Origin of the sequence: Rhizobium sp. YTUHZ045, from assembly GCF_051124255.1 — a bacterium.
GTDB lineage: Bacteria > Pseudomonadota > Alphaproteobacteria > Rhizobiales > Rhizobiaceae > Rhizobium.
On sequence record NZ_CP101433.1, the window covers coordinates 562,614 to 620,284 of the forward strand.

A 57,671-nucleotide genomic window follows, 5' to 3' on the forward strand; every position below is an offset into this window, starting at 1 on the left:
CATTGCTGCGGGATGGGCGCATACCGTCGCAGCCCAACCTTCGATGACCAATCTGTCCTGTTCCTAAATGATATGCAAACGGAACTAATTGTGGATTAACCACAAAAAAAATGCATTAAAAATGGAGCGTGTCGGCTAGGCGCGCGCTTGGCGAATGCAGGAATACACGCCGAATATTCGGTGGCACTGTCGGCCGGTTCAGTCCGATCGCGAATGGCTAAACGAACATCATTACGACGATCGCGCCGATGACGATCATGACAAGCCCCCATATCAACATGGGCAACAGACTGTTGTCCTGATCGGCCTCGGTGTTTATTTGCTTTGTTACCGGCTCATCGTCAGTTGATTTATTCATTGCTTGCCTCCATTCGAGAATAGCTGCGGCGCTCCGTGGAGGTGGTTCGCCAGCAAAAGTGGTATGGATGTCTCTCTCCTCCAGTCGATGCAGCGCGGGTCCTAAACAGACGCCGATATCCGCCCTCCGCACGCTACGCCGGAACCGGGGAACGATAGCTTTCCAGAAGAATCCCGGGGACGTCAGCGCCACCTCGGCAAAGCGTGTAGCGGTCAAGGATGATCTGGAGGAGGGCTCGCTTCGCCAAACATTCTCTCCATCGTCGCCAGGTACAGTCCACGTTGCACTGGTCTTAAAAGACCCTGACCGACACCTAAGAACTGGGTTGCCCGACATCGAAGGACCGTAAGGCTGCACCCGACGGTTCACATTTCCAGATCTGCTTCGCGCCGAGAATCCCAGATCAACGAGCAATGTCAATACATGTTTCCGGGGGGCTCTGAACTAGCGACATTCGCGCGCGAAACGGTTTTAGCTCATAAAAACTGCACTAAACTGGCGCTTTAATTCATTTGTCTGTTGCCGAGCAGACGATAGGCTTGCAGTCAATTGGCTGGGCTTACGCTTGCGTATACCGGCCGGAGAGACAAAAATCTTCGATCTTCATCAGCTAGTTTTCACTGCACTTGAGGTCAGTCAGCTGGTGATCCCTAGCAAAATCCGCGGGGTCCTTGATGCCGCGGACGAGACGAAAACAATCGGAGCATGATCACGTTATCGATGTTTCAGCAGCATCTCCTCGAGGACGACGGCGTCATTATGCTTCTCGTCATGAGCCGAGTAGACGAGCGTGACCGTGCCCTCCGCCATCAGCGCGCGCAATTGGTCGAGTTCGTCGCGATGCTCTTCAATCTCCACCATATACCGCCGGCGGAATTCCACCCAGCGGGCTGGATCATGTCCGAACCATTTCCGAAGATCGGTGCTTGGCGCGATTTCCTTCAACCAGTGATCGATCGCCGCTTCGGACTTCTTGACCCCGCGCGGCCACAGCCGGTCAACCAATACGCGGACACCGTCGTCGGCGGTCGGGGCCTCGTATGCCCGTTTCAATTTCACTCTCTCGGAGATTTGTTTGGTCATCGACTTCGATCCTCGCTGTCCGTTGTTTTAAAACATATAGGATGGGTGATCGCGACTGCGAGAGTAATATCAGCCCCTGAACCAGGATAAAGAACTCCATCAATCAGTTGATGGAGGTATTGAGGAGAAGGACAATGAAGTTTTTCATCGATACGGCCGATACTGCTGAAATCAGCGAACTCGCCGCGGCGGGCTTTGTCGACGGAGTGACCACAAACCCTTCGCTGATCGCAAAGACCGGCCGACCGTTCAAGGAGGTAATCAAGGAGATCTGCCAAGTAATCGACGGCCCGGTTTCAGCGGAAGTTACGGCGAAAGACGTCGACGGCATGATCGCGGAGGGAGAGCGCTTGGCGGGTATTGCTGCCAACGTCGCCGTCAAGGTGCCATCTACGTGGGATGGATTCAGGGCTTGCCGCGCGCTCAGCACGCGCGGGCTGACGGTCAACGTTACCCTCTGCTTTTCAGCCAACCAGGCGCTGCTTGCAGCCAAAGCGGGCGCGACCTTCATTTCCCCATTCGTTGGGAGGCTCGATGATCTAGGGTTGAATGGCATGGAGGTCGTCCGAGAAATCCGTACGATTTACGACAACGACAAGTCCCTGAAAACGGAAATTCTGGCGTCTTCAATTCGCACGGTTCTGCATGTGAAGGAGGCCGCGATAGCTGGCGCAGACATTGCGACCGTGCCGCCGGCGGTGCTTAGAAACCTCGCCAAACACCCCCTGACAGAGAAGGGTTTAGCATCCTTCCTCGCCGACTGGGATAAGACAGGGCAAGCGATCCTGTGATCGCTCAACATGGCATCGATGACAAGATCAGCAACCATCGCAGCCGACGTGATCCCCGCGCAAAAGCTCGTCCGAGTGTATTGATGAGGAAATCGCTGCCTCCTTTGGGCCTCACGCTGCTCGAGACGGCCGATGATCGGAGGTGCCCCTTGTCTAATACTCGCGGCCGCAAAACGGTGTTTTCCGTCAACTGCGGCACGGTTTGCTACACAAAAATTGCACGAAACCACCGATTAAAATCGTTTGCGCCATGCTACCGAAAAGGGAAGACTACACGTACCCCTGCTTTTGCACCTCACTCTTCCCGCAGCGCTCATTGCTCGATCGGAGGAAGTCAAATGACCTACAAGTCAATCCTACTCAATCTCAACATCGACGGTATCGTTGCCCCCGTCATTAAACTCGGCGTCGAGATGGCTCGGCGGTTCGATGCGCGGTTGATTGGGTTTTCGGCTGCCGATGTTCCGCCGCCCATCGTGATGGAAGGAGGGACGACTTTCGAAGGTGAAAGCATGATGCTCCAGCATCAGAACATCGAACGACGAATTGAGGACCTTCGCGCGGAACTCGAAGATCGGGCTGGCACAACGGTGGAGACGGAATGGCGTGGCGCGGTAGGCAATCCGACCCGTTTGCTGATCAACGCGGCGTGTGCGGCCGATCTCATCGTCACAGCCTCACCGAAGGGTTCCACTTCTGGCAACGTCCATCGTTCCGCCGATCTGGGTAATCTAATCCTTCAGGCCGGACGACCTGTATTCGTTGCCGCGAACGATCAGAAAAGTATCCGGCCCAACAAAATCATTGTTGGGTGGAAGAATACGCGTGAAGCCAGGCGCGCTGTTGTCGACGCCATGCCATTTCTGCAAATAGCTCAGGAGGTTCGTATCATTACGATCAACGAAAAAGCCACCGATGCCATTTGGAACAGCCTCAACGATGTTGTCGCCTTCCTTTCCCGCCACGGCGTTAAGGCGAAGGCGGAGATATTTCCGGAAAGATCCGACGGTGGAGCGATCGTCGATGTGGCCGATGCATTGCATGCGGACCTGATCATATCCGGCGGCTACGGCCACAGCAGGTTGAGGGAGTGGATTTTCGGTGGAGCCACCCGCTCGCTGCTCGAAAATGACCGGTTGAATCGGGTCATGTCGCATTGATCACTTGTGCAAGCGGGTGCTCGACCACGAGGTTACGACAGAAAAAGTTCTGGGTTCAGAGAGTTTCGGTTCGGCAAAATCGTTTTCTCGGCCCAACACCCCGGGTGAGTACATTCCGCGCAGAGCGACGACAAAGCGGTGGAGGTCGGGAATGGGGTGAGCTGCAACTCGGAGCCCGGTCGCGTCAACGGCGCGATCATTGCGATTCATACAGAGTACAAAAGGCACGGTGCATTCAACGGGCCGTTGGCCTCCTCGATGCAAGATCGAGCGCAACACGACGTGCCACGTGGCTTCTGCAACCGCGGCCAAGTGCTCACCCTAGTGAGCGGCGACCAAGCGGCTACCCGACCAGGACTACCCACCGAATTCTCGATAGAGTCATCATGACGCCGGCTGGTGAGGGGTAGCAGCGCCGCCCAATATGGCAGCAATCCGGTTGCGTAGATGAGGAACCAGCTCCTCCTCGTACCAAGGGTTGCGACGCAGCCAGACCGTACTGCGCCACGAGGGATGAGGCAGCGGGATCACAGCGGGACCATGATCGCGCCATGCGAGGACGGTCGCGGTCATCGAACGTCCCGAAGCGTGTTGCAACGCCCACCGTTGAGCGTAACCGCCGACAAGCAGCGTCAGTTCCACTTTCGGAAGACACGCCAGGAGCGACCGCCGCCAGAGCGCGGCGCAACGCGGCGGCGGCGGGTAGTCGCCGCCTTTCGGATTGGACCCTGGGAAGCAAAAAGCCATAGGGGCCACGCAAATTCGCGGGTCTGTATAGAACGCATTGCGATCCAACCCAAGCCACCGGCGCAAGCGATCGCCCGAGGGATCATCGAATGGAAGACCGCTCTCATGCACGCGCCGTCCCGGTGCCTGACCGCCGATCAAGAGACGCGTCTCAGTGGTTACCTGAACCACCGGGCGCGGTTCGTGGCCGAATTCCGAAGCACACGCCCGACACGCACGGATTCTCGAAAGCAACGCGTCAAGTTGCGCCTCTTCCAACCCTGCGCGTGTTTCGCGGCCCCGCAGGTCGAATTTAGTTGCAGCAGTCTCCACCGTCGCTCGGTCCTCTTGTGGCTCTACCCACTGATCGGTGCAGGTTGGCCAATGAAGAATGTAGGAACTCGGGTTGGAGTCGACCAGCTGCCACCAGCGCAGCGCGACCGTTCGCCACGCCCGGTTGCGCGCTTTAGCTTTGGCGAAGCGACAAAAACCACGGTTCGTGGGGAGTCTTAGCAACGAGATTAGTGTACTCAAATTCCAATTAATATCGTTTTTGTTGAGGGATCAGATGCCATAAGCTCGGTCTAGGTCCTTGAGCGAATGACGTCTTATGTCGGAGCGCAGCCCATCGGATTCGATCCCGTTCTGCTCGTCAAACTGTAGGTGCTTCCTGTCCGAGAAAGTCGCATCGCACGACCGGGCTGGTTTTGCCCGTGTGGCAGACCACTGACTGGCAGGCAGATTCCAGATCGTGCTGAAGGCGCGGTTGTCAGGCCAACTTAGCTTTGCCTGGGGGGAAATCAAGGTTTAACATGATGTCAGCGGCTTCCACATTTGCAAGACCAGTCTCGGTTCCACGGCCCGTTGTTCTCATTACTGGCGGAACCGGGAACCTCGGTCGTTCGGTCACTAGAGCACTTGGTCCGGACTACCGCGTCGTTGCACTCGATCGGATGGCACATGATGCAGACATCCCCGTATTTGAATTCGACATTAGATCTGACGCTTCCGTCGAGCTCGCACTTGATAGATTCCGCGATATGTTCGGCGGGCGCATCGCCAGCATCATCCATCTCATCGCCTCCTTTGACTTTTCCGGCGAAGACGACCCGCGTTACCAATCCGTCAACGTGGAAGGCACTCGTCGCCTTCTGCGCTCGTTGCAACGGTTCGATGTTGGGCAGTTCGTTTATGCAAGCACCATGCTCGTGCACGCTCCGTGCAGCCCCGGAGAGCGCATTGACGAGCGCCAGCCGATTGATCCGCGCTGGGCATACCCGAAATCAAAAGCGGCGGCCGAAGAAGTGGTCCGCGTCGAGCACGGAAAAATCCCATACGTCATTCTGCGGCTGGCAGGTGTTTACGATGAGCGCACAATGGTGCCGACGATGGCCAACCAAATTGCACGAATTTACGAGCGGGAACTCCAGAGCTATTTCTATTCCGGCAGCACCCTTGTTGGCCAATCAATGCTCCATCGCGAAGATATGGTCGACGCCTTCCGGCGCGCTGTCGAGCGCCGCGCACAGTTGCCGCTGGAAACTGCGATCCTGATCGGAGAGCCAGATGCGATTGGCTACGATGCTCTCCAGGACAAACTTGGTTATCATCTTCATGGCAAAGACGATTGGCCAACACTGCGGTTGCCGAAGTTCTTAGCTGCCGCGGGCGCGTAGATGCAAGGTAGGCTGGAGCCCCTGATACCGGATCTCATCGATCAGGGTGAGGAACCATTCATCAAGCCGTTCATGATTGGCATGGCCGATGACCACTACGCTCTCGACATTATGCGCGCGCGACCTGCTTGGCTGGGAGCCGCGACATCGGTTTACAGACGAACTGCCCCGGCTCATCGCTACGCTCAAGGCGGACCCAGCCGACTGGTATGACGCCAATCGCGTTGCACCTCCAGCGTGGTTCGGCGAGGCCGCGAGTGCCGGAAAAAACGCCGAACTTTTGAGGGCTCAGCGCAAAGCACAGATCAAAGCCGAGCACGGCGCAAGCCGCTGGGCGCATTTCGTCAATATCGGCCTCGGCACCTGGCTTCTTACGCAGTCGCCGTTGATAGATGTTTCCGAGCCGCTTCTGCGCAGGAGCGAAATGGCACTTGGCGTCGCGCTCATCGTCTGCGCCGTGCTGGCGTTGTCCTGGCGCGCGCCATGCGCGCGCTGGCTCTGCGCCGGCATCGGCGCTTTGGTCATGGCTATTCCGTTCCTGTTTTCGACCGCGAACGCCACAGCGTATCTCTCCGACACGCTCGTCGGGGCGCTGATCTTCGGCTTTGCCGTCTGCACCAAACCCGAGCCAGGTCCTTCGGCGGTGGCTGCGCTGACCGGTCCGGAAGTCCCCCCTGGGTGGAGCTACAACCCCTCGGCCTGGACGCAGCGCCTGCCCATCATCGCGCTGGCCCTGATTGGCCTCTATGTTTCGCGATATCTCGCCGATTACCAGCTCGGCTACATCCCGGAGGTATGGGATCCTTTCTTTGCTGGCGAGCCCTCTGATCCGCAAAACGGCACCGAGGAAATTATCACATCCTCGGTCTCGAAAGCCTGGCCAGTCTCCGACGCAGCCGTTGGGGGGTACGTTTATATGCTCGAAATTCTCATTGGCATCGTCGGCTCGCGTATGCGGTGGCGTACGATGCCGTGGCTGGTTGTGCTGTTCGGACTGATGATCGCACCGCTCGGCGTCACTTCGATCGTCTTCATTATCATTCAGCCCATCGTCATCGGCACGTGGAGCACCATCGCGCTGATCGGGGCGGCGGCAGTCCTTGTGCAGATTCCCTATTCGCTCGACGAACTGCTGGCGACGCTGCAATTCATGCGCCGCCGGATTAAGGTGGGCCGGAACTGGCTGCGCGTGTTCCTTTTTGGCGACACCGACGAGGTGCCGGAGAGCGGGGCGGGTCAACCCTTCCAGGACGAGTTCGACCGCTCGCCGGGGGCCGTGTTACAGAGCATCATTGGAGGCGGTGTCAGTCTCCCATGGGATCTGGCTCTTTCTGCGTTAATCGGCCTGTTCTTGCTTTTCACGCGCCTGACGCTGGGTGCCGAAGGGAAGATGGCGAATGCAGACCATGTGATCGGCGCGCTAGTTCTGACCGTAGTTTCGATCGCGGCCGCGGAAGTCGCGCGGCCCGCTCGGTACCTGAACGTGCTTCTTGGGTGCGCACTATTCATCACGCCGTTCGTCTTTGAAGCGAGCCTTGTTGGTACCCTCGCGAGCATCGCTGCCGGGGCCGCCTTGATCTTGCTCAGCGTGCGTCGAACTTCAATAAGGGAGTGTTATGGGAATTGGAATCCCCGTTGAGTAGGGCCTGCTTAGCAGTCGCTGCTTGCGGTGCCAGACACCGTATGAGATTTTCCAGAAAAGGAGCGCCAAGCAGCGGGAGTTTCTCCCTGGAGACTGCATTGGAGGTCCTCACGACCAGGAAGCCTGGCCGTGAGGTGCACCGGCGCTGACCGGACGAGGTTAAAGGCGACGATCGTTTCGGAAGGTCTCCGACTTGGTGTGAGGTTGCCGAGCGGAAGCAGATGCTCGAGGAAGAGCCTGTTTGCGCTGATGGGCGCGTTGAATCGCGATATGGCCGCCGCTTGGCTGATCGCGAGCACGCGTGCCATGTTACGGAATTTTAAGAGGACGATCACCGCGCGTTCATTGCGGCCGGCCGAATAACGAGTGAGAATAAGCGAGCTCCATTGGATAGAGACCAGTTAGAGAATGCGCGGCAACCGGTCCCATTGATGGAAAGGCGGCGGCGACGACAACTGCCACTCGAGCGTGGTTGCCCCTTCGCCCCATGGACTAGCCCCTGCCTGACGTTTTCGACTGAAAGCCTCCGCGACCGTGATAAAGAAGACAATAAGGCCGACCGTCGAAATATACGACCCGATCGACGACACGAAATTCCAACCCTCGAATGCGTCGGGATAGTCGGCGTAGCGTCGCGGCATGCCAGCCAAACCGAGAAAATGCTGGGGGAAGAAGGCGAGATTGACGCCTATCAATGTCAGCCAAAAATGCAGCGTGCTGAGCGTTTCGCTATACATGTAACCCGTCATCTTCGGGAACCAGTAATAAAAGCCGGCGAAAATAGCGAAGACGGCACCCAGCGACAGCACATAGTGAAAGTGAGCGACCACGAAGTAAGTGTCGTGAAACATGCGATCGATGCCGGGGCTCGCAACCATGATCCCGGTGACGCCTCCGATCGTGAAGAGTAGAACGAAGCCGAGAGCCCAGAGCATGGGTGTCTTGAAATCGATCGATCCGCCCCACATGGTTGCGAGCCATGAAAACACCTTAACGCCAGTCGGAACAGCGATGACCATCGAGGCGAAGGCGAAATAGCGCTGGGTGTCCATGGATAGGCCAGACGTATACATATGATGAGCCCAGACAACAAAGCCGATTGCGCCAATCGCCACCATTGCATAGGCCATGCCGAGATACCCGAAGATCGGCTTCCTGGCGAACGTCGAAATGACATGGCTGATGATCCCGAAACCAGGCAGGATCATGATGTAGACCTCGGGATGGCCGAAGAACCAGAACAGATGTTGGTAGAGGATCGGATCTCCGCCGCCGGACGGCGCGAAGAAGGTCGTCCCGAAATTGCGGTCGGTCAGAAGCATTGTGATCGCACCTGCCAGCACCGGCAGGGATATGAGAAGCATGAAGGCCGTCACCAGCATCGACCAGGCGAACAAAGGCATCTTGTGCAGCGTCATGCCAGGCGCACGCATATTGAGGATGGTCGTGATGAAGTTGATCGCGCCGAGAATCGAGGAGGCTCCTGAAAGGTGGATCGACAGGATGACGAGATCGACCGCAGGCCCGGGCTGGCCGTCCGTCGAATAGGGTGGATAAAGCGTCCAGCCGCCGCCATGGCCGAACGTGCCGGGCGCTCCTGGAACGAATATTGAGGTGATGAAAAGGATAAACGATGCCACTAGCAGCCAAAACGAGACATTGTTCAAGCGTGGAAAAGCCATGTCCGGCGCGCCGATCATGATTGGCACCATCCAATTGCCGAAACCTCCGATAAGCGCCGGCATCAGGACGAAAAAGATCATGACCAGCCCGTGGGCGCTGACGACAACGTTGTAGACACCCGGATCGTCAAATAGCTGCAGGCCCGGTTTCTGAAGCTCCATGCGGATCAACACCGAAAGTGCGGTACCAAGAACGCCAGCCATGATCGAAAATAACAGGTAGAGCGTCCCGATATCCTTGTGGTTGGTCGAGAAAAACCACCTAACGAGAAACAGGGGCTTGTGATGATCCAAGACTGGCGCTGGGTTGGACATGGTTTGCTTCCTGCTTTTCAAGCACGCCGACGACGCACGATCCAGGACGTTTCATTCCGCAATGTGCGTCTTCGGATAGATGCTCTATCGCCGGACACTGCTCGTTCCGATTGGAGCGCAGTTGATATCGGGCACTTGAGCTTGGCAGCACCAAAACTAGAAAGCAAACGCGATTAAATGCAGAATAACTACAATATTATTGCATTGAAATGGATCGCGAGCTGCCGTCGCGTCGGCACTTCTACTTTGCATGCCGTTGGGAACATCAGGAATATTGTATTGAAATCATAATCAAATTCATTTGTCACATAGATCCAGGTCGCCATATAGTTCGAGCCGCCAGAGCGGCTGTGCATCTCGATCCTGGCTGCACACATGTTGAAAACCCAATGCCGGCCGCCTCGATTGGCACCAGCGAGGGATCCGATGCATCACGGGACGAAGAAAGGCGACTATCATGAACGACCGCAATTGAGACAGGATATCATCGACGAACTCGACTTCGAACCGAGCGTTGATGCGGCGAACATCGGCGTAGCCGTCGAGAACGGCATCGTGGAATTGACCGGGCATGTTGCCACATACCTTCAGAAAACCAGGGTTGAGGATGTCGTACGCCGCGTGAAGGGCGTTACGGGTATTGCCCAGGAGGTTGAAGTTCGGCCGTTCGGCACCAATAAAACCGCCGACGACGAAATCGCGCGAAATTGAGGCAGCCGCGATCAAGGTAAATGTGCTGGACGGCCAGGTAACGCTTGAGGGCCGTGTCAACCTTTGGTCGGAACGCACTGCAGCCGAACATGCGGCATGGTCAGCACCGGGCGTGAACCTAGTGGTAGATCGGATCACAGTAGCCTGAGCCAAACTGGATGCAAAAGGGGAGCGGACCGGTCCGCTTCTCTATCCTCTTCCGTCCTGGGTCGGATTTTGATTGGGACGCATATTTTGGCTTCTTCTGTATCACCGACGTTAGCATCCTCATCAGACGGATATCTGCTTTAGCGTCACGCCATCCATCCCCAGGTTGCCGGTCGCGCCAGAGATGATGATGATGAGCCGCTGCCGCGGGTCTAGGGGACAGCACAATGCTGCTAAAAGCGACTGTCTCCAGCGAAGGTCCCAACGTTTGATGTCGCGTGCCGCAGCATTTTTTAGTTCCTATCTCCTGTCATCCCCTACGTGGGTAACGTCCGATCGGCCATCGCCTGCTCGAACTCAAGTTCGGCGCGAACTCCAGCCAAATCCCGATGAATAAATGCGGCGGCCACTTTCTCGCCGCCGCGTCGATAGGTGATCGTGCAGTCATTTTGTGCCAAGTTCCCGTCGATCTCCGTCTCGTCCCATTGTTCAGCATGACCGACGTAGGCCAGACTGAGATCGTACTGTTCTGTCCAAAAGAACGGTACGCAATCAAATCGTTGGCGTTTACCAAGCATGTTGCGGGCAGCGGTCTGACCTTGGCGCTCGGCAACCACCCAATGCTCCACTCGAAAGTTCTCGCCGGTAAGTCGGTCGGGCCATCGGGCGATGTCGCCGGCGGCGAAAATCCTCGGGATACTGGTCTCCAGGTAGGTATCGACCATTACTCCGCGATCGAGCTTCAGCCCGGCCTGCCGAGCCAATGTTAGGCTCGGGCGCACACCGATTCCTGCGACGACAAAGTCGGCTCGGAGAACCTCGCCATTCTTCAGCATGACGCCATTCGCGCCGATCGCGGCTGCCGTCGTGCCGAGGTGGAAGGTTACGCCATGGCTTTCATGAAGCGCTTGGATGTGCCGTCCGAGGTCGTCCCCGAGAACCCGTTGCATGGGGATGGCTCCGGGCCCGACGACATGCACCTCGACACCCCGAGCGCGGAGGGAGGCGGTGACTTCGAGACCAATAAAGCCCGCGCCGAGCACCACGGCCCGGCGGGACTCCACTGCGTCCGCCGTCAGGGCGTGGGCGTCCGCAAGCGTTCGTAAATGGTGGACAGGAGGGCGTCCGTCACCGGCGTTTAACCGCACCGGATCTGCCCCTGTGGCCAGCAGGAGGGCGTCGTAGGCATGTCGCGTCCCGTCTTTGAGTTCGACGTGCCGCGCCTTTGTATCTAACACGCTCACCTGCGCCCGAAGCTCGAGATCGATGTCCTGAGCCCGGTAGAATTCAGGTGAGCGCAACGGGATCGTACTTTCGGTCGCAGTCCCCGAGAGATAGCCCTTCGATAGATTGGGTCGGTCATAAGGACCTGCCTCATCGGCGCTCAGCATCGTCACACGCCCGTCGTAGCCCTCATTTCGCAGGGTTTCGGCGGCCGCGTGGCCGGCAGCGCCGCCGCCGACGATCACAATTGACCGTGGTAGACCGTCACTGGCTGGAAGCGACCGGCGCGCTACTGGGCCGCGTCGCGCCCGAACCCTTATGTGGCCATCGGTCTGCTCGACATCATAACACGGGATTGGTGAAAAAGCTGGTGCGCGGAGCGCCTCTCCGGTGCGAAGGCTGAAGCACGCATGATGCCAAGGGCAGCGAACTGTATCCTCCACCATGAGCCCGCCATCCAAAGGCGCGCCGTAGTGAGTGCACACCGACCCCACGGCGAATATTTCCTCCCCCCGGCGCGCAAGCAAAACATGCTTGTCGCCGACACGGCCGGCGAGCATGCTGCCGTCGGCAAGTTGGCTCATCGGGATGCCAATGCCGAAGTCAAATTTTTTGGGATTTATTTGCGTCGGAGCTCATAACGGCCTCTTACTGACATGGCTACACCGGCTGCAGGGCGCGATGTAAATCGCGGCGTCCAGCCAATGCGCTCGTTCATTCAAATTCGTAGCCCTGCCCAAAGGAAACGCCACCGATGACGCCTTTCTCTCGTCACTGACATGCTCCTGGCACACGAGGCGTTCAGAGAGTGCGGGAGCGCTCCGCGATCCCATTGGCTGAGCGAGCTAATTCCTCAGAGCGTAACCCAACGGAATCTATGTGACAAACGAAATATATTGACCTTTGAGTGCAATTATTCTGTTTAAAAACATTGAACTCGATGTACCTCATCGGTAACAGCCGCGACTGAAGCTTCGAGAAACCGATTTGTTCCTGAACCCCTGCGAGCATGTCTTCGATCCATCCGCTCGCACCAGAAAAGCTCCCCTGGATTGGCTAAAGGAGCCTAAACGGCCGAGCAAACCGGCCGCGCGCATGTCTCGTTCTGCGCTGATCGAGCCCTTATGGCACTCGGTCAGGTGCAACTATCCCGCCTTCATTCTCCAATATGGCGATACGTTTAGATTCAGATCTGGTAAATTTCAGACGCACACCAATGCCGCGGCCATTGTCAGAAATGAAGACCGCGCCGGCCTGTTCTAACGCCGCTTGCAAGGCAGAAACTTCCTCAACGGCTGGTTCCGCGAGTTTACTCTCAAAACGCAGGATGCTTTCGATGCTGACACCTGCCGATACTGCGAGGCGTTCGCGCGAGAAGTCGATTAGTGCGCGCGCTGCATGACATTGCGAACCGTTGATCATAATTCACCTTTCGTGCAAACATGAGCGCAACTTTCGCCCGGGCTGATTTCAATCGCGGTTAGCGACCATGGCTGCCGCAGCTACCAATCGCTGGTTTTGTGCTGCCGATCACGTATTTCCGGGCAAACCGTCTGAGGCAACCGCCAGCCCCAGAAGGGCCGTTCGAATTGGTGCGGCGGACATTTTCCCCTGGAAATATCGTCGTCCTTGAGAAAAGCAAGTTCCACTGTCGATCCCATGCTGACGACATTTCCGGTGCCAAGACGTCGGCCATCCGGGCGCTTTTGGAGCAACAAACTGCGCAAATCGCAGGCAATCTACGGCTGGATCACCCCTGATCCGTCACGCAGATGGCGATTAGTCGCATTTGTGGTTTTTGATGTGTTTCTTCTTTTCATCTGCTTCCTTACTCATTCACCTCAGGGACACCGATATGCCGGCTCCCTCTGGGACCGGCCAGTCGATCGCTCGAGGATCACCTTCTAGGATGGTGATCACCTCGTCAGCGGATTGTGCCAATCGCAGCCCCTCGCGGATCCGAGGTGCCCGAAGCATCCGGCACAGTTGTGCGAGCGTTGGCAGGAACTTGGCTGCGGCAGAGCGCGGCCAAAGCAGGGTGAAAACAAGGTCGACGGGATCGCCGTCTGCGCTGCCGAAATCAACAGGAGCGGCTAATCGGGTGAACGACGCCACAGGATTTGAAATCGAATCGAGCACGGCATGCGGGACAGCGATACCACGACCAATACCGGTTGCGCCGCCATTCTCGCGTTCCCAAAGAGCGCGGAGAACAGTCCGATCATCAGCCTCGATCCTCTGCGCAATATTAGAGGCGATTTTTGATAGCGCCGAGGGCTTCCCCTTCGTCACGACGTCAAGGAAGATGTCTTTCTCTGACAGGTTTTTGAATATCATCGTGGTTGCCTCTAAGCCGAGCCGCGCACGTGTGATCGAAGCGCATTTAGCACTCCGTCTGCAGCGGGGTGATAAGTGATTGAGATGTCGGCGGACCCGGACGCGATGCCAGTGAATTCGCGCCCGGGCTAGAGGCCTGCTTTAAGGCGTCTTGGTTCTCGAAAGAAGATATTCATAGCTCCAAAGATGGGGGGCGGTTCTTTTAAATCAAGACAACCACAGAAGCCGCGAATCTCAGTTGAGTTTGCAACCGAACGAATTGTCTACTTCCAGTCGGGGCGACGAATTGGCGAATTCTTTGTCTGTGTGACGATTGTACCGCAAGTGGTGGCGGCCACTACTCAGTGCAGAAATACTGCACTAAAATTCCATCTTATTTCGTTGGACTAATATTAACGCTAGCTTTTGAATGGCTGTGCGCGACAGATCGGAGCGGCCCATGGCTGCCGAACTTTTGGCGATCGCGAGCTAACGAAAAAGGATGTCCCCATGAAAAAGCTGCTCCTCGTACCTGTTCTAACACTTGCCACCTCCGTTTGTGCGATGGCAGCGGACGACTTCACAAAATCGCCACCGGCCGCTCCCTATCAGCAGGTTAGCAAGCTGGTGAAGTTGCCGGATTTTTTGCCTGGCATAGGCCAACTCTTCGTCGATCCGACGACACTGCCTGCCGGTCCGTTCCTTGCCTATAATCACGACGGAAAGCTTGTCAGCACGATCTATATGCTGCCGACGAAGGACCTTAACCCGGACAAGACATTCGATAATCTTGCTGCACCTGGCGGCAATGTCGACCATGTCGACGTCTACTACAATGCCGGCCATCCCGGCGTGGAAGAGCCGCATGTCCATGTGGTGCTGTGGCATATCGCAGCGGACGGCGAAGCGGGTGTCGCCAAATGACGGTCGCGCGGCGTAACGTTCTGGGCTTGGGTGGCGGGCTCCTTGCCGCCCTTACCCTGTCGCGACATGATGTGCGGGCCCAAGAGGTGGTGGAGATTAGAATGCAGGGTCGCGAAGATGGCTCGCATGTCTGGTTCGATCCGATTGGTGTTCTGATCAAGCCTGGTCAGATGATCCGATGGATCAACCAAAACCCCGGCAATTCGCATACGACCACCGCCTATCATCCGGCAAACTTCGGGAAACCGCTTCGCATTCCTGAGGCCGCAAACTCTTGGGATTCTGACTATCTCCTGCCCGACGAGAGCTTCTCCGTCACTTTCACGGAGCAAGGGGTCTATGACTACTACTGCATCCCCCATGAGCACGCTGGAATGGTCGGTCGCATTATCGTTGGGAAACCGGAAGCACATGGTAGCTGGATGGAGTCGGTCGCAGCAAGCAATGGCCTCCCGGATGAGGCCCTCAAGGCGTTCCCGATGGTCGAAGAGATAATGGCGAAGCGGATAGTGCGTCGGGCGTAAAGAGCCGCGGCGAAAGGTCGGACAGTAATTTAGCCGACGGGCGAACGACGAAGACGGTGCGGAAGGGGAATGGGAGCTTCCGGGCGACCGTCCGTGAACAAGGAGATGGGAACTATGGCAGACACGGCGCTCCAGAAAGAGAATCCGTGGCCATCGCAGGCGGCACAAGGCAGTCGCGCGCACGCGATCGAACAGCGCGAACGCGCAATGTATCGACTTTCAACCTTGGGCGAGATAACAGGCGGTATCGTCCATGATTTCAGGAATCTCCTGGCGATCATAGAATCCGGCCTGAGGCTCGCAGAAAGCGGAGCCGACCACTCGGAGAACGTGCGCGACTACATTGCGGCGGCGCGAGAAGGCGTCAATCGTGGTGTCGAGCTGACGTCCCAGTTGCTCACATTTGCGAACTACAAAGAATTCGACGTACGGGCAGGGAACTTGAATGAGCTCATCAACTCTTTCGAGCCGATCCTTAAATATGGGGCCGGAACAAATTTCCTTGTCCGGCTCGCACTTGGTTCGGGCGTGCCGAACTGCCTGGTCGATCCGTCGCTGTTCGACGCAGCCCTGCTCAATCTGGTGCTCAATGCCCGTGACTCCATGCCAAGCGGCGGTGAAATATCGGTCATTACAAAGCGTTTTGTCCAGACGGACATTGCAATCAGCGAGCCACCGCCGGGAACCTATGCGTGCCTTCAGGTCAAAGACCACGGCTGCGGGATGGACTCAGATCTATTGCAGAAGGTCCTGGATCCCTTCTTTACGACCAAGGGCGAGAATGGCACCGGGATGGGGTTAGCCCAAGTGCATGCGACTATGCAGTGGGTTGGCGGTTATCTACGCATTACCAGCGAGCGGGGATCCGGAACCACGGTCGATCTCCTGTTTCCATCGATCTGAGTCGCCGTTTAGGGCTGTTGGTCGCCTCTAGAGATCGCATGTAATCCGGTCAATGCAGCGCCTACGACACTCTCGTCGGCATTCGCAGACCTCACTGCGTAAACTGGATACGAATATTGCGGCATTTCAGGTACCAGGTGGAGCTGCCCAGCCGCAATATGCGGCTCAACAGCGCTCATCCTGAAATATCCGGAGCCCCCGCTCATCAAAACATAGCTGAGGGCCAGCGTGCCAAGATCAAACGACAGGTTTGGTGTGACATCTGGGAAGTTCATGTCGTGGTGCAGCGCAAAATCTGGTCCCCAATCCATGTGGACGTAGTTCGCCTCCTCAAGGCGTTCGACTTCGGGGTGTGTCGTTACCAACACGAGCTTTTCTTCCATCAGTAAATCGATTTTAAGGCCCGGGCGATGCTGCGGCGCATACATGATCGCCACGTCCACTATCCCTGAAGCGACCTGATTGATCAGGTCTTGGGGCACGTCGACGTGCACACGAAGCGCGATATCAGGGAGAGTCTGACGAAACCATCTGACCCAGTTCAGCAAGAGCGGTTGCGCAAGCGTGACTTCGCTGCCTATCGTTAACACCGCTCGGTGCCCCGCCGGTACTGCGACCTGTTGACGAGTGCGCTGCCACAACTGGACGAACGCCGGTGCGTGGCGCAGAAACTGCTCGCCCGCCGGTGTGAGAGACGCTCCAGCCTTGTTTCGAACGAAAAGTGGCCGCCCAAGTAATTGTTCTAAATTGCGAATTCTGGCGCTCACCGTCGTTTGGGCGACATTCAAGCGTTCAGCGGCGCGAACAAAGCTACCCGTTGAAACTATTTCCAGAAATGTACGGGCGAGCTCAATATCCATCGACATATAGCATTAAAACTGCGCTCAAATGTCAATCAACTTCGTTCGCCAAAACCGAGACGAGGGTAAGTTTCGGTGAACCTATCTCCCGTGCAACGACGCCACTTGCTGGTCACGTGGTGCGGTGCAGCCGCTCGCTGCAAGCGGTGGCGGGGCAGGTGGCGGAAATGAGCCTTCGCGGCCGACAGCGCCTGGTCGCATCATCTCTGGGTCGCACAGCATCGCCGTCGTCAGGATCATCAAGGCATCCGCATTCGCTTGCGCGCCCCCGGTGCCCTCGACTTGACTCGGCGTTGCTCGCGGGCGAAGATGCCGCCATGAAGACCAGCGACACATTTTCCTGCTCTGGCATCCGGATCTGCTCTATCGCAGAGCACTAGACCCGGACCGGGTTCTGTCGCTCCCGCGTCTTGGGTTCAATTTACATAGCTCCTGCTTTGTTACGCGACGAGTTTGCGAAACCGCGACTTGTGCTGGAACATTCCAGTTAGTCTGCGGTCGCGAATAACGTGGCCATGCGGTCGGCAAAGCCTGCCGCTGACGTGCCGGGTCCGCATCGAGCGACCGACGCGTCTCAGATCATGGGAATAAGAAACATGTTCAATCCTTCGCTAGAGGTATCGTGCGGCTCGGTTGTCAACCCGATACCAAGTCATATTGTCTTTGCCACTGACTTCACGGCGCGATGTGATCGTGCGCAGGAGCGCGCGGTGCAGCTTGCCATCGAGTGGAATGCCAGCCTTACAGCTGTTCATGCAATCGACGATGCCGGCATGAGTGCGAATGCCTCGCTCCGCGATGCTCATCACGTCGCTGCTCGTCGAAACGCCAAGCGCCTTCGCGAAGACTTGGCAGGGATCGAGGGTCTCCGCTCGTTCGTTCACGTCGAAAGCGGAAGCCCTGCAACGGTAGTTCAGGCACTGGCGACGAGAGAGCGGGCTGATCTGATCGTCACCGGCCTGGCACGAAGCATGATACTGGGTGTGCTGCCCATGGGCAGCACTGTCATGGCTCTGGCGCGCTCATCACGTGTGCCGGTGCTCGTGGTGAAGAAGAAGCTCCTGGATACAAGGTCACGTACGTTGGTCGCCACCGACCTAACGGAGTCGTCTTGCGCCGCTCTACAGGTTGCCCTGAATTGGTTTCCCAATGGCCAGCATGGACTTTTTCACGTAATCGATCCGCCTTACCGGATGTGGGCGGAAGACAGGGCGGCTTACGTGCGTCAAGTTGAACAGTTCGCCATCGGTGAATGCGCGCGGTTCGCCGTCGAAGCCGCCGGCGCGGGCGCGCGGGACAAGTTCGATATCACCGTGAGGAATGGTGACGTGGTGGACGCTCTGCGCCCCGTGGTTAACGAGGGTGACCTCGATCTTGTGATTATTGGGACCCATCGTCGCACAGACGTGATGAATCTCCTCCTGGGCAGCGTGGCAGCTCGAATTGTGAACCAAATCGAGAGTGATGTGCTGGTGGTTCCTGGTAGTTCTCGGTGACCCCCCGAAGTGCCAATTTTGCGCTGCGGAGTAGGCGATGAGTTTGCCCAAGCCCGATACTGAGACGCGCACCATCGAGAAACGCGCGTGGGGCAACCTCTAATGTCATGGCCCCTGCATGCCTTCCATGTGTGACGTCAGGGTTCGACGTCGCCACTCCGCCGCGGCACGTCGGGATTCCTTTCGAACCTGTCCCGATATAGCGCCGCCCTCGCAAGAAGCATCAGGGTTATCGGAGTAGTCACAGTGATGAAAACTCCGATCAGCACTTCGTGCACTATCAGGCGACCCCCGGCCACGCTGAAGAACAGGATGGAAGCGGTCATGATGCCGCCGGTTCCCCAACTCGTTGAGAGGGTTGGAGCGTGAATGCGCTCATAGAAAGTAGGCAGCCTCGCGAAACCGATCGCCCCGATCAAGGCCAACCCCGCCCCAACGAGAACGAAGAATGCGATGACAAGAGCCAACCAAATGGGGGTGTCGGCAGCGGAATACGTCATTCGATCACTTCCCCGCGCATCAGGAACTTGGCCATGGAAACGCTCCCAACGAAGCCAAGCAGGGCGATCACGAGGGAGGCTTCGAAGTACACTGTCTTTCCGGTGGCAATACCGAAGAGTGACAGAAGCAGCATTGAGTTGACGTAGAGGGCGTCGAGCCCGAGGATTCGATCCTGCGCGCGGGGCCCGTAGAACATTCGAACAGACAATATGGCAATGGCGATCGTCAGCATCAGTTGGGCAAGGCTGACCGCGGTGAGTATGATCATCATGCTCATGAGAAAATCTCCAGCAGCAGCGTTTCGTAGCGGGTTTTGAGACGATCCCGCCATTCGTCCTCGTCAACGAGATCCAGGACATGAAGCAGAACCGAACTGTTGCGCGAGTCGTATTCGAGCCAGGCGGAGCCCGGAGTGCCCGTCACTATGATGGCAAGGACCGCGAGAGCGGTAGGATCTTTCAGCTCAAGTGGGACATTGACGAACGCAGGCCGGTGCCCCGCTGTTCGTCCTCGTAGAATGACGGCGCTCGCGCTGATGTTCGAGCGAATGATGTCGAGCATCACGACGCCGAAAAGCTTTGGAAGGAGATACCATTTGCGTAACTTCGGCTTATCCGGTCGCAACGCAGCCAATGCCCAGGTGGAACACACTGCGACGATGCTGCCAAGCAGCAACTGGCCGATCGTGACGCCATTGAGAAGGACCCACATCCCCAATAAGGAAATCGTCAGTAGCGGGTACGGAAACATGTCAACCCCCTGGAGCCGATTGGCGATCGCGCCAAGACTGTTGAGGAACCACGCGTTTGACAGCCTCGATATAGACCTGAGGATCGGCTATCTCCCGCACGGTCGCATCCGAATAGGCAAGCGCCGGTCCGGCTTTAACGGCCAAGGTAGCAGTGATCGACAGGATCAGCATTATCGGGACAATTTCCAAAACGAGCACTCGCGGCACCGTCCCCTCAATCGAGCTCCAGAATGTGCGGATCCCAGCGCGCGTGAACGCAATGAGCGTTGCAAGGCCGCCGAGGATGATAAGGAAGACGAATAGCATCGCAGGCTCCGTGCCGGCTCCCGCAGACCCGGGTCCGACCAATGCGGAGAGCATGATGAATTTCGCGACAAAGCCTGATAGGGGAGGGAGGCCAGACAGAAGAACGGCACAGGCGGCAAAGCAGACACCCAGTATAGCCATTGTCGCCGGCATAGTGGCTCCTTGGCCTTCCTCGGATACCTCATTGTCGGCATCGCCGTAGAGTTCCATCGTCACTGCCAAAACAGAAGCCCCCGCGTCCTGGCCTCTCTCGACAAGTTCCACCAGCATGAAGAATGCTCCGAGCGTCAGGGTGGAACTAACGAGGTATAGAAGCGCTCCCGAAGTTGCCGCCCCATTGTTCAACCCAATGACCGCTAAAAGGGTACCCGAAGACACGAGGACAGAATATGCGCCCATCCGTCCAAGCGCCTGCGACGCCAGAACCCCGATCGTGCCAAATGCCAGGGAAGCCAATCCCCCGTAAAGTAGCACTTCGGAGCCGAAGCCAGCGGAGGGTCCCTCGGAAAACATGAGCATCGTCAGCCGCAGGATGATGTAGATCCCCACCTTGCTCATCAAAGTGAGAATTGCGGCGACCGGAGCTGCGGCAACACTGTAGGCGCTGGGGAGCCAGAAGCAGATCGGCCACATGCCCGCCTTGATGAGAAATGCAACACCGAGAACCGCTGCTCCCGCTTCCAACAGCACTCGACGATCGGGTTCGATCGTTGGCAGCCGTTCTGCAAGATCGGCCATGTTCAGCGTTCCCGCGGTGCCGTAAACAAGACTCACACCGATCAGGAAGAGGAGGGCAGCAGCAAGGTTTACGGCAATGTAGTGCATTCCGGCCTTGACCCGAAGGGTCCCCGAGCCGTGCAGGACCAGCCCGTAGGATGCCGCCAGCATCACCTCGAAAAACACGAAGAGGTTGAACAGATCCCCTGTCAGGAAAGCGCCGTTCAGGCCCATAAGAAGGAACTGGAACAGGCTGTGGAAGTGTGCTCCGGCGGAGTGCCAGCGAGCCAGCGAAAAGGTTAGCACAGGCACTGCGAGGATTGCCGTTAGGCCCACCATGAGGGCAGACAGGCGATCGATCACGAGGACGATGCCGAATGGAGCCGCCCAGTTGCCTAGCAGGTAGACGCCTTGAAAAGTGCTTTCCCTAACATCCTCCATCAACAGGAGGGCGGCAACCGCTAGTGCCACGGTCCCGGCCATACTGACGAGCGCTTTTGCTGACCGGTGGCGGTCAGGAATGAACAGAAGGCCGGCACCAAAGATGAGGGGGATCAGGATAGGTAGAATTACCAGATGCTGCGACCAAGCGATCATCGCGGATCGTTCCTTCCATCGACATGGTCGCTGCCTGTCAGTCCGCGCGAGGCGAGCAGGACAACCAGGAACAGTGCAGTAGTGGCGAAACTTATGACGATTGCTGTAAGGACAAGAGCCTGCGGAACAGGATCCGCCAGCGTTGCGACCGAAACGCCGTCGGCTAGGATCGGTGGCTTGTCCGCCTTTACGCCTCCCACTCCGAAGATGAACAAGTTTACTGCATATGACAGTAGCGAGAGGCCGACGATCACCTGATAGGTTCGCGGCCGGAGTATGAGCCAGACACCGCAGGCGGTTATGAAACCTATTGCAGTGGCCAGGACAAGCTCCATCATTCTGCTCGCTCCCGGGAATCATCCAACGCTCGTATCCGATTGATCCTGATCGATTGATGGGCGAGCCCGACGAGAATGAGCACAGTTGAGCCCACGACCAAAAGAAAAACGCCGAGGTCGAAGATCATCGCGGTCGCCGCCGGCACCGTACCGACGAGCGGGAGTTCCAAGTAGCGTGAATGCGAGGTTAAAAAGGGGTAGCCGAACAACCAGGCACCAATGCCTGCGCCTCCCGCGGTAATCAGTCCGGAACCCATCCAGCGCAGTGGCAAGACACGGAGGCGCTCCTCGGCCCAGCGTGTGCCACCGGAGAGATATTGCAGCAGGAATGCGATCGACATTGTCAGACCTGCGGAAAATCCGCCACCGGGCAGGTCGTGGCCGCGGATGAACACATAGACCGCCAATGTGATGATGACCGGAAACAGCCATTGCATGATGACTGAGGGCACGAGCAAGTAGTCACGTACGGTGTCCCCTAAGTGACGGTCCGGCTGCTTTGCGTCGAACAGAGATTGGACTTGCTGCTGTTCGGGCGGAGCGAGGCTATCCGGCGCGGGCCGGAAGCGGCGAAGGAGGGCGTAGACGGTGAGGGCAACAATCCCGAGAACGGTGATTTCCCCGAGCGTGTCGAAGCCTCGGAAATCGACGAGGATCACATTGACGACATTGCGGCCACCCCCTTGGCTATAGGCATTGTCGAGGAAGAAGTTAGAAATTGCGTCTGGCACTGTCATTGTCATCACGGCGTAGGAGATGAAGGCCATGCCAACACCGCAGACGGCGGCAAGCAGGAAGTCTCGGAACCGTCGGAACCGGGCACTGAAAGTCATCTCTTTTCTTAGAGCCGCTACTCGCTTCGGCAACCATCGTAGTCCGAGAAGAATGAGAACGGTGGTCACGATCTCGACGAGTAACTGGGTAAGGGCAAGATCCGGTGCCGAGAGCCAGAGAAATGTGATGCACACGATCAATCCAACCCCGCCCAGCATCACCAGAGCTGCCAGTCGGTGGTACTTTGCAAAGTAGGCCGTTCCAAGCGCCAGGCAGCAGCCGATCATCCAGATCCCGAGAAATGGGACGTTGAGGTCGGATTGAGATATCGATCGCGACTGAAAACCGGCGATGTAGAGCGGGAAAAGAGCGGCCAGGAGACCGAGAAACGTAATCCATCTGAGCTGCGGTTGCAGCCTCCTTGTCCCAAGCCAGATCTCCAAGCTTCTTGCCCAGCGCCATGAGACAGTCACGAGGACCCTCTCGAATATCCGTTGACCGGCAAAGTGCCGGAACAGGGGAGTACCGTCGCAGCGCTCGAAATATTTCCGGAAGCCCACAAAGATCGCGTACCCGCCCGAAAGCGCAACGAGGCTCATCAGGAACGGAATGTTCAATCCGTGCCATAGCGAAAGGCTGTATTGCGGCGTTGACCCGCCAAGAACACTAATAGCCGCGGCATGCAGGAAAGGGCCAATCGTCAGGTTTGGCACGATGCCAACAACGAGGCAGGCAATGACCAGGAATTCGATGGGGAAGCGCATCCAACGTGGTGGTTCGTGCGGGTGTTGGTTAGGGAGGTCAGTTGGAGGCGGTCCGAAGAAAACCGAATAGATGAATCTGATTGAATAGGCCACGCTGAAGGCGCTCGCTAAAACGGCGAGGTATGGTGTCGCAGTATCGAGCCACGAGTGGGCATGTGTCTCCACCGCTTCAGCGAAGAACATTTCCTTGGATAGGAAGCCGTTGAGGAGGGGGACGCCCGCCATGGCTGCGCTGGCGACCATGGCAAGCCGGCCGGTGATGGGTAGATGGCGCAACAGGCCGCTGAGACGGCGCATGTCGCGTGTGCCGGTTTCGTGGTCGATAATCCCGGCTGCCATGAACAGCGATGCCTTGAAAGTGGCATGATTTACCATGTGAAAGATGGCGGCGACCGTGGCAAGCGGGCTTCCCAGGCTAAGGAGCGTGGTGATCAGTCCTAGATGGCTAATCGTCGAATAGGCCAGCAGCCCTTTGAGATCCTGCTGGAACATCGCAAAATAGGCACCGAGTAGAAGCGTCGAAACCCCTGCGAGACCGACGAGCATGAACCAATCGTAGGTTCCCGAAAGCGCCGGGGAAAGGCGCGCCAGCAGGAACACGCCCGCTTTAACCATCGTCGCGGAGTGAAGATAGGCCGAAACGGGCGTTGGCGCAGCCATCGCATTCGGCAGCCAGAAATGGAACGGGAATTGCGCGCTCTTTGTGAAAGCGCCAACAAGGATCAAGACCAGGGAAGTCAGATAAAGTGGATGAGCTTTGATCACGTGCGCCGAGGAGAGGATGACGTCGAGGTCATAACTTCCGGCGATGTTGCCAAGGATCACCAACCCGACCAGCAGGCAGAAACCACCGGTCGCAGTCACGGTCAAAGCCATTCGCGCGCCATCGCGTGCCGCAGGGTTCTGGTTCCAGTAGCTGATCAGGAGGAACGAAGTGAGGCTCGTCAGTTCCCAGAACACGGAGAGCAGGATGACGTTGCCAGAAAGGATAACTCCGAGCATCGATCCCATAAACGCCAGGAGAAAAGAGAAAAACCGAGGTACCGGATCCTCTTCAGACATATAGTAGCGGGCATAGAGGACGACCAGGACCCCGATGATCGAGACCATCATCGCGAACATCCACGCGAATGCATCCAGCCGCAGAGTGAAGTTAACGCCAACCTGAGGTAGCCACTCGATCTCGAACCTAAACACGCTCCCGTTCGAAACGAGCGGATAGAGAGCGGCCGTGAAAACCACGACAGTTGCGGTCATGAACCCGGCGATGGAAGCAGGCAGGGCGCTCGAACCCGTTCGGAGCAAAAATGCCGTCAGCAAGCTCCCTGCGAAAGGCAGGATGACGATCAGCATGAGAACCGTCGATGCTGCATTTACCCCAATTGGATTGTCTCCTGACGTAGAAGTGGCGGCCGCTAAATTGACCGCCTGAAACGCAAGCTTTAAACTTCACCCTCAATGGGCTATATCGGTCATATGGGTCGCGCCACAGTAGAAGTCAGCCTCACCCCGGCATTATGTCGCGCCGCACGTGGTTTCCTGGATTGGACCCAGGATGAATTGGCCGCCCGCTCGGCAGTCTCGCGCAGTACAATCCGCGACTTCGAGGGAGATCGACATGGGCTGCATCGCTCGACGGAAGCGCAGTTGCTCAGCGCTCTCAAAGAGGGAGGCGTCATGTTCGTTGACATCGTCGACTGCGGTACGGCGATTTGTGGTGCGTCCAATGCATTCGACGACGAGCAAGCGTTGCACTTCGCCAATCGTAGCGGTCTTTAATTCGGGAAGAAGATGTCGAGCGATGTAATGCGTATAAAATTTTGCTTCCGAACTAAATGGGCCTAGCCAAGCGCCGAAATTTACCCTTTAGCGCCCTCAGGCAAGCCGCAGCCCAATCCCGACAGACGAGATCCTCTTCGACTATTCCGCCCTCCTGCCTCTCGCGGCATCAACGAGAGGGTTTGATAGTTTCGACCGATGTTACAGTCAGCCTATGGACGTGCCCGTCTCGACCGCTCCAGTTGATCGACTGTCCGGACGAGAGCCCAAGGAGGGCCACTCCTACAGGGGTCATTACGCTCACCATCGATCGCTCTATGTCAGCCTGGCCCGGATAGCAGAGAGTAACCGTCCGCGCTTGGCCGTTTTCTGTCTCGTAAGAGACAGTAGAGCCGAGGCCCACCACTTCGGTTGGAAAACTGTCGTCGATCACCACCGAAGCCCGCTCGAGTTCGGCGAGGAGCTCATCAGCCACGTCGAGGTCCCGACCAGGTGCGGCCATCGCCAGCGACGTTAGGCGGGAGTGGTCGCTTTGGCGCACGATGATCGATGGTTTGACGCCAGCAGATAAGTCGGTTTCCATTTTCATGCATCCTCACGCAGCCGTTCAGGCGGCACTGCTAGAGTAGACTCTTGTGGGTGTAGGTCGCGCCGAACCAGCAAATGACGGAGACGATCCCAGGGTTAGAGCGCGCGACAGCTGCGAAGAACCCTGGGCTAGAGTCCTTCGATCAGGCGCACTCCGCGGAGGCGGCTACGAAATTGAGAGTACTTCGTCATGGTCCCGAGATGATGCCGTTCTTGAGCGGGAAGTCAAGGCACTCGCTCAATCCAGGGCCGTGCGATTCAGAGGTTGCCAATCTGCGACCGCAGCGACAGATTATGTTTGGCGTTTTCCGAAGGCTGGTAAAAGAAGTCCAGCTGAATTGGATGCGGCCGCGCGCCGCATGCCGTACACGAGGCCGCATGGCTTGACTTCTTGGCTCCCGATGGCAATCTTAAAGACATGTTGAACAACCGCGACATATTCCCGATCGAAGCCTTCAGGGTCTGCCCGATCGCAGGATCCTAACCCGGATCCGGCCCATCGTCGACTGCCGGATCATGGGTTAAGCGGTCAGCACCAAAGTTTGCTGATAGCCCGACAATTCTCCCAAAAACAGCATCGCAAGCGTGGCAACTGCCATGCTTGCGCCGGAGGTATCGCGAGCAATGTCAAACCGTATTTCCTTTTCAAAGCATCAGGTGTCCATTCTCGGAGCAACAGACTACTCGTCGCTCATACGCCTTGCCAACGCTGCCTCGACGAAGGACCACCACGCCTCCGCCGAACTGGTCGATAAACTCATGAAAAGCGTCGTTGTGCCGGATGAGCAGTCGCCAGACGATACAGTCGGGATCGGTTCAACCGTTACTTTCGATGTGGAAGGCGCATCCCGCCGCACCATTACTCTTGTCGGTCCGGACGATCTCGATGCCGAGACTTCAAGGATATCGGTGCTGGCTCCAATCGGCGTGGCACTTCTGGGCCTTCGGCAAGGGCAGAGCAGCCAGTGGCTTTCCCAAGACGGTCAGATCAAAGACCTGACTGTAGTGCACGTCGCCGAAAGACCAATCGCCGGCTTCTCGCACTAGCGCTCCTCTACGTGAGCACATCTTCCCGAGGAACATCGATGCACTTGCACGACAGCGAATACCGAAAACACCGGGGAGGTTGCCTCACCGCAGGCCCGTAGCCCTGTGCTGCCATCGTGGTCGGCACAGGGCGTTCCTGAACCAGGCACATCCATAGGAGACCTACGATGACTACCGTCCATTCGCTCCTTATCTTCTGTAATGGGGATACCACTATCCTGCGGCGTCTGCGTGACGACTCAACTCCTCCAAATGGCACGAAGGGATTGAACCGAGAGAAACCCCGTCGCATGCGCGGCCTAGTCGGTCATTCCGCTCTCCGTCGCCAGGAACCTGAACTTGCAAAGCTGGAGCTCAAGCGAAGGGTCCACCGGCCCCAATGCGAGCTAGAGGTGATTTCCGAATCGACAGATCTGATTGCACGGCACCGGGCGCGAATACAAAGCGGGCTCGGCCCCTCGCAAAGTGGGGCAGCGCGATGACTTATCATTCCTTCACCAAGAACCCGGCTGGGGACGTCATAGACGTTCAGCTCCACTACGACCGCCTGAGCGGGACCGCTTACGCTTGCTCGACTGTATTCGATGGGGTGTTGCCGTCGCGCTATCCAAATCCAGATGCTGCAGCCGACGGGGCTCGCGTGGTGATCGCGACGGCCATTTCGCACAGAGAGCCGAACTTCCCGCCGCGACAGATACGAGTTTGGTTGCGTTGAGATCCTCATCGGGATGCTGCGGCATTCCCGACCATCGACGACGTACGCAACCGACAACAGTTGCTGGAGAACGTGCCATGTCCAGAGAAGCTTTCTACCAGTTGACCGCCGAAGACGCCAATGTCTTGATGTGCATGCTCGAACGGCATAGGGCCCGCCGGGGTCCGTTCGCGGCCGTTCTTCGAGAGAAGTTTAATCGATCGCGCGTGTTTTCTCGCGAGGACATTCCCGCTAACGTGGTCACGATCGACACCGAATTTATCTATACGGTCAATGGTGTAAGGGCTGGTCCACATGTTCTTGTCCATAAACCGACAGGCGAACTGCCTAGACTTGCCCTCTCTGTTTGTTCGATGCGGGGCCTGGCGCTCCTGGGGCTGGCGATTGGAGAGAAGACCGAAATCCCTAGAAACAACTCAGAGTTTGAGGTTTTAACAGTCGAGAGCGTGCTGTTTCAGCCCGAGGCGGAGACCCGCCTGGGAGAGAAGGGCCGGGGAGCCGCAGAACTGAGCGACGAGTCTCCACAAGTTGTCGATTTCCGACCGCGGCCCAGGAAAGTCGTGATCTCCGACGACGATGATCCGGGTCCCAGTGCCGCATGATCGGGACCACTTGGAGCGGCCGCGACAGCATCTGCGTGTGATAGCGGTTGGGCACCTAGCAGGGGTTCTGCATCTTGCGATCAGAAAATTGACTCCAGCAAGTAGAATTCGGTCGACCTAAGTTCCGCTGTCTTCACGTAAAACTGGAAGTTGAAACCGAAATCGTCATCATTGGCCGCTTGAGAAACGCACTTTCAATCCCAATACAGCAGGGCCCTAGAATAAATGTGTCGCTAAGCTGGAGCGACAGAGTTCGCCGCCCTGATCCTTTTGCGGCGACCATATCCGAGTCAGCAAATCCCGTGGTGCTGGCACCGTGCTCGTCTTACGACACCGTGATCCACGCACGCAAGGTTACCTGGGGCTATGCATGTGCCGGGGCTACGTGAATAACGCGGCGGTCGAATTGGCGGTCGACTGATTTCTGGGCCGTCTGTGCCACCGTTAGGCGTGCACAATCATGCGTCCCTGAGCACGTGACCTGCCTCCGCAGATCCAACAAAGAAGTTGCGTTGAACCGACATCCGAATTCGTTTGTCAAACATGAGGAAAGCAATATCCTCGGGGCATCCGGGTTGGACAATCACCTGGTGCAGACGCCAATTCGTAGCACGGATGAGACGGTTGCCTTCCTGTTCTCATAGCTCTGGCTTCCATGCGGGCGGTTCGTCAAATCGACATCTTGCCTGTCATCGTCGGAGGAACGTGCGGCAAACCGTTTTTCCGCATAGCGGAATTCGACGCCAGCACTCGCGTATGAGGGCGTATCGAAAAGAGCTCGTTGCTGCCCTTTCACAGTCGGAGAGCTTTGGAGGCAAGGAGAACGTTATGCTGTCTACCGAGCGGGATTTTAAGCGTGGCGGGGAGCGTATGGCGATCCCCACCCAAGGTGAAGTTGAAGGAAAGTTGCTGGTATTCGAAGTCGTTGCCGTTGCTTGTTTGGAAGAACTTCTGCGACACGAGCATGCATCAGCAGTTTCAAAAGTTCGGCGGCGGATACTTCATAATCTTAAAGAAAGATGCCGATCGCTCGAATTGTGTGCCGAGGACGAAAAGGCGACTGTCGACTACGCATTGGGCGTGCTCGAGGCAGCGGTTGAGGAGGCCGGGTCTTGGTGAAATTTGGGTTACGGAGTCACGCTCACGATGCTCGGAAAGTCAGCTCCTGCAGAGTCCTGCACCAACTCCAATCCGCTGATTTTCATGGTTTCTGCATCGGACGGCACTCAAGGTCCATCCGGCTGCCACGCAACCGGGGCACGGCGATCATGCACAATTCGAGAGTTTGCGCTCCAAAGGAGTTTACAATGCCGCTAGCGTGCTACTTAACGACTATCGACCACGCCATCCTGCAAGAGATTCTTGATCAGGATCCTCGCGACAACGCTTACAGCCGATTGCTTAGAAGCAAGCTGATGAAGGCTTCAGTCTGCCCCCCGAGAAATATGCCCCACGATGCCGTGACGATAGGCAGTCGCGTGACGTTCTGTGTCAATGAAGGCGCTGAAAGGACGGCCTACATGGTAAGGAATGAGAGCCGCGACTTTCCTGTTTACACTGTCTCAGTAAAATCGATCCTAGGATTGGGGCTACTCGGCTTGAGAGCGGGGGCGACCGCAAACATAGGAACCGACATCGGCAGGTCACAAAAAATATACGTCATGCGGCTCGATTTCCAACCTCCTGCACCTCATGGCTCGCGCTTTATCGCGCCGGCGCCGCTGGCAAGTCGCCTGTCGGGGAAGCGCCTCCCTATATCGCCGAACACCGGGACGGCCTCTGCGCGTTGTCCCTGACCGATGGTCGCATCGAGAGTGACAACAACAGCGTGGAGACAGCGGTCTGGCCGAGAGTGTGCTACGGCAGGAGCGCTCTTTCCCGGCACGGCTCGGGAGCCGAGACTTGGGCGGCCGTTGCGTCGCTCATCGGGACATACAAGCTCAATGCCACCTATCCACAAGCCTACCTGACCAGCACGCTCACCGCCAGCGGAAGGCACTTGGAACAGTCCGGGCGGCACGTCGCGGCGTGAGAACGACACGTCCTGGAGCAGCTAATCCGGAAGCCCGTCTTCAGCGGACCGGACACACTGTCACAATCAGCGTCCAAAATTCACCCCTTATCGGCATCCAATTTTGGCTGTGACGCACATTTGGTGCAATTGTCTCATGTTGCGCCTATGAGGCGGGCCTGAAGAAGATCAAGCTTTCCGCGAGCGTACATCTGGCGCTTCACCAGCTTTAGCTTGGTGATCTGCCGCTCGGTTTGTCCGTTGGACCAAGGTGAGACGATCGCTGCCCGGACTGCCTGAATGTCTTTCGCTACGCCATTGCCAAAAGAGGCAACCAGACTTTCGCGAGCGCGGTCGATCCAGGGCTGGAGCTCGTTCTCCGCCTTTCGCCGATCATGTGATGGAAGTCGGCGATGTTGTCTCGAGCTTTACCAGCAAGGGAACGCCGCCTTCTATTGCGGTGATGGTGACAGTCTCGGATTTCGTCGGGTTATCTCTGCTTGTTGTTAGAAGGCGGGCTATCGTTCGGGCAGAGGGAATGCGGTTTAACGTTTCCGCATCTGCCTTGTCGGCCAGTTTCCGCCTTGTAGCCCATTCACTCACGACCCGGCGCGAACCACGAAAGCCCTGTGTTCTCAACCGCCGCCATAGCTCAGTGCGGTTCCGCTTACCGGCAGCCCATTGGGCGTCGAGCCATTCGAGATAGGTCTCCAACGAACTTTCTCATAACTGAAAGACGTCGTTGCGTTGTCCTCTGAGCACCTGTCGGACCAAACCGCGGCTATGACCAGTACGGCGCACGATTTCCTTGATCGTAGCACCGTCCTTTGCGAACGCCATGATGGAAGCATTGGTCTGCTCGCGCCGGAGATAGCCCTATATTGAAGGCGTTCGGCCGCGGCCAGCAGCATGGGATTGATATGCGTTGCACCGAGTGTCTTGCGGATTTGTCGAATCGATTTGCGGACGGAGTTCAAGAATGCGCGACTGTCATTTTCCATCCGATGCCATCGATCAGCGACCTGTACTGCATCAGGCAACGCCTTTGCTGCCGCCAGCCCGTAAGCGCCGCCGCGGTCGCGAGCAATGATTTGGATTTGGGGATTTCCCCGCAACCAGGCCTCTGCCGTCGCCGGCTCACGGTCGGGCAGCAGACGGATCGGCCGCCGACCTTCAGGTCACACACGATCGTGCCATAGCGGTGATTGCGCCGCCAGGCCCAGTCGTCGATGCCGATCACCGAGGGCGGGGTCGACGGCGGCAATCCTTGCCTGCGGATGACTCAGGGTGTCGTTGCTGACGGGAAGCATCAGCCTCTGTGCAAAACGCGCCGCCGGACGTCCCCCAAGCGCGAGGGCCAGATGGTGGACGAGATGCTCGAGACGCCCCGTTCGTCGGGCATAGGGAGGTAGCCCATCGGCGAACCGCTCGGCGAATATCTGCCTGCCGCAGAGCATCGCGTCACAGGTGAACCTCCGCGTGCGCACGAGAAGCCTGACGTGCCTTCCCGGCAGCCGCAGGTCCGCCACCTGGCGGCAATAACGGCTTCGAACAGTTCGCGACATTCGTCCGCATGCCGGGCATGACGCGGTAGCGCCGGCTCGGGAAAGCAAGATGCAGGTCTCATCGTTAACGTGGGTGATGCGTTCGGCGATGAAACCAGCCGCTACCAAATCGGAGGGGCGAAACTTGGTGCTCATCAGGCCACTTCCTTTGTGGAGACCAGCAGAGGAGCATCACTACAACTGCATCAAAACTGAGTCAGAGCCAAATTTGCACGCCGAAACACATGGCGGCCGACACGCACGACGACGATCTCGGCGCCCGCCGCGGCGAGATCCTGCGCCTTGGAGGAATCCCGAACAAGCGCCCTGACCTTGTAGCCACTGGTCAGGAGTTTCTTGGCGACGGGATTGGCCTTTGGTAGCCAATAATGACCTGTTACTTCGGGCTGTTAGCCTCGGCTTTAGTCCGTGGATTGTTGGTTGTCAGCAGAAACGGCCGTCGATCCAGTTCCGCCGTTCTAAGTGAACTCCGCAGCCGCAAAAGGTCTTTCCGTGCGATAAGGCCGACGAGCTTTCCGGATTGAGGGTCCACGATCGGAACGCGCCCCATGTCTGACGACAACATCAAATCCGCTATGAAGCCGACCGTATCCTCTGGGTGCCCCACGGGAATAGAGTCGTCCGAGACGCTATCACCGAGCGTTTGAAGTGCGAGTTCGCTGTTGTTCTGCCAGCACAGAATGTCGGCGCGGGTTACGATACCGGCGAGATCGCCCTTCTCGTTCACTACAGGATAGACGCGGTGGACTTGTTCGTCCCGCGAGAAGAACGAGCAGGTATCTCCGATTGTCATCGATGCGTGCAGAGTATGGACATTCGCGATCATTATTTCGCGTGCTTTGGTCAGCTCGAACGGGTCAACACCGTATTCTCGAATAATGTGTTGGCCGCGGCGCGCGATTTTTTCTGTCAGAATCGACCGGCGAAGGAGCAGGACTGTCATAGCATATGCGGATACGGTGGCGACAAGAAGCGGCACGAGCGTGCCTGAATCACCAGTGATCTCAAAAGCAAAAAATGTGCCCGTCAAAGGCGCTCTCATCGTCCCGCCCATTATTGCGGCCATTCCCAGCAAAGCCCAGAAGCCGGGCTCCCCTGGAAAGGCAAGGCCGATAAGCCAGCCAAATGCACCTCCAAGGATGAGGAGCGGAGCGAGAACGCCGCCGGAAGTTCCTGATGAAAGCGCCATCAACCAGATCGCGGCCTTAACAAAAAGAATTGTAAGGACGGCCTTCGCCACTATGTGGCCTGCCAGGAGGTCGGAGATAATGTCGTAGCCGACGCCGAGGGCGCGGGGCTCGATCAGACCGCCAAGACCAACGAAAAGCCCACCTAGCGCGGGCCACCACATCCAGTGGATTGGAAGCTCTTCGAACGTGTCTTCGATCTTATAAAGCAACGTTGTGAGGAGTCCGGACTGCAGGCCGGAAGCGATACCCATTAGTGCGCACAGGAGAATTCCCCACCAATGCAAGCTGATGTGGAAGTGCGTAGGAAAGAGAGGGCCACGGCCAAAGATAAAAGGTCTCCACGAGAAGGAAACCGCGGCTGCAACGGCGACAGGTATGAAACTGCGCGGCTTCCACTCAAACAGCAGCAATTCGACTGCCAGCATCACCGCGGCGATCGGGGAGCCGAATATCGCGGTCATTCCAGCCGCTGCGCCTGCCACTAACAGTGTTTTCCTCTCCGCGGCGCTCATGTGGAAGAACTGCGCGAAGAGCGATCCAATTGCCCCTCCCGTCATAATGATGGGCCCTTCCGCACCGAACGGTCCACCCGTCCCGATCGATATGGCCGATGACAGCGGCTTGAGGATGGCGACCTTTGGCGACATTCTGCTGCTGCCGATTAGGATGGCTTCGATTGCCTCGGGAATACCGTGTCCCCGAATTTTTTCCGAGCCGAAGCGCGCCATCAATCCAATAACCAGTCCGCCCAGAATAGGAGCCGCCACCATCCAAGCGGTCCGCGGAGCGTTCGCGATGGAGGTGGGTTCAACGCTGACAGTCCCGAACCAAACGATATTTGAAACGAGGGAAATCAGATTGACCAGCAGCCAAGCGGCAAAGGCTCCACCTGTTCCCACTACGACGGCCATGGCAACCAGGAGGACGACCCTTCTATCGGTCGTGAAGTCGCCGGCCTCCCGACGAGCCAGACCGCCGGTAAAGTCATGAGGCCGGCTGTTTGGTTTAGATGTTGTTTTGGACAATTTCTTCTCCACCAGAAGGAAAGACAAGCTGGTGGCGGCATATATCGTGATACGACATATTGCAACATGGAGTTTGGTCGCTCCGGCGATTAGTCAGAGCGGCCTCATCCCTGAACCGGTTACTTTGCTAAAGATTGTCCAGACACACGGCTAGATCGGCTATGAGGTCTTGCTTCGCTTCAAGGCCAATCGACATCCTCAGCAACCCATCGCTTATGCCTGCGGCTTTGTGGGCCTCAGGTCCCATTCCGGCGCGCGTCATCGTCTCCGGAAGCGCCACGAGTGACTCGGTACCACCGAGAGACTGAGCTAGCGTGATGACGCGAAATCCGCCTACAATTTCCGCACAGCTTGGAGGCCACCGCCTAGTTCGAAACCGAGCAAGGCACTGAAATCGGTTTGCTGGCGCGCGGCCAGCTCGTGACTCGGATGCGACCGCAGTCCAGGTAGTGGACAGCAGTCACCTCGCCCCTCAACCGCACACGTTCGTTGTCCGCCATGCCGCCACGTCTGGAGCCGGGGGATCGTGCGGAGTTACGCCCATGTAAGACGGGTCGACCTCGTGCATCAGGCAGGCCGGCGAAGCAAAGCCAAACTCCTCTTCGTCTTCCATCGACATCGCGTGAGTTTCCTTCTAAACCATCTTTTTGGTCAGCCGAAAATATTCGTACGGCCGGCGAGCGCCACTCTTGATAGGCTTCTCGATAGGCGTCATCGCTGCCAAATTCTGATCTTCGCGAAGGTTGCCCCGCCTTTATCGTCTGCATGTGACAGAACAGTTCTCACATGTTTTACCGCGGCCGCCTCTGCAGCCTCTCTGTCCGCAAACGGCTCCGGAAGGACAAGCTCTTCCCCATTCCAACAAGCTCGAGCACGGTGAGAGCGGAAGTCATAAAACAGTTCCAGATTGACGGTTTCCACTATGGTCTCCTCTGCACGGTTGTCGCTCCCTGTTGCCGGCTTCTCCGACGCCACACTGCGCGTCAGTATATATACGACTCCGTCGTCGTCCCTACTTGAATAATATCGTATTACGACATATATCTCAATCTCCCTCTCACATGAAAGTGGCTCAAATGACAGCAAATCTTGAAATGATCAGGGTGGAACTCAGCGAGTTTCAAAACCGACTTGAAAACTTCGGACGTCGCCGTGGCCCGCCCGCCTGGGGCTCTTCCACCTTGTCGCTGTCTGAGCGCCGTCAGCGCCTTCGCGAGCGTCTCGATCTACATCGTGTAGACGCCAAGTTATTGTGGTTGGAATGGGAGTACGACATTTCGCTCCTAACTGAGGACTTTCGTCGTTGGCTGGGCCGCGTGGATCGGGTCTTTAGAAAGACATGGTAAATGCATGACCCGATCCACGCGCTGTTCACGCAAAGACTAAGGTCGAGTGGCACACATGCCAGTCGCAGATCAACGTGCGGCATCCCACCTGTTCGACGGGCCTTCAGCACTGTAATGCAGGTTTTCGCATGGCAATCGACTGAAACTCGTTCAACGGCGGCAACGTTTCGCGATCGGCAGCATGCATCGATTGTGACACAGCATTAGGACACTCGACTAATGAGATCTTCAGAAGACCGGCTGACCGCGGCCGATTACAAAGCGCTCGCCGATTTTCGGCATGCGCTTCGAAAATTTCTGGATTTCAGCGCCTCCGCTGCGCAGAGGGAAGGCGTGCCCCCGCAGCAACATCAAGCTCTATTGGCAGTGAAGGGCGTTAGCGAGGGCGAGGTTTTGACAGTCGGCGCTCTGGCAGAGCGATTGTTCATAGCCCCCCATTCGGCCACAGAACTCGTAGGCAGGCTCGTGTCTGGGGGTTATCTCGCCCGAGAGACAGACATAACAGATCGTCGACGACAGACGTTGCACCTGACGCCGTTCGCCGAAGAGGTACTACAAAAGCTCAGTTCGGCGCATCTGCATGAGATACGCGAATTGGCACCCCACCTCATCCAAATTCTTAATCATTTTCGTTTGCCTTCAGATTGAGGAAGTCGCAGTCTCCCCAACTCAGGCCTCACTTCGTCCGATTATTTGGTCGACTCTTCCGACCGTCGAGGTGATCAAACCCAGGGGTCGTTTTCCGCAAAGTAGAACACACTACGACGAATGTTCCATAAATCTGATTACGAATCAAAACTCGATTGAGTGGTACATTCTATTTCCAAGTGCGACATGCCAATGATTTCAATGGCTTCACTTTGGAGATTTTGGCATGTCCCGATGCTATACGCAGCTTGCCCTCGCCGATCGCCGACGCCTGCATCACTTGGTGGCGGCGAAAGTTCCGGTCAACGAGATGGCCCGTCAGCTTGGCCGTCACCGCTCGACGATTTACCGCGAGATCAAGCGCAACACGTTTCGCGATCGTGATGACCAGCCCGATCTGGCGAGGAGGATCGTTGTCCGTCACGAGCATCACGACGCCAAATAGCTGCGAGGGATGTATGCCGATGCGATGCGCAATGGCCGAGACGCTTGCGCCGGGCTCCATTGCCTCAGCCACAGCCCGCGCTTTAAAATCATCTGACCAGCGGCGCCGAAATTGCCGGGGGGCGCCCTCAAGTCGTTCCGGAACAGCCTCGATCATACGGATGTTTCTAGTTCCAGAGCAAGGCGCAGACATAGAAGCTCACAGTTTGTGAATCGTCTGTCCGAAATACAGCGACCAACGCTACCGACGCCAGATGGGTCAGCTTGTCGCTTACCTTGGATTTGAACGGCGTGATGGTTTTGATCTCAACATGATCGTTGCCAAGCCGACCGTCAGCACCCTGCGCGTAGCTCCTGTTCAGCTTTATTCCGTAGGCAATGGCGCCGAAGAGTTCTCCTATGTCTCCGTACACGTTGAGATGACGACCTGTCTGAAGGTGATAGCTTTCTGCCAGCGACAGGAGTTCCTCAAATACGGAATCAACGATGTGTGTGCATTCGGATATTTGGCGCGCCACTCATGGTATCGAAGCTGTTCTTCTGCTTCGGAGTAGGAAACCCATTCGCCGTCGTCATAGAAGGCTCGATCACAGATATCGGCATCCATTTCAAACCACCTGGAGTTCCGATTTTCGCGATGTTGCCATTGCGATCTTTCGATCGACCCATGCAGAGAGGCCGTGCCAAAGTTCTTTGTCGAAGCCGACCTGGCAAGCGATCGCAACGATCTGCTGGTAGGAGATGGGTGTGACGGCAGCCGGGCTACCGAGACCGGGATTCATCAGGCCTCGCTTCGCCTTCCGCGCCGTCGGAAAACTGGGATGATCGGCAAAGGCTGCGACGGCGGCGGCTTGAACGCCGTGTTGTTTGCCAAACGCTGCCGCCAATACGGCGTTGCGCATCCACTGATAGGCGTCTCCCTTAAAAGGGCAGGGCGTTTGGTCCGCAGCCGGATGAGCGCGAAGACCTCTGGAATGTAGTCCCAGTAGCTAATGCCTTTGCGAGAGCGCAGCGCGCGCGCTGACCGTTACCCGGGTTGATCTGGTCGGCATAGCTTCCGTTGCATTGGCGCTCGCCAGAGCGCGACAAGGCCGTTTGGCTACATTGTCCGCCGGGTTCGGTGAATTTGCACTCGATGACGAGCGCAGCCATTGCGCCGACCGCAAGGGCATCGACTTGCGTAGGCCTTGGTTCTCCCAAAAGCCGATTGCTATCCGTCCACTCGAGTGATATCGCCCATGGGCCGCACGGTGCTACGCCAATTGTTGAAGCGATGGCGTCGAAGATGCGGTCGCGATCTGCACTCATCTTGATTGTGCCGAACACGTCGATGGCGATGGCTTGTGACGAATGCGCCTTATGAGCCTGAATTCGATTGGTTCGGTCCCGATGCCAAGGGAATCCCTCCCAGTCCTCGATGGCTCCGCGGCTGGCCGGAAACAGATTTTCGCGAACGGCCTGGAAATCGGAGATCATCCCGTTTGCGCCTCCACACCATCAAGACCAGGAGACGGTTCCGTCTGCTCGAAGCGGCTCGGGTGTGCAGGCGTGAGTAACGGGAGCGTGTTAGTTGGCAATCGGTTTATCCACCAGCTTTTCGACCAGCCGCCTGAGTTCCGATGGGGTGGTATGGCCAGCCACCACCTCGTGGTAGCCGACCCCGGCCCGTCGCAGCGCCTCCTTCTTAACCGCGTCGCGCGCGGCCGCAGTGCCCCGATGGTGTCCTCCGCCCTGATATTCGATGACGTGCCGTGGTTGGCAATTGCTGTCGACGAGCAGTAAGTCGACGCGCTTTGAGTTGATGCAACTGTAGGCGTCCACATCGGTGCTTCGGAGGATTTCGCCCAACGACACCTGCGCCATGACCTGCCAGGAGGAATTGCAACCGATCACGATCCTGTCGAGCTCGCGAAACACGCGGGCTTCGCTCTTGTTCAGCAATGGCTGAATGGTGAAGTTCGAGCGCATCACGATACGCAGTTGATCCGCCGGGTCGACTGGTCTCAATAGCTCGGCAGTTTGCATCGGACGCCAAGGTCCCAAGAGGATGCGCTCGTTGCTGCGTCGTTCCTCGGAGCGTGACCTGTTTCTCTCCTGCCACGCCTGTTTTCTTTTCGCCGTTAAGAGTTGTTCGACTGCCATGCCGGTGGCGAAGCCGACAAAGAGTGCGGCAATCAGCAGTTCTGGTTTGTCGAAGTCCGCCACAGTTATACCGCCCGACGCGGCAACTGCGGCAATTCCGATGATAAGCCAAGGCGCCACGAACAGCACCGACCTTTGGCGATAGTGCATGCCCCTCTCCAGATTTCCCGCCAGCATAGTAGAGCGCATGCCTGACTTGCGAAAAGTTAGCCAAAAGAGTTAGGGCCGGAGGCGGTCGCGTCACACGCTATCGAATTCATGATATTAGGCGGGCGATAACCGTAGCGCCTTTGTTGACTCCTTCTTTCACCCAGTCGAAAAGTGACTTGGCTATAGAGGAGATGTCTGATGGCTGATGAGAATAATACGAGCCCTGCTGCCGGGGCCGCGGAAACCAGTGCGCCAATAAATGCGGACGTTAAGAAGAAGCGTGCGCCGCGTCGTCAAAAGCAAGCTGCCGAACCGGCTTCTGCCGCGACCGAGGCGGTGACCGAACCGGCGCCGGCGTCAGGTGCGGCAAAACCTGTTGGACGGGGCAGGGGAAGAAAGCCGAAGTCGAGCGAGGCCAAGCCTTCCGATACCAAGGGCACCCTCAAGGGCAGAGGAAGAAATAAGATCGCCAAGCCTGCCCCGCAAACGGCAAAGGCATCCGCACCGGTGATTGATGAGCTGGAAGATCTGATCCAGCTTGAAGAAGAGAACAAGCGCTTGCGCAAATTGCTGGCGGACAAGCTGCGCCAGGAAAATACCGATCTGCGCAAACGGCTCGGACTGGATTGATCAGCACGCAGACATTTAGGTCGGCCGCCATCGCGGCCTCAGCCTCCGCATCTTCAGCAGAAAAATAGTCGCCGGGCGCCTCCATCGTGCCCGGCCGACCTGCGAGTGGGGACAGGGCGCTACGCAGCATCGCAGCCCGGCTTGATCGAGGTGAAATGCCGATGAAAACACCGTGGAAATTCCTCGTCGATTTGACGTCGCGGCGTCGAGCGGCAAAAGGGCTCGAGAGTTCCATCGGGCATGATACGAATCCCGCTCTCGATTATCAGGCGGACCAGACGCCGGCATCTCCTTCGACTGAAGACTACGCCCCAGCGGAATACAACGAGGCTGTTCTGGTCGAGAGAGTGGCATCGGCATCGGACGACATTGAAGGCGATCGCGATGCAGCGCAGGCATTGGCACCGCCGGTCGTTGGTGACGAGGCTTTGCCACTCTCACCAAGTGAAGCGCGTCGTTCAGTTGAAAGCGCCGATGAGCCAATCGAGACAAATTTGAAGTCTCGAACAAGGTCTCCGCACAGCCGCGGTGAGCGGAGGATGGGAGCCCAGGCTAACACTGGCGCGCGGGCCGGTGTCGTGACACATGAAGGTCAAGGCGTGCCTCGGTTGTCTGCGCGCGACGCGTTCTTCGACGATGTGGCAAGCCTTGATGAGGACATCAAAAAACTGAAAAGAGAGCTCGCCCGGAAGCTCCAGCTGCAGAACGCCCAGCTCAAGACGATGCTGAAACGGTTCGACGTCAATTGAGCTTGGCGCGAAATCTAAAGGTCTAATGTAAATATGAAAACACCACAGCGAAACTTCGTCGTCGAATTCAAGTCGGGTCGCCGGCGATTGACAACCCAGGAAAATTCGATCTGGGGAAACACCGATATCAAGGCTTTCGTCCGTCAGGCCGAGACGGAAGCGCCGCACTTGTTCGAACCCAAGAAGGAATCGGACGCTATCGGCGAACCCGGCGAAATTGCGCAGGACCAGCAGCCCGGAAATCAGCTCGACCAGAGCGATGACGCCCGCGAACAGTCCCAGATCGTTGGTTCTTTGGTCGGGCCGACGCCAATTGATCCCGCGCAAAACCATCACGATCACGTCCGCTCCATCGCCCGATCGAACAGAAAGTCGGCCAGGAGGCCGGCTCGAAAAGCAGCGACGCGAATCGGCGAGAGCCGCTCGGGAAATCATCCCGACAGCGTAAGCGGCGACCGCCGCGAAAGATCTTTCGCCGCTTCCGTCGAAGCCCCCGTTGATGAACTGGCTGCGCTTGATGCGGAAAACCGGCGCCTCAAGTCACTGCTGATAAAGCAACTCCGCCAGGAGAACATGCAGCTGAGAACGATGCTCGAGCGATTTGGCGTCGTCTGAGAGTCGACTCACCTACAGTTTTTGAGCCCTCCACCGCCTCGTTCGGCCGAGCGCCTGTGCTTAGCGGGTGAACTCCATCGGCGGACGTCTTTCATCTCACCAGTAGGGAAACAGCCAGTTGAATTTTCGACGCCGGGCGCTGTATGCCCACGCCGGTAATTTGATTGCGGTTCGCCCCTAGAGATCAGACTACTTAGGTTTTGGGGGCGCATGCAGCAGCTGGATCAGAACGCCGTCGCTCCCCCTTAAATCGGTCATATCAAGAAATGTATGAGGGCCGTAAACATCCGCCCATGTCGTCACCTCGTTGCCATTGAGGCCTATTCGTCTGGAGCTGTTCTGGCTCAAATGAAGTGTTCTGACCAGGTCATCAAAATAGGAGCGTTTATCCAGCGCATTTGATGCTATTCCGCAGTTTGTGGCGTCGATAGTGGGCCCGCTGATCTTCTCAAGAAGTAAGCTGAAGGGGCCAGTCGAGAGAGCCCCTTCGAAGACTTGGAGATGACGCGTGATGTCTCCAGACTGTTTTTCCGTCTTATCAATCGACTTACGCATGAACATCGCCTGCGCGGTCGCGCTGATATGTTCAAAGTTTTCCGGCTCGAGGGTGCACATGATCTGAAACGCGTTGATGACTGAATCGTCATGATTGGCGAGAGGACCCGTTGCCGTGGCGTAGTCGGCGTTTGCTGCAAGAGCTGAAGCGCAATGAATGGTCACGAGCAGTATAACGCCCATACCGATGTTGGCCACACGCATGTTTATTCTCCATTTGAAACGAGGAGATCGGTGTAGGGTTCGTGACCGTGGTGCTTATCAATGTTCTTTCCATTAGTCGGCTTTCGATCAGCTGAACATGTTCGATCACTATGGAGAAGGATCAATCTTGCACAAGATCGCATGTCCTCATGCGACAAAATGGCCTCAGGGCCAAAATGCAAGCGATATCACAGAGCCGTGATTTGACCGCCTATTCTCTCCGTTTAATTTTGAGGCAAGCAATACAAAATCAGAGGTAGTCCTTTCTAGCCAAGATTTGCCTACCCACCTTGAAACTGTGAAATGACCAACCGGCATTGGCGAGCGGGGGCTCGGAATCCAATTCCACTGCGCGTAGGGTCGCAGTGGGATTAGTCAAAGCTGGTTGTCTAAGGAGCCTTCGTTCAAGCCGAAGGTAACTGTCCCTTTATAAGAAGAAGCGAGCCCCAGAAGTAAATGACTCCCCCTCAAAACCAATAACACTAACATATTTTGTACGAGCTAGGGCGCACTTGGCGTTTAGCTTCGCTTCGCATTGGTTTCGCGTCATCAACCGTGAGCGTCGCGAGGCCAACTCTCCTGGGCCAGCATAAGCAACAGATTTTATCCCGTGTCGTACGACACGGGTTCGATTGCAATATTTATATATATATATATATATAGGATTGATCTTTCGTATGGGCAGCCTCGACCCTGGCATCGCAAATGTGGCGGCGCAACCTGTGGATTCCGGGCTGCGTGCTCTGTGCGGAATCGCAGCCTTTTACCGTATTGCTGCCGATCCCAACCGGCTTCATCATGAGCTTGCAATTGGGAGCGGAGTTGCGTCTGAACTGGATCTTCTGCGGGCGGCGACAGCAGTTGGGTTGAAGGCAAGGGCCGTCGGCGGATTGACCGAAGCGCGCCTCAGAAGCCTGCCTGTTCCGGCGATCGTGCAGATGCCGGAAGGTACATTCGCCATTCTCGGCGGGCCGACCCCAGCCGGCCGGTACAGGGTGATTGATCCCGTCACACGCGCCGATCGCGAGTTATCTGCAGCCGAACTGCTGGTCGAGACGTGTGGCCGCGCGCTTCTCGTTGCCCGGAAATTGGGTGGAACAGGAACAGATCCGAGGACCTTCGGGCTGAAATGGTTTCTGCCCTCCATCTGGCGCTATCGCAAGCCGCTGGCGCATGTCCTCATCGCCTCGCTCTTTGTTCAAATCTTTGCCCTGATAACGCCCCTCTTCTTCCAGGTGGTCGTCGACAAGGTCCTCACGCACAAGGGCTACTCCACCTTGTTCGTTCTGGTCGCCGGCATTGCCATCATCGGCCTCTTCGATGTCGTCTTGCAGTACCTGCGGACCTATGCACTGTCGCACACGACCAACCGTATCGATGTTGAGCTCGGGCAACGGCTTTTCCGTCATCTGCTTCGCTTGCCCCTCGATTATTTCGAGACCCGGTCCGCCGGTCAGACAGTCGCTCGTGTGCGGGAGCTTGAAACAATCCGGAATTTCCTGACGGGGCAGGGGCTTTTCGCCGCAATTGATCTGGTATTCGCCGTCGTCTTCCTGTGCATTCTCTGGTTCTACTCGTGGAGCCTGACACTGATCGTCCTCGGATCGATCCCGCTCTACGCCCTGGTCGGACTTCTCGTTCGCCCGCCGCTTCGCGACATGGTCAAGGAGAAGTTTAATCGGGGCGCCGTCAGCCAGCAGTTGCTCGTCGAGGCGATCATAGGAATTCAGACCGTCAAGTCGGCGGCGGTGGAACCGGTCATGCAGGCGCAGTGGGAAGAAAAGCTCGCGGCCTATGTGAAAACCGCGTTCCACACGACGCTTCTCGGCGCCGGCGGGCAGAACGTCATCCAATACATCAGCAAGCTTACGACTGCGCTGCTGTTGCTGTTCGGTGCGCGCGCCGTCATTAATGGTGAGCTGTCAGTGGGTTCGCTCGTTGCCTTCAATATGATCGCCGGCCAGGCGACGGCGCCTGTGCTTCGGCTCTCGCAGCTCTGGCAGGATTTTCAGCAGGTTCAGATTTCGATCGACCGCCTCGGCGATATCTTGAATACACCGATGGAGCGGACGCCGGCGACACGGCTCGCACTTCCCGCTCCAAGGGGGCTGATCGAGTTCAGGAATGTCAGCTTCCGTTACCGTCCTGGTGGCCAGGATATCCTGAAGGGAATCAATCTGCAGATCCGCCCTGGCGAGGTTGTCGGCATCGTCGGTGCTTCGGGCTCTGGCAAATCGACGCTGACGAAGCTCATTCAGAGGCTCTACCTTGCCGTCGAAGGCCAGGTGCTGCTCGACGGGATGGATATGTCGCAGATGGATCCGGCGTGGCTGCGCGCGCATATTGGCGTTGTCCTGCAGGAAAACCTGCTGTTCAACCGGACGATTCACGAGAACATAGCGCTCGCCAACCCTGCAATGCCGCGAGCCCAGGTCCTGGCGGTCGCCCGTCTTTCCGGTGCGGACGAATTCATATCGAAGCTGCCGCAGGGCTATGACACCGTCATCGAGGAGCGGGGCGCCAACCTGTCAGGTGGGCAGCGCCAGCGCATAGCGATCGCAAGGGCGCTTGCGACCAACCCGCCGCTTCTCATCTTCGATGAGGCGACGAGTGCGCTCGATTACGAAAGCGAGCGCGTCGTCCAGGAAAACATGCGCCACATCGTCCAGGGCCGGACTGTCATCATCATCGCGCACCGGCTTGCCGCGGTTAGAAACTGCCACAGGATTATCGGCATGGCAGACGGCCGAGTTGTCGAGATGGGAACGCACGACGAGCTTCTGCAAAAGAAGGACGGTCTCTTTGCGCGGCTCTGGGCGTTACAGCACGATACGAGGATTCCGGCATGACTGTCGCGGCCCGAACCACCGCTGCCCCGCCTCCGCCGCGGTCGAGATCCGACAACCAATTCCTGGCGCCTGCACTCGAGGTGCTTGAAACACCGCCGTCGCCAGTCGCGGCCGCGCTCCTCTTGATCATCTGCCTGCTGGCAACAATCGCCCTGGCATGGGCTTATGTCGGCAGGATCGACATCATCGCGACTGCGCAGGGCAAGATTCAACCGGTCGGCCGGGTCAAGGTCGTCCAGCCGCTCTATGGCGGCAAGGTCGTGGTTCTGCCGCCTCCCAATGGAACCGAAGTGCATCGCGGCGAGGTGCTGTTCCAGCTGGACCCGACCGAAGCCAGCGCAGATGAAAAGGATGCGGAGGCGGCACTCTCGTCAGTCCAGGCGGAAGCCACGCGCCGGCGCGCTGCTCTGGCCGCCGCTACTGCGACGGAGGTCAACCGCAGTGCCCGAATCAACTGGGAAGCAGATGTCCCGGAAAAGCTTCGGCGGCGAGAAGATGCCATCCTTTCGAGCGAACTGGGACAACTCGATGCGTCGTTGACGTCCCTGCGGTCACAGATGCGACAGAAGGAAGGGGAACGCGATCATCTCCAGGATACGCTCGATGAGCAGGCGTCGCTCGTGGACACGCTCCAGCAGCGGGTAGCAATGCGCAACACGCTCGTCGGCGAGAATGCAGGGCCGATGGCCAGCGTCATCGACGCGACCGAAACGTTGAAGACGCAGCGGACACAGCTTGCGATCCAGAAGGGCGAGTTTGCCGACGCAGCGGCGGGGATCGACATCCTCGGCGCCGAGATAGAGAAGACCCGCAGCGCATTTATCAGCGATCAGACCGAAAAGCTTGGCGATGCTGAACGGCAGGCGGAAGACCTTGAACAGCGCCTTGCGAAGAGCCGCGCCGAACTGGCGCAGATGACCGTGCGCAGCCCGATCGACGGCGTTGTCCAGGCTTCCGTGATCTCGACCGAAGGTCAGGTGGTGACGGCTGGCGAGGAGGTTCTGAGGGTCGTGCCTGGGGGTGCTGCGCTGGAGCTCGAGGTTTACGTTCCTAATCGCGATATCGGCTTCGTTCATGTCGGCCAGTCGGCGGTGGTGAAACTGGATGCATTTCCGTTCACCGAATACGGCACGGTTCCTGCGACGATCACCAAGATAGCGACCGATGCAATCCCGGAGCCGGATGCAGAGCGCCGCGAGGAGGACACTGCTGCCGCACCGCAAACTTCGCTGTTTGCCGGTGCCGAGCGGACACAGAACCTCGTTTTCGCGGTGACGCTGAAGCTTGAGCAAAATGCGGTGCGGGCGGATGGCGTGGATGTTTCGCTTTCGCCGGGAATGTCGGCAACGGCCGAGGTCAGAACCGGCTCGAGGCGGATACTCGCCTACGTGTTTTCGCCTCTCGTTGAAGTGGCGAGCGACGCAATGAAGGAGCGGTGAGGGAGAAAGCTATTGATGCATCCCTGGGGCGATCTAGATTTCAACTATCCAGTTCTCTAAGTCAGACGAAAGTAAGGATTAGTAGTAATGGCCTCAGATACAGGTTCTTCTAGGAATGCAACGAGGCTAAAAATATTTGTATCCACATACTTGCCTTGGATAGTTATTGGAGTCTTTCCTTTTTTAATAGTTGGTATCGCCATAATTACCAATGGCAATGAGCCATTAATACTGATTTTTATGGCCACATATGCAGCTTATAGTTATATAAACGTGATTAACCCACTTTTTTCCATAACTAGGCAATCCAACAAAAATACTGAGCCTGGAGATTCCGATGAGCAATGACGGTGAACGCGATTCTATTGGTGCAGCGGGTCATTCCATCGCCTTTTTGCAGCGGATACAAAACCTGGTCTTTGCGGTCACGTCGAAACTTGAAAAAGATTCGGTGGCAACTGAGGGAACGAACGTGCCCCTCTCAAAGGGTGATGTCGGCAATGGCGGAGGTGCGAACCGGATCGCGGCGAATCCTCATCTACATTTTTGCTCCTCTGGTTCAAGTGACAGGCGACGCAATGAGAGAGCGGTGAGGGAGGCAACTTTCGATGCGCCACTGGGAAGATCGACCGCCGCCAATCAAGGATGAATTCGCTGGTTTTGAGTGCCGGGCCTATGAGGTAGGTGCTGTGCGGAGTACAAGCGCCGTTCAGGCGTCGACGAAATCGAAGAGGTTAGGAAACATGCCTATCGGCAATCAGGACGGGAACAAGGGTGCAGCCATGGCGGCCTTGGTTTTTCTCTCGGAGGGTAAGCTATCAGATAGCGGAAACCTCCTACATCTGCTTCGGAGCGCTTTTCCATCAATAAATATCGGTTCAGATGCAGCGCTAGGCGCAAGCGAAATGCCGATCGTTTTCGTTGCCGACGGCTTGCTGTGCACTGTAATGCACATTGAGGCTCCCGCCCCCATACGGGAAGCCGATCCGGAAATCAGGAATGCGCGCTTCTGGCCGAATGCATGGTCTGAGATCAGCCGCCACCGATCACATGTGGTGGTGACCGTGGTCGGCGGCGATGCGATTCCTCGCGCCATTGTACTGCAACGTATCCTTGCAGCGGTTTTCGAGTCCCAGAACTCCGCTTTGGGATCGGCTTATCCGTCATCCGGGGCACTTCTACCACGCAAGGTCGCCCAAGCGCTTCTCAATCAAACCAGCCAAGTTGCGGTTCCACTTTTTGTTTCGTGTTTTTTTGCGAAGGAGGCAGACAATGCTTTCCCTATGCCGAGCATTCTCGCATCGACCAAAGGATTGGCCGATTTCGGGGTGAGGGAGGTCGAAGCGCGAGGTTACCCCGGCTCGGTCAGTGAACTTCACGGGTTCATTTTCGATTTCGCGGCCTATCTCCTTCAAGCACGCCCAGATCTAAGGGACGGACACACCGTAGGCGTTTCAAAGACACAAAAGGTCCCGGTGAGTATCGAGCGGTCACTCTTCTATCAAACAAATGTTTATTGCCTGCGGTTTCAGTAACGGCAGCCTTTGTCGAGGATCAGATCGTGAAATCTAAAGCTATTACCTATTATGAAGTCGGAACTGCTCGTAGTGATCGAGGAAGCGGTTGGGAGCTGGTGAACGACGAGCGGTTACAAGCTGACGGAGGCGGTATTTCGCCTGTGACGGCTTGGCCTGACGGCAAGTACGTATTACCGCGCGGACCGTGGCGAGTCCCGCAGTATCTGGAACCACCTCATTTTGTTTTTAATCGGAGTCTCGCCCGTGGTCCGCGCGATTTCGACATGAGAGATGGATTCTTGCTTATCTCAAGCAAAATGAAAACCGTGCTCGAAGAGCTGGCGCCAGGAGATTGCGACTTTAGACGTTGCGTTACCAAATTCCGGAATGGCGAGGACGCCCCTGAATTGTGGATAGGCAGCATCACTAAAGCCTATCCCGAAGCGGTGGATCTGGAGCGATCGAATGTCACTGTATCACGTTTCGGTCAATATCTCTTTCCGTCCCTCCAACCCCCCAAAGTTACCTTCAAACCTGAAATCGTAAGGCAGTCGCATGTATTTCGTCTCGTAGAATCTTGGCTGATGATCTTCTGCGACGAGCAATTCAGGAGCCGATGTAAAGCCGATAATATAACTGGAATATCCTTTTCAAAAATTACGCACTGATCCCAAATATTTCGGTAGGACAATGGTTTCGACTTTCGCTGGCCCAACGGCAGTGCATCACGTCATTACACAAAACACGTTCAAGCTTTTCGGAGATTTGTATAAGAAGCTAGAAATGGGTGTCAACGATGAAGCAAACTTGCTGAAGCTTCCAACCACCCAATGGGAAGCCATCGAAGAGAATGTCTCTCCTCATACAGGTGGGCATTTAACATCCTACACCAAACCTCTCGAGGCACTCAGTAAGAAGACCGAAATCTTTGTAAAAGATCTCGGTGAAGATTTAGAATCCTATTTACCTGACCTACGCTCCGCTTTCACCGGGCTGCAGAAAGAAATGAAGGACGCGTTGTATTCCGGCGATCTATTCACAAACGCTCGGTATTCAATTGGTGATTCTCTGGAAGAAGCCAGAAGCATTGCAAATTCCATAAATGAAGCTTTTTGGGCTAACTCGTACTCCTACCAAAAAATAGACAACATTATCGCAGGTATTGATAACGCTGCAGGCATGGGATTGGACGCGATAGCCGACAATTCAATTGCGGAAGGGACGCTCGGTGTTATTGGCGTAATTGGAAGTCTGCCGGCAGCTGTTACGCTAGACGTTCTGCTTGGTCCCGACGACGCAAACGCCGGCGAGGACGACAGGCTTGCCCAGTTAAACAGTCCATCGGCAGCGGACGGGTCGCTTTTTTCAACGACCACTTTTGCGACAACGTATCTTGGCGGAGTGCCGCTTTCATCAGCGAACCTCGTGAATCCGTCCGCGAGCTACTTTACCGATCCCGGGAATTTCGGGTTCACTAACATCTCAAGCGCTCCGAAATCCTGGGACTATTTCTATCAAGACGACTGGGGCAGCGGCGGTTCGGACGGCAGCAGTTCAAGTTCCTCCGGCTCAAGTTCTGTCTCGAGCGGCGAAGGAACGCATGACTACGACAACCAGAGTGACGAAGCAGACGGGCCGTCGCAACCCTCGTCTTCATCGAACGGTGGTGGCACTCACTCGACCCGTTCGTCAGACGATTATCAAGGCGGCGTTTACACCGGAACTTATACCTACAACAGTCCGGACCCTAACGTTGGACCGCGAACTTATGACGAGGGCGGCAACTTTCCGGAAATCGACGATGGCATCGGCGCAGATTATGACGACCAGGATCCGGACGACGAACCCGTTGTCCTGGATCTCGACGGCAATGGTATCAAGCTGACCCAGCAGACGTCGTCGATCACCTATTTCGACATGGCCGGCGACGGCAAGCAGCACCTGACGGCCTGGGCAGCGGCCGGTGACGGCGTGCTTGCGATCGACGCGAACGGCGACGGCAAAATCGATCAGAAAAGTGAGATCAATTTTACCGCGTGGGACCCGACCGCCTCCACCGACATGCAGGCGCTGCGTGATGTCTTCGATACCAATCACAACGGAAAGCTCGACGCCAGCGACAGCCGTTTTGCCCTTTTCAAGGTTGTCGTGACAGAGGCCGATGGAACTCAGCAGCTCAAAAGCCTTGCTGATCTCGGCATCACCTCAATCGACCTGATTTCGAACAATCAGGCGACGGAGCAGCCCGATGGATCAAAAATCAGCGGTACAGCGGCATTTCAGCGGGCGAACGGCTCGACCGGAACGGCTGCGGACGTGTCGCTGGCCTTCGACACGACCGGTGTGGTGATCTCGACTTCAACCACTCATCTCGCCGATGGATCGACCACGATCGACGCCAAGGCCAGCGGCACCGATGGCACGCTGCAGTCGGAGCGGATCCAGACGACTTCTGCGGACGGGCTTAGCAGAACACTGACGATCGACACCGACGGCGACGGCGTCCTCGATCAGCGGCAGACTGACGTGACGACGATTGCCGGCGATGGCAGCCGCTCCGAAACGCTATCCGATTTCGGCAATGGCGGGACGATCCTGACCGACAGCACGACGACGGTCACCAGCGCTGATGGAAAGCTTGTTACGATATCGAGAGACCAGACTGGCGGCGGCCGCCCGACGCAGCAGGAGACGGATGCGACCGCCGCGGACGGCACGCTGACCGTCACGGTGACCGACCTCAATGCCGACAGTTCGGAAAAGGATCGGACCACCGCCATCACTAGCGCCGATGGGCTTTCGAAGACCAAGAGCTCAGATTCGACCGGGCGCGGTATCGTTGACGCCACCACGACCGACATGATTTCCGTCGCGGGTGATGGCACGCGAACCGAAGATGTCAGCGACTATGCCGGTACGAGTTCTGTTAGCAGCAGCCGCGTCGACGAGACGGTAACGGTGACGAGCGGCGATGGCCGAAGCAAGACCATCAACTCCGATCTCGACGGCGACGGACATGCCGATCAGCGCGCTTCCAATGTGATCGTGGTCAATGCCGACGGCACATCGACGGCTACACAGGTCAAGCGCGGCGCCGATGGCGCGCTGCTCAGCGAGACGGTGACCGCCTTGAGCGCCGATTCCCTGGTGCGCTCCACGAGTACCGATGCCGACGGCGACGGCATTTTTGAAGAGAAAAGCCAGGACAGCACGGTGATTGCGGCCGATGGCGGCCGGGTTGAAACCGTTACGGATACGAACGCTGATCTATCGCAGCGCGATCGCACGGTCACCTCCTGGAGCGCTAACGGCCGTACCAGAACGATCGAGACCGACACGAATGGCGATGGCGGCTACGATTCCGTCGAAACCATCACGGTCGCCGGCGACGGAACAACCACGGATACGCTTTCGGACTTCAATCCGGCAGGAACGATCCTGTCGAACCGGACGGTCACGGCGACGTCGGCCGACGGGCTGTCGAAAAATGTTCGCACCGACGAGGACGGCGATGGCGATTTCGACGAGCAAGCCGATACCGCAATCGTCATCAATTCAGATGGCTCATCGACCACGACGCAGATCAACTGGAATGGTGCGCACAACGTCCAGACCGTCAAGGCCGTAACAACGGTCAGCGCGGATGGAAAAAGCACGATGGTCGATCGCTATCTCGGATCCTCCACCGCAAAGGATATTTCGGAACAGGACACGACGGTCCTGAACGCTGACGGTTCACAAACGCGTACCGTCATCGACACCGCGGGGTCGTCCGCGACGCAGCTCAGTAAGACTGTGACGACAACAAGTGCCGATCATCTGAACATTACGACCAGCACATATCTCGACCAGTTCTCCAGTCCGGAACAGGTCACGGCTCAGGTCACTGCGGCCGACGGCAGTGAAACGACCACTTCCTCGACCTACAGCGCTGACGGAAAGCATCTGCTGCAGTCGTCGGTGACGGCGACGAGCGCCGATCGCCTGACCTCGCTAGTCACGACCGACAGCGACGGTGACGGCGATGCCGATCAGCACAAGAGCGATGTGACGGTGCTCAATATCGACGGAAGCCGCGTAGACACGGTTGCGGACTACGTCGGGACCGGCACTGCGACCTCCAACCGGACCGACAGCGAGGTCACGACAACGAGCGCGAACGGCCGGCATAACGCCATCCAGCTGGACGTCGACGGGGACGGGATCTTTGATCGCGTGGCAGATGACATCACGACCTTTTCAGCCGACGGATCGCAGGTGGAGACTACCTCCGACTATGCGGGGGATGGCACCACCCTCATCGAGCGAACAACGATTACGACAAGCCATAGCGGCTATGACAAAGTCACGGCTGTCGATACCAACGGCGACGGCCAGGTCGATACGACGACCACCGACATAACAACGCTCAATTCCGATGGATCGACAACAGAGACCATCACCATTACCAATGGTGCGACACTCAGAAGCCGGCTCGTCACCACAGAGCAGGCGGACGGCAAGACGAAGACGACCAAGACCGATGCGAACGGTGACGGAGGATTCGACACGGTCGAGTCCGTCACCGTTTCTGCCGACGGAAGCACCGTCGACAGCGTCTCGACCTTCAGTCCGGACGGGAGCGTTCTCGAAAAGCGCGTGGTCACGACGATCTCGGCCGACGGTCTGGTGGAGACCGTGGAAACGGACGCCGATGGCGATGGCGATTTCGACAGCCGGTCGGTAACCTCGAGCGCTACCAATGCCGACGGATCTACAACTGTCACTTCCACCCAGACGAACGGCGACGGGAGCGTGCAGACAGGAAAGACGGTCAAGACGATCAGTGCCGATGGCCAGACGCTGACGACCGACACCTATATTGGCAGCGATTCTTCCGTGGACAAGACCGTTCAGGAGGTCCGTACGCGCAATGCGGACGGCAGTATTCTCGATGTTGAGGACGGGGTTGCCGGCGTCAATCGCCTCAAATACGTCCACACTCTAACGACATCGAGCGCTGATGGGAGAAGCAGCACCAGCGACCTGTCGAACGGCATTCCGCCGACCAATGCCCAGACGACGGTCAGTTCGGTCAACGCGGACGGCTCCAAGGTAACGATCGTCGAAACCTACGGCATCAATAACCCGGTCGCCTTCAATGAAATCAAGACGACCACGATCAGCGCCGATGGATTGACGAAGACCGTCAAGAACGATTTCACCAATGCCGATAACACCGATTCCTACAACGAAACAATCTTCGACGGGACGGTCCTGAACGCGGATGGCTCGCGCACGGAAACGCTGCGGGACACCAACACGACGGGCCAGGTGATCGATCAGGTCATCAAGACCACCTCCGCCAACGGCGATCTCGTCACCCAGCAATGGAGCGGCAATCACACGTGGGCCACAACTGCGCTCACCGTCCACAATAGCGACGGTAGCACCACGACGACAACCAGCGCCGGCACCGCGATATCAGGCTCGGCCGTAACCGGATTGGTCGACCAGCAAGTACAGACGGTTTCGGCAGATGGCTTGATTACGAACACCGTGATTACCCTTCTCTCCAAAACGGCAAAGACCGACACCTCGATCCGGAATGTCGACGGCAGCAAGACGGAAACCGTCCAACTCTCGAATACGGTCACCGGCCATCTACTGCGTTCGGAGACGACCGCAGACAGCGCTGACGGCCTATCGCAGACGGAGAGCCGCGACAGCGACGGCGACGGCGTTGCCGATCACAGCGAAACGACTGTGACTTCAGGCAATGGCGTCAAGACGACGACGATCTCTAATTTCAACGCCGACGGCACTCTCAAGGATCGCTCGACGACGTCAGTCAGCGCAAACGGCCTGGAGACCGATTACAGTTTCGATTCGGATGGGGACGGCGTGACCGATCGCCGGCGAACGGATGTTACCGTTCTCAACCCGGACGGCAGCCGTACTGAGACCATTACCGATCTCGCCCCCGATGGTATTGCCGTCCTCGACAGGGTAACTAGCACCACGAGCGCCGATGGGCTGACCAAGACACAACTCTCGCAACTCGACGCGGCAGGACGTGTCTCGGAATCACAGATCGACACCACGAGCGTCGATGCCAATGGGGAGCTGGTCGAGACCAATACAACCTATTACAGCGACGGGACCAAGCGAAGCGGCTTTGTCCGCATCACAAGCGCCGACGGCCTCGAGATTGTCACCGACTTCGATCACGATGGCGACGGCGTCATCGACGAAAGCCAGCTGTCCAACACCGATGCGGCAGGAAACACCTATCAGTCCCTCGACTACCCGACAGGCAAGTCCTGGCGCACAGGTGCGGCGGACAGTTCAGCCGATGGTTTCGTCATCAACGTGGATGACGACGGGCGCAGCACCGATGTGACGATCCTGTCGCCGGACACGCCGTCCGATCCAACGAGCGCGCCCACCGATCTCGGCGACGAATTCATATCGGTCGCCGCCGAGGCGAACGGTTCCTATAGCTGGGAAGCGGTTTCGACAACCGGCTCGGTCACCGCATATGTCCGGCACGGGATCGATCCTGATGGCATCGATACCATCACATGGTCGAATGTGCGTGGTCTCACCGGATCGGCGCAGATCGAAATGACCGAGGAAAACCTCGACGTCGCCGAGATGCAACGGATCTACGATGTCGTCTTCGACCGTGACATGCAGAACTCCGAGCGCGAACAGCTCGGGACCTACCTGACCCAAGGCGCCCTTAACGCGACGCAACTTGCGACCGACCTCATCGCAAGCGCAGCCTTCACGTCAAACTACGGGACCTTGTCGAATGTCGGCTTTGTTGAAGTGCTCTATCAGAATGCCTATGGACGCAATGCCTCCGTCAGCGAAATGCAGACATGGCTCGGCAAGCTGAATTCCGGCAGCCTTACGCGGGCCGGACTAGTTCTTGCCATTTCGGAGAGTGCGGAACATCAGGTCGTCGGCAATGACCACATCACGACCAACGTCACCTCGGGCAAGTATCTGCATTCGACCGACAAGGCCGCGGCGATCGAAACCGTCGATCGTCTCTATCGCGTCCTGCTCGGCCGCGATCCGTCGGCAAGTGAAGCAGCGTCGAAGGCAACAGCCATCACCGGCGGTACGGAAACCCAGTTCCAGGTCGCCAACGACATTCTCGCCTCCTCGGCTTTCACGACGCTCTACGGCGGCCTGTCAACGGCAGATCTCGTCAATCAGCTCTTCGTCAATGCTCTTGGTAGGGCGCCGACCGCGTTGGAGGCCTCTTTCTGGACGTCAGCACTCGGATCCGGCACCACCAAAGCTGACTTCGCGGTAGGTCTTGCGGTCAATCAGTCCTATCTGTCATCGACGACGGGGAATGGCATCGACGTTGTCGGCACCGCCGGCAACGATATTCTGACGGGCGGAACCGGCGACGATACGATCGATGGCGCAGCCGGCAACGATGTGATCCTTGGCTTCACTGGTAATGATACGATTGTCGGGGGAGCGGGTGCCGATACGATGATCGGCGGCACGGGCGACGACACCTATGTCGTCGACAATGCCGGTGATGTGGTGACGGAGAATGCCGGCGAGGGCAATGACACGGTGAAGACGGCGCTGGCTGCCTACACGCTTGGGGCCAATGTCGAGAACCTCGTCTATACAGGGACGGCGGCCTTTGCCGGCACCGGCAATGAGCTTGCCAATGCGATCACGGGTGGGGTGGGTGCCGATACGCTGGACGGCGGGGCCGGTTCAGATCTGCTGACAGGCGGAGCAGGCAACGACATTTATGTGGTCGACAATATCGGCGACGTAGTCGTGGAAGCAGCCGGCGCCGGCACTGACACGATCAAGACGATGCTGAACAGCTATTCGCTGGCGTCGCTCGCCAATGTCGAGAACCTGACCTTCACCGGCACCGGCGACTTCACCGGGGCAGGCAATGCCGCGGTCAACGTCATTACCGGTGGAGCCGGCAATGACATCCTCGATGGCGGCGCAGGTGCCGACACGCTGGTCGGCGGTGCGGGCAACGACATCTATATCGTCGACAATACCGGCGACGTGGTGACGGAAGCCGCAAGCGCGGGCACCGACACGATCGAGACGGCACTTGCCAGCTACTCGTTGGCAGCACTCGCCAATGTCGAGAACCTCACCTACGCCGGCACAACAGCCTTCACCGGCACCGGCAATGCGTCGGCGAACGTCATCACCGGCGGAGCCGGTAACGACACGCTCGACGGCGGAGCAGGCGCCGACACGCTGACCGGCGGTACCGGCGATGACACCTACATCGTCGACAATGCCGGCGATGTGATCACCGAGAATGCCGGCGAGGGCGCCGACACGGTCAAGACGGCGCTCGCCTCCTATACGCTCGCGGCCAATGTCGAGAACCTGGTCTATACCGGGACCGGAACGTCGGCGATCTTCGCAGGCACAGGTAATGCGCTTGACAATGCCATCACCGGCGGTGCGAATGCCGATACGCTGTCTGGCGGAGCGGGTAACGACACGCTCGATGGTGGGGCCGGCGCCGACCACCTGATCGGCGGCACGGGTGACGATACCTATGTCGTCGATAATGCCAGTGACGTTGTCACCGAGAATGCCGGCGAAGGCACCGACACGGTGAAGACGAACCTGGCGACCTATTCGCTTGCCTCGCTCGCCAATGTCGAGAACCTCACCTACACCGGCACCGCGGCCTTCACCGGCACCGGCAATGCGGCGGCAAACGTCATCACCAGTGGCGCCGGCAACGACACGCTCGATGGCGGCGCGGGGGCCGACACGCTGACCGGTGGCGCCGGCAACGACACCTACATTGTCGATGATGCGGGCGATGTGGTGGTGGAAGCGGCCGGCGGCGGCTCTGACCTCGTCAAGACGGTGCTTGCCTCCTATGCGCTCGGCGCCAATGTCGAGAACCTTACCTATACCGGATCGTCGGCCTTTGCCGGCACGGGCAACGAACTCGCCAATGCGATCACGGGTGGGGCTGGTGCCGATACGCTCTCGGGCGGCGCAGGCAATGATACGCTGGATGGCGGCGCAGGCGCCGATACACTGATCGGCGGCACCGGTGACGACACCTACATCGTCGACAATGCCGGCGATATCGCCACCGAGAATGCCGGCGAGGGCACCGATACGGTCAAGACCTCGCTGACCAGCTACACGCTTGGTGCCAATGTCGAGAACCTGACCTATACGGGCACGGCAGCCTTCACCGGCACCGGCAATGGTCTCGACAACGTCATCACCGGCGGGACCGGCGCCGATCACCTGGCAGGCGGTCTCGGCAATGATACCTATATCGTCGACAATGCCGGCGACGTCGTCACCGAAAATGCTAGCGAGGGCACCGACACGGTCAGGACATCGCTTGCCACCTATACGTTGGCTGCCAATGTCGAGAACCTGGTCTATACCGGTGCTGCAGCCTTTGCCGGGACCGGCAACGGCCTCGACAACATGATCACCAGCGGCGCCGGCGCCGACACGCTGACAGGTGGTGCCGGCAACGACACGCTCGACGGCGGGGTGGGCGCTGACCATCTGATCGGCGGCACCGGCGACGATATCTATATCGTCGACAATGCCAGCGATGTCGTCACCGAGAATGCCGGCGAGGGCACCGACACGATCAGGACAAACCTCGCGACCTATTCGCTGGCCTCCCTCGCCAATGTCGAGAACCTGACCTACACCGGCACAACAGCCTTCACCGGCACCGGCAATGCGTCGGCGAACGTCATCACCGGCGGATCCGGTAACGACACGCTCGACGGCGGAACGGGGGCCGACACGCTGATCGGCGGCACCGGCGACGACACCTATGTCGTCGACAATGCCGGGGACATCGTCGTCGAGAACATCGGCGAGGGCATGGACACCATCAAAACATCGCTTGCGAGCTATACGCTCGGGGCAAATGTCGAAAATCTCACCTATACCGGGACCGCCTCCTTCACAGGAACAGGTAACGAGCTCGACAACGTCATCACAGGTGGGACCGGCGCCGACCATCTTATCGGCGGCACCGGCGACGACACCTATGTCGTCGACAATGCCGGCGATGTGGTGACGGAGAATGCCGGCGAGGGCAATGACACGGTGAAGACGGCGCTGGCTGCCTACACGCTTGGCGCCAATGTCGAGAACCTTGCCTATACCGGGACGGCAGCCTTTGCCGGCACCGGCAATGAGCTTGCCAATGCGATCACGGGTGGAGTGGGCGCCGATACGCTCGACGGCGGGGCCGGAGCCGACACGCTGACGGGCGGTGCGGGCAACGACATCTATGTCGTCGACAATATCGGCGACGTAGTGGTGGAGGCAGCCGGGGGCGGCACTGACACGATCAAGACGACGCTGAACAGCTATTCGCTGGCGTCGCTCGCCAATGTCGAGAACCTAACCTTCACCGGCACCGGCGACTTCACCGGGGCAGGCAATGCCGCGGTCAACGTCATTACCGGTGGAGCCGGCAATGACATCCTCGACGGTGGCGCAGGTGCCGACACGCTGGTCGGCGGCGCTGGCAACGACATCTATATCGTCGACAATACCGGCGACGTGGTGACG

The 57,671-nt window shown here is 57.6% G+C and carries 43 protein-coding genes and 8 pseudogenes (1 of these 51 only partly in view); 27 read left to right on the forward strand and 24 right to left on the reverse strand.

Annotated features, from left to right (window positions below; all coding sequences use genetic code 11):
• Positions 1-217: 217 nt before the first annotated feature.
• Positions 218-574, reverse strand: a complete 357-nt coding sequence (locus tag NMA58_RS24920) for a hypothetical protein (RefSeq protein ID WP_434713557.1) — start codon at positions 572-574, stop codon at positions 218-220.
• 498 nt (positions 575-1,072) lie between these two features.
• Positions 1,073-1,441, reverse strand: a complete 369-nt coding sequence (locus NMA58_RS24925) for a DUF488 domain-containing protein (protein ID WP_434713558.1) — start codon at positions 1,439-1,441, stop codon at positions 1,073-1,075.
• A gap of 134 nt (positions 1,442-1,575) precedes the next feature.
• Between NMA58_RS24925 and fsa the strand changes: the two genes are divergently transcribed.
• Both fsa and NMA58_RS24935 read left to right on the forward strand, forming a co-directional pair.
• A complete protein-coding gene (gene fsa, locus NMA58_RS24930) occupies positions 1,576-2,232 on the forward strand; it encodes a fructose-6-phosphate aldolase (RefSeq protein ID WP_434713559.1) in 657 nt (218 codons plus the stop codon).
• A gap of 338 nt (positions 2,233-2,570) precedes the next feature.
• Positions 2,571-3,392, forward strand: coding sequence for a universal stress protein (locus NMA58_RS24935; protein ID WP_434713560.1), 822 nt, complete (start codon positions 2,571-2,573; stop codon positions 3,390-3,392).
• A gap of 384 nt (positions 3,393-3,776) precedes the next feature.
• On the opposite strand, the gene NMA58_RS24940 is transcribed toward NMA58_RS24935, so the two are convergent.
• Positions 3,777-4,397, reverse strand: a complete 621-nt coding sequence (locus NMA58_RS24940) for a uracil-DNA glycosylase family protein (RefSeq protein WP_434714379.1) — start codon at positions 4,395-4,397, stop codon at positions 3,777-3,779.
• Between the two features lie 536 nt (positions 4,398-4,933).
• Here NMA58_RS24940 and NMA58_RS24945 point away from each other — a divergent pair.
• Together NMA58_RS24945 and NMA58_RS24950 are read left to right on the forward strand one after the other, a co-directional pair.
• A complete protein-coding gene (locus NMA58_RS24945; protein WP_434714381.1) occupies positions 4,934-5,794 on the forward strand; it encodes an NAD-dependent epimerase/dehydratase family protein in 861 nt (286 codons plus the stop codon).
• 88 nt (positions 5,795-5,882) lie between these two features.
• Entirely contained in the window at positions 5,883-7,433 is a 1,551-nt protein-coding gene (locus tag NMA58_RS24950) for a vitamin K epoxide reductase family protein (protein ID WP_434713562.1), read from the forward strand.
• A 404-nt stretch (positions 7,434-7,837) separates the two neighbouring features.
• Here NMA58_RS24950 and ctaD read toward each other — a convergent pair whose 3' ends face one another.
• A complete protein-coding gene (gene ctaD / locus NMA58_RS24955; RefSeq protein WP_434713564.1) occupies positions 7,838-9,433 on the reverse strand; it encodes a cytochrome c oxidase subunit I in 1,596 nt (531 codons plus the stop codon).
• A 426-nt stretch (positions 9,434-9,859) separates the two neighbouring features.
• Between ctaD and NMA58_RS24960 the strand changes: the two are divergent.
• Positions 9,860-10,292: pseudogene (locus NMA58_RS24960) on the forward strand (BON domain-containing protein).
• Between the two features lie 316 nt (positions 10,293-10,608).
• Here NMA58_RS24960 and NMA58_RS24965 read toward each other — a convergent pair.
• The 3 genes from NMA58_RS24965 to NMA58_RS24975 all read right to left on the reverse strand — a co-directional run bounded on the left by NMA58_RS24965 (position 10,609) and on the right by NMA58_RS24975 (position 13,852).
• The gene (locus NMA58_RS24965; protein ID WP_434713565.1) at positions 10,609-12,099 is read right to left on the reverse strand and encodes an FAD-dependent oxidoreductase; all 1,491 of its coding nucleotides are present in this window, start codon (positions 12,097-12,099) and stop codon (positions 10,609-10,611) included.
• Between the two features lie 538 nt (positions 12,100-12,637).
• Positions 12,638-12,937 (reverse strand): helix-turn-helix domain-containing protein, encoded by a 300-nt coding sequence (locus tag NMA58_RS24970; RefSeq protein ID WP_434713567.1) that lies wholly within the window; start codon positions 12,935-12,937, stop codon positions 12,638-12,640.
• Between the two features lie 414 nt (positions 12,938-13,351).
• Entirely contained in the window at positions 13,352-13,852 is a 501-nt protein-coding gene (locus NMA58_RS24975; RefSeq protein ID WP_434713568.1) for a PTS sugar transporter subunit IIA, read from the reverse strand.
• Positions 13,853-14,341: 489 nt separating this feature from the next.
• Between NMA58_RS24975 and NMA58_RS24980 the strand changes: the two genes are divergently transcribed.
• From NMA58_RS24980 to NMA58_RS24990, 3 genes are all read left to right on the forward strand, one after another.
• Positions 14,342-14,755 (forward strand): DUF5602 domain-containing protein, encoded by a 414-nt coding sequence (locus tag NMA58_RS24980; RefSeq protein WP_434713569.1) that lies wholly within the window; start codon positions 14,342-14,344, stop codon positions 14,753-14,755.
• Between the two features lie 101 nt (positions 14,756-14,856).
• Positions 14,857-15,279 (forward strand): plastocyanin/azurin family copper-binding protein, encoded by a 423-nt coding sequence (locus NMA58_RS24985; protein ID WP_434713570.1) that lies wholly within the window; start codon positions 14,857-14,859, stop codon positions 15,277-15,279.
• 114 nt (positions 15,280-15,393) lie between these two features.
• On the forward strand, positions 15,394-16,182 hold the full coding sequence (locus NMA58_RS24990) for an ATP-binding protein (protein WP_434713571.1): 789 nt from the start codon (positions 15,394-15,396) through the stop codon (positions 16,180-16,182).
• 8 nt (positions 16,183-16,190) lie between these two features.
• Here the strand turns inward: NMA58_RS24990 and NMA58_RS24995 are convergent, their stop codons facing one another.
• Positions 16,191-17,042 (reverse strand): LysR family transcriptional regulator, encoded by an 852-nt coding sequence (locus NMA58_RS24995; RefSeq protein ID WP_434714382.1) that lies wholly within the window; start codon positions 17,040-17,042, stop codon positions 16,191-16,193.
• A 596-nt stretch (positions 17,043-17,638) separates the two neighbouring features.
• Between NMA58_RS24995 and NMA58_RS25000 the strand changes: the two genes are divergently transcribed.
• Positions 17,639-18,538: a universal stress protein gene (locus tag NMA58_RS25000; RefSeq protein WP_434713572.1), complete on the forward strand. Its 900-nt coding sequence runs from the start codon at positions 17,639-17,641 to the stop codon at positions 18,536-18,538.
• Between the two features lie 137 nt (positions 18,539-18,675).
• Here the strand turns inward: NMA58_RS25000 and mnhG are convergent, their stop codons facing one another.
• From mnhG to NMA58_RS25030, 6 genes are read right to left on the reverse strand one after another with little or no spacing between them, the layout of a single operon-like run.
• Positions 18,676-19,038 carry a monovalent cation/H(+) antiporter subunit G gene (gene mnhG, locus NMA58_RS25005; protein ID WP_434713573.1) on the reverse strand — a complete coding sequence of 121 codons (363 nt, stop codon included), beginning with the start codon at positions 19,036-19,038 and terminating at the stop codon, positions 18,676-18,678.
• Complete coding sequence (locus NMA58_RS25010; RefSeq protein ID WP_434713575.1) at positions 19,035-19,316, reverse strand: K+/H+ antiporter subunit F; 282 nt, start codon at positions 19,314-19,316, stop codon at positions 19,035-19,037. The genes mnhG and NMA58_RS25010 overlap by 4 nt, the downstream gene beginning before the upstream one ends.
• A complete protein-coding gene (locus NMA58_RS25015; protein ID WP_434713576.1) occupies positions 19,313-19,789 on the reverse strand; it encodes a Na+/H+ antiporter subunit E in 477 nt (158 codons plus the stop codon). The genes NMA58_RS25010 and NMA58_RS25015 overlap by 4 nt, the downstream gene beginning before the upstream one ends.
• A 1-nt stretch (position 19,790) precedes the next feature.
• Positions 19,791-21,410 (reverse strand): monovalent cation/H+ antiporter subunit D, encoded by a 1,620-nt coding sequence (locus NMA58_RS25020; RefSeq protein WP_434713578.1) that lies wholly within the window; start codon positions 21,408-21,410, stop codon positions 19,791-19,793.
• Positions 21,407-21,745, reverse strand: coding sequence for a Na+/H+ antiporter subunit C (locus tag NMA58_RS25025; protein ID WP_434714384.1), 339 nt, complete (start codon positions 21,743-21,745; stop codon positions 21,407-21,409). The genes NMA58_RS25020 and NMA58_RS25025 overlap by 4 nt, the downstream gene beginning before the upstream one ends.
• A complete protein-coding gene (locus tag NMA58_RS25030) occupies positions 21,745-24,639 on the reverse strand; it encodes a monovalent cation/H+ antiporter subunit A (RefSeq protein ID WP_434713579.1) in 2,895 nt (964 codons plus the stop codon). The genes NMA58_RS25025 and NMA58_RS25030 overlap by 1 nt, the downstream gene beginning before the upstream one ends.
• A 123-nt stretch (positions 24,640-24,762) precedes the next feature.
• On the opposite strand from NMA58_RS25030, the gene NMA58_RS25035 reads away from it, so the two are divergent.
• Entirely contained in the window at positions 24,763-25,065 is a 303-nt protein-coding gene (locus NMA58_RS25035) for a helix-turn-helix domain-containing protein (RefSeq protein ID WP_434714385.1), read from the forward strand.
• A gap of 169 nt (positions 25,066-25,234) precedes the next feature.
• Here NMA58_RS25035 and rnk read toward each other — a convergent pair whose 3' ends face one another.
• A complete protein-coding gene (gene rnk / locus NMA58_RS25040; RefSeq protein WP_434714386.1) occupies positions 25,235-25,648 on the reverse strand; it encodes a nucleoside diphosphate kinase regulator in 414 nt (137 codons plus the stop codon).
• 629 nt (positions 25,649-26,277) lie between these two features.
• Here rnk and NMA58_RS25045 point away from each other — a divergent pair.
• The 5 genes and pseudogenes from NMA58_RS25045 to NMA58_RS25065 all read left to right on the forward strand — a co-directional run bounded on the left by NMA58_RS25045 (position 26,278) and on the right by NMA58_RS25065 (position 30,049).
• Positions 26,278-26,700 (forward strand): GreA/GreB family elongation factor, encoded by a 423-nt coding sequence (locus tag NMA58_RS25045; RefSeq protein WP_434713581.1) that lies wholly within the window; start codon positions 26,278-26,280, stop codon positions 26,698-26,700.
• Between the two features lie 792 nt (positions 26,701-27,492).
• Positions 27,493-28,017 (forward strand): transcription elongation factor GreAB, encoded by a 525-nt coding sequence (locus tag NMA58_RS25050; RefSeq protein ID WP_434713582.1) that lies wholly within the window; start codon positions 27,493-27,495, stop codon positions 28,015-28,017.
• Positions 28,018-28,845: 828 nt separating this feature from the next.
• Positions 28,846-29,136 (forward strand): hypothetical protein, encoded by a 291-nt coding sequence (locus NMA58_RS25055; RefSeq protein WP_434713583.1) that lies wholly within the window; start codon positions 28,846-28,848, stop codon positions 29,134-29,136.
• Positions 29,137-29,462: 326 nt separating this feature from the next.
• Positions 29,463-29,621: pseudogene (locus tag NMA58_RS25060) on the forward strand (hypothetical protein); the annotation flags it as partial.
• 50 nt (positions 29,622-29,671) lie between these two features.
• Entirely contained in the window at positions 29,672-30,049 is a 378-nt protein-coding gene (locus NMA58_RS25065) for a hypothetical protein (protein WP_434714388.1), read from the forward strand.
• A gap of 134 nt (positions 30,050-30,183) precedes the next feature.
• Here the strand turns inward: NMA58_RS25065 and NMA58_RS25070 are convergent.
• The 4 genes and pseudogenes from NMA58_RS25070 to NMA58_RS25085 all read right to left on the reverse strand — a co-directional run bounded on the left by NMA58_RS25070 (position 30,184) and on the right by NMA58_RS25085 (position 34,427).
• Positions 30,184-31,728 (reverse strand): annotated as a pseudogene (locus tag NMA58_RS25070) (ISL3 family transposase).
• 241 nt (positions 31,729-31,969) lie between these two features.
• Positions 31,970-33,808, reverse strand: coding sequence for a chloride channel protein (locus tag NMA58_RS25075; RefSeq protein WP_434713584.1), 1,839 nt, complete (start codon positions 33,806-33,808; stop codon positions 31,970-31,972).
• Positions 33,809-33,935: 127 nt separating this feature from the next.
• Positions 33,936-34,255, reverse strand: a pseudogene (locus tag NMA58_RS25080) (PLP-dependent transferase); the annotation flags it as partial.
• Between the two features lie 25 nt (positions 34,256-34,280).
• The gene (locus NMA58_RS25085) at positions 34,281-34,427 is read right to left on the reverse strand and encodes a hypothetical protein (RefSeq protein ID WP_434713586.1); all 147 of its coding nucleotides are present in this window, start codon (positions 34,425-34,427) and stop codon (positions 34,281-34,283) included.
• A gap of 946 nt (positions 34,428-35,373) precedes the next feature.
• Here NMA58_RS25085 and NMA58_RS25090 point away from each other — a divergent pair.
• Together NMA58_RS25090 and NMA58_RS25095 are read left to right on the forward strand one after the other, a co-directional pair.
• Positions 35,374-35,802, forward strand: a complete 429-nt coding sequence (locus NMA58_RS25090; RefSeq protein ID WP_434713587.1) for a MarR family winged helix-turn-helix transcriptional regulator — start codon at positions 35,374-35,376, stop codon at positions 35,800-35,802.
• Between the two features lie 226 nt (positions 35,803-36,028).
• A pseudogene (locus NMA58_RS25095) lies at positions 36,029-36,187 on the forward strand (helix-turn-helix domain-containing protein); the annotation flags it as partial.
• A gap of 108 nt (positions 36,188-36,295) precedes the next feature.
• On the opposite strand, the pseudogene NMA58_RS25100 reads toward NMA58_RS25095, so the two are convergent.
• The 4 genes and pseudogenes from NMA58_RS25100 to NMA58_RS25115 all read right to left on the reverse strand — a co-directional run.
• Positions 36,296-36,439: pseudogene (locus NMA58_RS25100) on the reverse strand (hypothetical protein); the annotation flags it as partial.
• Positions 36,440-36,521: 82 nt separating this feature from the next.
• Positions 36,522-36,853, reverse strand: a pseudogene (locus tag NMA58_RS25105) (hypothetical protein); the annotation flags it as partial.
• A gap of 1 nt (position 36,854) precedes the next feature.
• Positions 36,855-37,722, reverse strand: a pseudogene (locus NMA58_RS25110) (PGN_0703 family putative restriction endonuclease).
• A 90-nt stretch (positions 37,723-37,812) separates the two neighbouring features.
• On the reverse strand, positions 37,813-38,538 hold the full coding sequence (locus tag NMA58_RS25115) for a DUF2726 domain-containing protein (protein ID WP_434713588.1): 726 nt from the start codon (positions 38,536-38,538) through the stop codon (positions 37,813-37,815).
• Positions 38,539-38,736: 198 nt separating this feature from the next.
• Between NMA58_RS25115 and NMA58_RS25120 the strand changes: the two genes are divergently transcribed.
• The 3 genes from NMA58_RS25120 (at position 38,737) to NMA58_RS25130 (ending at position 40,532) form a co-directional block, all read left to right on the forward strand.
• Positions 38,737-39,168 (forward strand): SyrB2 regulator, encoded by a 432-nt coding sequence (locus tag NMA58_RS25120; RefSeq protein ID WP_434713589.1) that lies wholly within the window; start codon positions 38,737-38,739, stop codon positions 39,166-39,168.
• A gap of 161 nt (positions 39,169-39,329) precedes the next feature.
• Complete coding sequence (locus tag NMA58_RS25125; RefSeq protein WP_434713590.1) at positions 39,330-39,917, forward strand: hypothetical protein; 588 nt, start codon at positions 39,330-39,332, stop codon at positions 39,915-39,917.
• A gap of 33 nt (positions 39,918-39,950) precedes the next feature.
• Positions 39,951-40,532 (forward strand): hypothetical protein, encoded by a 582-nt coding sequence (locus tag NMA58_RS25130; protein ID WP_434713591.1) that lies wholly within the window; start codon positions 39,951-39,953, stop codon positions 40,530-40,532.
• Positions 40,533-40,721: 189 nt separating this feature from the next.
• Here the strand turns inward: NMA58_RS25130 and NMA58_RS25135 are convergent, their stop codons facing one another.
• Positions 40,722-41,291 carry a hypothetical protein gene (locus tag NMA58_RS25135; protein WP_434713592.1) on the reverse strand — a complete coding sequence of 190 codons (570 nt, stop codon included), beginning with the start codon at positions 41,289-41,291 and terminating at the stop codon, positions 40,722-40,724.
• 677 nt (positions 41,292-41,968) lie between these two features.
• Between NMA58_RS25135 and NMA58_RS25140 the strand changes: the two genes are divergently transcribed.
• The 7 genes from NMA58_RS25140 to NMA58_RS25170 form a co-directional block, all read left to right on the forward strand.
• A complete protein-coding gene (locus NMA58_RS25140) occupies positions 41,969-44,140 on the forward strand; it encodes a type I secretion system permease/ATPase (RefSeq protein WP_434713594.1) in 2,172 nt (723 codons plus the stop codon).
• Entirely contained in the window at positions 44,137-45,579 is a 1,443-nt protein-coding gene (locus NMA58_RS25145) for an HlyD family type I secretion periplasmic adaptor subunit (RefSeq protein WP_434713595.1), read from the forward strand. Before NMA58_RS25140 ends, NMA58_RS25145 begins: the two co-directional genes overlap by 4 nt.
• A gap of 87 nt (positions 45,580-45,666) precedes the next feature.
• A complete protein-coding gene (locus NMA58_RS25150) occupies positions 45,667-45,927 on the forward strand; it encodes a hypothetical protein (protein ID WP_434713597.1) in 261 nt (86 codons plus the stop codon).
• Positions 45,917-46,228: a hypothetical protein gene (locus tag NMA58_RS25155; RefSeq protein WP_434713598.1), complete on the forward strand. Its 312-nt coding sequence runs from the start codon at positions 45,917-45,919 to the stop codon at positions 46,226-46,228. Before NMA58_RS25150 ends, NMA58_RS25155 begins: the two co-directional genes overlap by 11 nt.
• Positions 46,229-46,322: 94 nt before the next feature.
• Positions 46,323-47,114: a DUF4261 domain-containing protein gene (locus NMA58_RS25160; protein ID WP_434713599.1), complete on the forward strand. Its 792-nt coding sequence runs from the start codon at positions 46,323-46,325 to the stop codon at positions 47,112-47,114.
• A gap of 26 nt (positions 47,115-47,140) precedes the next feature.
• Positions 47,141-47,764 carry an imm11 family protein gene (locus tag NMA58_RS25165; RefSeq protein WP_434713600.1) on the forward strand — a complete coding sequence of 208 codons (624 nt, stop codon included), beginning with the start codon at positions 47,141-47,143 and terminating at the stop codon, positions 47,762-47,764.
• Between the two features lie 2,191 nt (positions 47,765-49,955).
• A protein-coding gene (locus NMA58_RS25170; protein ID WP_434714389.1) for a DUF4214 domain-containing protein crosses the window boundary here: on the forward strand, positions 49,956-57,671 show its 5' portion. The gene runs 4,248 nt beyond the window's last position; the window shows 7,716 of its 11,964 coding nt (coding positions 1-7,716); its start codon is at positions 49,956-49,958; its stop codon lies off the right edge, out of view.

Excerpts from the sequence above, each read along its gene's own strand:
- NMA58_RS25140 (WP_434713594.1), top strand. The coding sequence starts at position 41,969 with ATGGGCAGCCTCGACCCTGGCATCGCAAATGTGGCGGCGCAACCTGTG.
- fsa (WP_434713559.1), top strand. The coding sequence starts at position 1,576 with ATGAAGTTTTTCATCGATACGGCCGATACTGCTGAAATCAGCGAACTC.
- NMA58_RS24925 (WP_434713558.1), bottom strand. The coding sequence starts at position 1,441 with ATGACCAAACAAATCTCCGAGAGAGTGAAATTGAAACGGGCATACGAG.
- NMA58_RS25120 (WP_434713589.1), top strand. The coding sequence starts at position 38,737 with ATGGCTGATGAGAATAATACGAGCCCTGCTGCCGGGGCCGCGGAAACC.
- ctaD (WP_434713564.1), bottom strand. The coding sequence starts at position 9,433 with ATGTCCAACCCAGCGCCAGTCTTGGATCATCACAAGCCCCTGTTTCTC.
- NMA58_RS25090 (WP_434713587.1), top strand. The coding sequence starts at position 35,374 with ATGAGATCTTCAGAAGACCGGCTGACCGCGGCCGATTACAAAGCGCTC.
- NMA58_RS25015 (WP_434713576.1), bottom strand. The coding sequence starts at position 19,789 with ATGTTTCCGTACCCGCTACTGACGATTTCCTTATTGGGGATGTGGGTC.
- NMA58_RS25085 (WP_434713586.1), bottom strand. The coding sequence starts at position 34,427 with ATGTCGATGGAAGACGAAGAGGAGTTTGGCTTTGCTTCGCCGGCCTGC.
- NMA58_RS25035 (WP_434714385.1), top strand. The coding sequence starts at position 24,763 with ATGGGTCGCGCCACAGTAGAAGTCAGCCTCACCCCGGCATTATGTCGC.
- mnhG (WP_434713573.1), bottom strand. The coding sequence starts at position 19,038 with ATGACGTATTCCGCTGCCGACACCCCCATTTGGTTGGCTCTTGTCATC.
- NMA58_RS25145 (WP_434713595.1), top strand. The coding sequence starts at position 44,137 with ATGACTGTCGCGGCCCGAACCACCGCTGCCCCGCCTCCGCCGCGGTCG.
- NMA58_RS25045 (WP_434713581.1), top strand. The coding sequence starts at position 26,278 with ATGTCAAACCGTATTTCCTTTTCAAAGCATCAGGTGTCCATTCTCGGA.
- rnk (WP_434714386.1), bottom strand. The coding sequence starts at position 25,648 with ATGGAAACCGACTTATCTGCTGGCGTCAAACCATCGATCATCGTGCGC.
- NMA58_RS24935 (WP_434713560.1), top strand. The coding sequence starts at position 2,571 with ATGACCTACAAGTCAATCCTACTCAATCTCAACATCGACGGTATCGTT.
- NMA58_RS25155 (WP_434713598.1), top strand. The coding sequence starts at position 45,917 with ATGAGCAATGACGGTGAACGCGATTCTATTGGTGCAGCGGGTCATTCC.
- NMA58_RS24965 (WP_434713565.1), bottom strand. The coding sequence starts at position 12,099 with ATGAGCCAACTTGCCGACGGCAGCATGCTCGCCGGCCGTGTCGGCGAC.
- NMA58_RS25050 (WP_434713582.1), top strand. The coding sequence starts at position 27,493 with ATGTCCAGAGAAGCTTTCTACCAGTTGACCGCCGAAGACGCCAATGTC.
- NMA58_RS24950 (WP_434713562.1), top strand. The coding sequence starts at position 5,883 with ATGACCACTACGCTCTCGACATTATGCGCGCGCGACCTGCTTGGCTGG.
- NMA58_RS25010 (WP_434713575.1), bottom strand. The coding sequence starts at position 19,316 with ATGAGCATGATGATCATACTCACCGCGGTCAGCCTTGCCCAACTGATG.
- NMA58_RS25115 (WP_434713588.1), bottom strand. The coding sequence starts at position 38,538 with ATGCACTATCGCCAAAGGTCGGTGCTGTTCGTGGCGCCTTGGCTTATC.
- NMA58_RS25020 (WP_434713578.1), bottom strand. The coding sequence starts at position 21,410 with ATGATCGCTTGGTCGCAGCATCTGGTAATTCTACCTATCCTGATCCCC.
- NMA58_RS25055 (WP_434713583.1), top strand. The coding sequence starts at position 28,846 with ATGCTGTCTACCGAGCGGGATTTTAAGCGTGGCGGGGAGCGTATGGCG.
- NMA58_RS25125 (WP_434713590.1), top strand. The coding sequence starts at position 39,330 with ATGAAAACACCGTGGAAATTCCTCGTCGATTTGACGTCGCGGCGTCGA.
- NMA58_RS24945 (WP_434714381.1), top strand. The coding sequence starts at position 4,934 with ATGTCAGCGGCTTCCACATTTGCAAGACCAGTCTCGGTTCCACGGCCC.
- NMA58_RS24985 (WP_434713570.1), top strand. The coding sequence starts at position 14,857 with ATGCAGGGTCGCGAAGATGGCTCGCATGTCTGGTTCGATCCGATTGGT.
- NMA58_RS24970 (WP_434713567.1), bottom strand. The coding sequence starts at position 12,937 with ATGATCAACGGTTCGCAATGTCATGCAGCGCGCGCACTAATCGACTTC.
- NMA58_RS24980 (WP_434713569.1), top strand. The coding sequence starts at position 14,342 with ATGAAAAAGCTGCTCCTCGTACCTGTTCTAACACTTGCCACCTCCGTT.
- NMA58_RS25130 (WP_434713591.1), top strand. The coding sequence starts at position 39,951 with ATGAAAACACCACAGCGAAACTTCGTCGTCGAATTCAAGTCGGGTCGC.
- NMA58_RS24975 (WP_434713568.1), bottom strand. The coding sequence starts at position 13,852 with ATGATATTCAAAAACCTGTCAGAGAAAGACATCTTCCTTGACGTCGTG.
- NMA58_RS24995 (WP_434714382.1), bottom strand. The coding sequence starts at position 17,042 with ATGGATATTGAGCTCGCCCGTACATTTCTGGAAATAGTTTCAACGGGT.
- NMA58_RS25000 (WP_434713572.1), top strand. The coding sequence starts at position 17,639 with ATGTTCAATCCTTCGCTAGAGGTATCGTGCGGCTCGGTTGTCAACCCG.
- NMA58_RS24990 (WP_434713571.1), top strand. The coding sequence starts at position 15,394 with ATGGCAGACACGGCGCTCCAGAAAGAGAATCCGTGGCCATCGCAGGCG.
- NMA58_RS25150 (WP_434713597.1), top strand. The coding sequence starts at position 45,667 with ATGGCCTCAGATACAGGTTCTTCTAGGAATGCAACGAGGCTAAAAATA.
- NMA58_RS25135 (WP_434713592.1), bottom strand. The coding sequence starts at position 41,291 with ATGCGTGTGGCCAACATCGGTATGGGCGTTATACTGCTCGTGACCATT.
- NMA58_RS25160 (WP_434713599.1), top strand. The coding sequence starts at position 46,323 with ATGCCTATCGGCAATCAGGACGGGAACAAGGGTGCAGCCATGGCGGCC.
- NMA58_RS25030 (WP_434713579.1), bottom strand. The coding sequence starts at position 24,639 with ATGCTGATCGTCATCCTGCCTTTCGCAGGGAGCTTGCTGACGGCATTT.
- NMA58_RS25025 (WP_434714384.1), bottom strand. The coding sequence starts at position 21,745 with ATGGAGCTTGTCCTGGCCACTGCAATAGGTTTCATAACCGCCTGCGGT.